The sequence below is a fragment of the Prevotella intermedia ATCC 25611 = DSM 20706 genome (genome assembly GCF_001953955.1).
Lineage (GTDB): Bacteria > Bacteroidota > Bacteroidia > Bacteroidales > Bacteroidaceae > Prevotella > Prevotella intermedia.
This window is the reverse complement of record NZ_CP019301.1, coordinates 317,843-375,513: the sequence shown is the minus strand read 5'-3', so window position 1 is coordinate 375,513 and position 57,671 is coordinate 317,843. Positions and strand designations below refer to the sequence as shown.

The following is a 57,671-nucleotide window of genomic DNA, read 5'->3' as shown; positions in this document are numbered from 1 at the left end:
ACGACAAACACCCCGACCGCGTGCAGCAGGTGTTCGACAATGCCGACCTTGTTTGCTGCATGGACTTCAACCAGTACACTCGCGTAGAGGATATGCGACCCACCCTCGAAGGCTGCAAGGCAAAGCGAATACTCATCGACCACCACTTGGAGCCAGAAACCAACAATGCCATAACGGTGTCGAACCCCAATATGTCGAGCACAAGCGAAATGGTGTTCTACATCATCAGCCAGTTAGAAGGTTACGATGGCATGACGAAAGAGTGTGCGCAGTGCATTTATTGCGGTATGATGACCGACACGGGCGGCTTCACCTACAATTCCACACGCCCCGAAATATATTTCGTTATCGGACAGTTGCTGTCGAAAGGCATCGACAAGGACAACATATACAACCGTGTCTACCACAACTATTCCGTAAACGCACTTCGCCTGCGTGGGCATATCATCGCCAATAAGATGAAGGTGGTGAACGAATTGCACGCTGCTTACTTCACGGTAACGAAAGAAGAGATGCGCCGTTTCCATTTTATAAAAGGCGATTTGGAAGGTGTGGTGAACATACCGCAGCAGATTAAGGGTTTGAAACTCAGCATTTCGCTGCGCGAAGACACCGAACGACCCAACCTTGTGTTGGTAAGTCTGCGCTCGGGCAACGGTTTTCACTGTCAGCCAATGGCGGTTCAGTTCTTCAATGGTGGCGGCCATGCCGATGCTTCAGGCGGCAAACTCCACTGTTCTATCGAAGAAGCCGAGCAAATAACGCTGAAAGCGATACTCGCTTACCAAGACGAATTGAAAAAGAAATAAAGTAATTGCTTTTCCATCTTAAAAAAAGTAGTCAATCGTTTGTTATATTCAAATAAAAGAATTATCTTTGCAGACGTTTTGAACACATAAGGTTTCGCTTCTGAAACCTTTACCTCCACAAAATCAAAATTTCGATATAACATACATAATACTTTATGTTCAGTAAAGAAGAATTATTAGAAAAGGATATTCCCGAATTGGAGAGTATCGCAAAAGACCTTGAAGCGGAATATAAAAAAACCGACGACAAAGAGTCTATCATATATGCTATACTAGACAGGCAAGCAATGAATGCTGGCGCATCGCACCCATTGGGCACGACAAAGCGCAAGCGCACAAGGATAGCAAAGAAAGACCCAGATAAAGTTTATACCGTACACGGAAAAGAAGGAGAGAACTTCGACCTCCAAAAAAACAAGCCACAAGGCGTTCCACAGCAAAGTTTGTTTAAGGATATGCCCGACGAACAGCCTGTAGTGAAGGAGGAAGTCGCACCCGTAACAGAGGAAGAAGCTCCTAAAAAACGTGGACGCAAGAAGAAAGAAGAAACAGAAGAAGCTGTTGCTACTGCTGTTGCAGAAGCTCCAGAGGCAGAAACACCAAAGCGCAAGCGCACCACTCAAAAAGCAACAGAAGAACCCGAACAGACTGAAACAGCTGCTGAAGTGCAAGCAGAAGCACCTGTTGAACCACAGATAGAGGCATCTGTTGAAGCTGAAACACCTGCGGAAGATAACGCAGAAGCAATTATTCCAGAAGCCGAATTTACACCCAATACAGAGAATACAGCCGAAGGCGAAACCACAAACAATCTCATCGAACAGCTCCAAGCAAAGGTAAATGCTCACAACGAGCAAAACGAAGAGGCGGCAAACTTTGCCACAGACGGTGTTTGGGCAGGCGACCCAGGCGACGGTACAGACTTCATCACTGTGGTAGACATTCCTATCGAAGACCAAGGAATAGTTCCCACATACGATATGTTCGACCGTCCGACCATTTCAAACGACGCCAACCAGCCATCGTTCTATCCGGAAATGGGTATGCAACAAGCTGCTGCACCAGCCTACGACTTCACTGATATTATCAAAGCGAACGGCGTTCTCGAAGTAATGCCCGATGGTTATGGCTTCCTACGCTCAAGCGATTACAACTATTTGTCGTCGCCCGACGATGTATATGTGCCTGCCAACCAAATCAAGCAAAACGGTTTGAAGACGGGAGATGTAGTGGAATGTCAGGTACGTCCGCCACGTGAAGGCGAGAAATACTTCCCTCTCACCACCATCAACAAGATAAACGGACGTGTTCCATCGGAAGTTCGCGACCGCGTTTCGTTCGAACACCTTACGCCACTCTTCCCTGACGAGAAGTTCACACTTTGCGGCGACCCACGCACAACGAATCTTTCAACACGCGTGGTAGATCTTTTCTCGCCAATCGGAAAGGGACAGCGTGCCCTCATCGTGGCGCAACCAAAGACAGGTAAGACCATCTTGATGAAGGATATAGCCAACGCCATAGCAGCAAACCACCCCGAGGCTTACCTTATGATGCTGCTCATAGACGAGCGTCCTGAAGAAGTTACCGACATGGCACGCACTGTAAATGCTGAAGTTATTGCATCAACGTTCGACGAACCAGCAGAACGCCACGTGAAGATTGCAGGCATTGTATTGGAAAAAGCAAAACGAATGGTAGAATGTGGGCACGATGTTGTCATCTTCCTCGACTCCATTACCCGCCTTGCACGTGCCTATAACACCGTTGCTCCCGCATCTGGAAAGGTGCTTACGGGTGGTGTGGACGCCAACGCATTGCAGAAACCAAAGCGTTTCTTCGGTGCTGCGCGTAATATAGAAGGTGGCGGTTCGCTCACCATCATTGCTACTGCGCTTATCGATACAGGCTCGAAGATGGACGAAGTAATCTTCGAAGAGTTCAAGGGAACGGGCAATATGGAGTTGCAACTCGACCGTTCGCTCAGCAACAAGCGTATCTTCCCATCTGTGAACCTTGTTGCATCGAGCACCCGACGCGACGATTTGCTGCAGGACAAGACCACTATCGACCGTATGTGGATACTGCGCAAGTACATCGCCGATATGAATCCGATAGAAGCAATGAACTCTATTCACGACCGTATGTTGCGCACACAAGACAACAACGAGTTTTTACTCTCAATGAACGGATAAACCTATCAATTATTTATAAATACTTTAGAGAAAGCCATTCCTGTGAAGGAGTGGCTTTTTTGCTTTTCGGAAAAAACATTGTAAAAGCTGCATAAAAAACATTTTTCACACTTTTTGGTAGCTTAAATCCATATTTAATCATTATATTTGCAGCCGTGAAAAAAGTCGCCTATGCGCATTGTGCGTCGCTATACGAATATTTAGCAAAAGCGAGAGCACAAGTTGAACTTCAACACACAATAGCATTTGAAAACCTGAAGAAGATATTATGAAATCGTTAAAGGAGATTTTTAGAATAGGAAAAGGCCCCTCAAGCAGCCATACAATGGGACCTGCGCACGCAGCAGAGATATTTGCACGCCGAAATCCAAACGCAAAGGCGTTCGAGGTAACGCTCTATGGCAGTCTGGCAGCAACAGGAAAAGGGCACCTTACCGATGTGGCAATTACCGAAGTGCTGTCGGAAATAGCCCCCGTGGAAATAGTCTGGCAGGCAAAAACGGTGCTGCCCTACCACACCAACGGTATGCGCTACAAGGCATTCGATGCCGAAAAGCAAGTCGTTGACGAATGGGTGGTGTACAGTGTAGGCGGCGGTGCCCTGTCGGAAGGCAAGGGAAAGGACGATATGTTCTACACAACACCCGTGTATCAGCTGTCTACTATGAAGGAGATACAAGACTGGTGCGAAAAGAACGGACGCGGTTTTTGGGAATATGTAGACCACTGCGAGGGTGCGGAAATTTGGGAATACCTACACGAAGTGTGGACGACAATGTGCCACGCAGTAGAAGAAGGCTTGGAAAACGACGGTGTTCTGCCTGGCCCACTGAACCTTTCGCGCAAGGCAGGCAAGTATTACATAAAGGCGCAGAGCTATAAAACCAGCCTGCAATCGCGTGGTTTGGTATATGCCTACGCACTTGCGGTAAGCGAGGAAAATGCTGCGGGCGGCACAATCGTTACGGCTCCGACTTGCGGGTCGTGCGGTGTAATGCCTGCCGTGCTCTATCATCTATACAAGGCACACCAGTTTTCTGAACGTAAAATACTCCGTGCTTTGGCAACGGCAGGACTTTTCGGAAACGTAGTAAAAGAAAATGCCTCTATCTCTGGTGCAGAAGTGGGCTGCCAAGGCGAGGTCGGCGTGGCTTGCGCAATGGCTTCGGCAGCAGCATGCCAGCTCTTTGGCGGAACACCATCGCAGATAGAATATGCTGCCGAAATGGGATTGGAGCACCATCTCGGCATGACGTGCGACCCTGTTTGCGGTTTGGTGCAGATACCGTGCATTGAACGCAATGCCTTTGCAGCCTGCCGAGCACTCGACGCACAGCTTTACGCCAACTTCAGTGATGGTCGCCACCACATTTCGTTCGATAAAGTGGTGCGTGTGATGAAACAAACAGGACACGACCTGCCTTCGCTCTACAAGGAAACCAGCGAAGGCGGTCTTGCACACGACTTTGAATGGTAAGACCGAACCAAATAAAAAGAAACTTCGATGCACCCGATAAACCAAGTTATCAATGCATCGAAGTTTCTTTTTATGTTTCTTTTTAAATCTGACTAAATCTTCAAAAACTTCTTCACCCTGTTATAATACCGCTGGGTTTTGCTCTTACTGAAGTTCACTCCACCGTGCCACATACGAATGGCTCTTTCGATATTGTTGCTTACATTGTGGCGCGATTGGAACAAAACGAACATCTCTCGCGACTTATTCGGACTAAAACGGTCGGCAAGCGTATAACGTTTCGTACTGCCCTTGCTCTTCAGTATGCTGTTGCATTCTGTAACAATACCCTTTGAAATCTGCAAAATGCCTGCGTGTGGTCCGTTCACAGCCTTTGCATTTCCTTTGCTTTCTACGTGCATAATAGCGTCCATCACGGGTCGCCAGTCAAAATTTCCAATCCCTATGGCTGTCTCTGCACTCGCAGAGCCTGCTGCCAAAATCATTAAAAATCCTACAATTAATACTTTTAAAATTCTCATTATACCTAATTTTCCGAAACCTACAAACTTGCCATAAGATTGGCAAATTATGCGGTAAGACGGGCGTGAGAATCGGCGCGCACAAACCTCGGTTTCATATTAACGGGTGCAAAGGTACAAAAATAATGCCTGATAATCAAGCTATTAAGTATTACTTAACAAATTTACATATACAAACGCTTGTATTATAAGCTTTGTTTAAAAACCTTAAATTGCTTGGTTTTCTCAATAATTATAAATCTTTACATTCGTTTTGTGCAGTATTTTGTAGAAGGTAAATTTTGCCAATTGCAAACTTTGCACTACCTTTGCATAAGATATAGCTGCACTCGGCAAATTGAAAGTAAACTTTCTTTGCACTCGCTGGCAATACCTTTACATAAGATATAGCTGCGCTCGACAAATTGAAAGTAAACTTTCTTTGCACTCGTTGGCTGCATCTTTGCAACTAACTTATTGGCTCCGTAGCTTAGCTGAATAGAGCGCAGGATTCCGGTTCCTGAGGTCATGGGTTTGAATCCCATCGGAGTCACATAAAAGGGGTACTTCGGTACCCCTTTATTTGTTGTTTGTAAGTTCCTCGCAAATGCAATTAATTTCTTATCGTTACGCTACGATGTAAGGGCGTGATTCATCACGTTCCTCCACCAAATCTATTGTATTTATGATACGAAAAAGTGGGTAGATTATGAGGAACGTGATGAATTACGCCCCTACATAGCACCCTTTATTTTGTAAAGAAACTTCCGAAGAAAAACCGTAATTTCGATTTGGCATTGCGAAAGCGGCTGTTTTGCATTGCAAAACAGCCGCTTTTACCGTGCAAAACCTACGCTTTTGGAACGCAAAACAATAGGTTTTACAATGCGTTGATAATTAGATAGTTATACAATAGACACGCTTGCGAAAAATATTTACACTTTTATTGCGTATTTTCCGTACTTATATTGCGCTGCTTTCTACTCGTGGTGATACGGTTCGCCCTTGATAATGCTGCACGCACGATAGAGTTGTTCCACGAAAATAAGGCGCACCATTTGGTGGGAGAAAGTCATTTTAGAGAGCGAAATCTTTTCGTTGGCACGGTCGTACACAGCTTTTGAGAAGCCGTAAGGACCGCCGATGACAAACACCAGTCGCTTGGCTGTGTTCTGTTTCTTCTGCAGCCACACGGCATACTCCACCGAACGGAACTCTTTGCCGTGCTCGTCGAGCAGTACAACCGTGTCTGACGTTTGTATTTCCTTCAATATCATTTCGCCCTCACGGTCTTTCTGTTGCGCTTCCGATAGTTTCTTGGTGTTCTTCAGTTCGGGTAACGTAACAATGTTGAACGGCAGGTAGTGGGCTATGCGCCCCGTATAATCGGCAATGGCACGCACGAAGACATCTTCGGTGGTTTTCCCCACCAAGATTAAAGTTGCTTTCATTCCTCGCGTTTATATGCGTCCTTGCGCTTGGGATTCATCGGAAACCACCCTTTCTCTACACGCTTCACTTGTTCGAACAGCTCGCCGATGCCCCAAAGCAGCGATGCGCCTGTAACGCCGAGCAGCGCCGACCAGAATATATCGGCTACAAACAATGCCCAGACACAGCAGACAATACCGCCAACGAGCCACAGCCACCAAGCTTTCGTCCCCAAATAATATTCCCATTTTATCACTGCAGGGTGCAGCAAGCCTATAATAAGAAAGGTGCAGACGGCAAGAACGACACCTTGAAAATATATTTCCATTATCTTTTAGTTTTAATTCTTTTTCTTAAATAGGATACAAAAATACAAAAATAATTGCGATTTTACGCCATTAATCTCAATCTTTTCTGTATATTTGCAAAACTATATGCGTGCGATACACCCTCGTTCGTTCAATGGCAACAGTGCGCAGGTAGCATCAACTATATTTTCAAATCGTTTGAGGGACGTAAAAAGAGCCCTCGATAAAATTTATCAGGAAACTATGCAGAACAAAGAACTTATTGCCCAGTGCGAGCAGAAAGCAACACAATGGCTCGCTCCTGCTTTTGACGAAGCAACCCGCAAGGCTGTTCAGGAAATGATGGACAGCGAGAACAAAGACCTTCTTATCGAGTCGTTTTACAAGGACCTTGAGTTTGGAACGGGCGGTTTGCGCGGCATTATGGGCGCAGGCTCTAACCGTATGAACGTCTACACCGTTGGCATGGCAACGCAGGGATTTGCCAATTACCTTAAAATAAACTTCAAGGACAGGGAGCAAATCTCGGTAGTGGTATGCCACGACTGCCGCAACAATTCTCGTCTGTTCGCCGAAACCGTTGCCAACATCTTCTCGGCAAACGGCATTAAGGTTTATCTTTTCGAGGATTTGCGTCCTACACCCGAATGTTCTTTCGCCATTCGACACTTTAAAGCGCAGGGCGGTGTGAACATTACAGCGAGCCACAACCCTCGCGAATACAACGGTTACAAGGCTTATTGGGACGACGGCGCACAGGTGCTGGCTCCACACGATAAGGGTATCATCGACCAAGTGAACTTGGTTAAGATTGAAGATGTGAAGTTCGAGGGCAACAAAGACCTTATCGAAATCATCGGAGAAGAGGTAGACAAGGTTTATCTTGAGAACGTCAAGACGGTTTGTATCGACCCAGAAGTAATCAAACGACAGCACGACCTCTGCATTGTTTACACTCCGCTGCACGGTGCGGGTCGGGTTATGATACCACGAGCACTGCGCGACTGGGGGTTCACAAACATTCATTGCGTCGAGGAACAGATGGTGAAAGACGGCAATTTCCCTACCGTAGACCGTCCGAATCCAGAAATAGCAGAAGCCCTGACACTCGGTTTGCGCGATGCAAAGAAGCTCGATGCCGACATTCTGATGGCTTCCGACCCTGACGCCGACCGCGTTGGTATGGCTTGCAAGGACAGCAACGGCGAGTGGATTCTCATCAACGGCAACCAAACTTGCTTGATTTTCCTTTGGTATATCATCACCAACCGCCAGGCATTGGGCAAGATGACACCGAAAGACTACATCGTTAAGACCATCGTAACCACAGAAGTGATTGCCGAAATCGCCAAGAAGCAGCACATAGAAATGCGCGACTGCTACACTGGCTTTAAGTGGATAGCACACGAAATCGCCATTTCTGAAGGCGAGAAGAACTATATCGGTGGTGGCGAGGAAAGCTACGGCTTCATGGCTTCCGACTTTAACCGCGACAAAGACGCTGTCAGTGCCTGCTCGCTGTTGGCTGAAATCTGCGCTTACGCAAAGGATAAAGGCAAGACTCTCTACGATTTGCTGATGGATATATACTTGGAATATGGTTTCAGCGAGGAGTTTACAATCAACGTAGAGCGTCCCGGAAAGAGCGGTGCAGACGAGATTCAGCAGATGATGCGCGACTTCCGTGCCAACCCACCGAAGGATTTGGGCGGCAGTACCGTATGTTTGTGGAAGGATTATCAAAGCCTCGAAGCTACCGATGCCGCAGGCAACAAGACCAAACTCGTTATGCCTGATACCAGCAACGTGCTGCAATGGTTCTGCACCGACGGCACAAAGGTGAGCGTTCGCCCATCAGGAACCGAACCAAAGATTAAGTTCTATCTCGAAATAAAGGACAAGATGCAAACCGCAGCCGACTTCAAGGCTTGCCGTGCACGTGCTTACGAGAAGATTGAGGCTATCAAGAAGAGCCTCGGTTTGCAATAAGCAACAAGCCAATAGTAATAGTAAAGCCCCGCAATTGCGGGGCTTTTTTTATTCTTTGAAGGTGGTAAAGTCTGCCATTCGTAAGTATTCTACTTACCATTCGTGGGTGTTCTGTTTATCTTTTGTAGATATTATACTCACCTTCTGTGGGTATTCCGTTTACCTTTTGTAGACGTTAGGAACGTGATAAATCACGCCTCAACAATTTTCTGTTGCCACTTCTGATGCGCAATGAATGGCAATTGCACCAACAAAAGCTGTGTGCAAACTTTTACTTAACTACCTTTGCCATTACGATGCGAATATCGTTGATGGGGCGGTCGTTGTCGTCTGTGGCTGCCTGCTGTATCTTTTCAACGATTTCGAGACCTTCGAGCACTTCGCCAAATACGGTGTACGAACCGTCGAGGTGGGGTGTACCGCCAAGCGTTTTATAGGTTTCGCAGAGTTCGGGCGTCAGCTTTGCCTTGCCGTCGGTGTACTTGTCGATACGGCTTTGTGCCCATTCCAACTGCTGGTCGCTGAACTTCTGTCCCCAGACAATATAGAATTGAGTAGACGATGATGCACGTTCGGGATTCACGTTGTCGCCCTCGCGTGCAGCTGCCAATGCGCCACGCTTGTGGTAGAGCTTAGGAAAACAAATCTCGGCAGGTATGCTGTAAGCCTCAGGAGTATCGCCGAGCATCTGTCCAGCCTGTGCCGTTTTCGATGCCAAATCGCCTGCCTGCACCATAAAATTCTTGATAACGCGGTGGAACAACACACCGTTGTAATCTCCATTCTGCACGTGCTTCAGGAAATTGTCGCGGTGCAGGGGTGTCTCGTTGTAGAGTGCAATGCGGATAGTGCCACTGTCGGTAACGAGTTCCACCTCGCGGCGAGTGTCGGTCTGCGCCTGTGCCAATACAGTTACAAGGCAGAAGAGAAGGAGGGTGATAGTTTTTTTCATATCAATTGCTTTATTGGTTTATTTCAAACATTTGTCTAATTCTGCCTTAATGGCTGCTTTGTCCATATTCTGACCGATGAACACCAGCTTCTGCATACGGTCGCCGTAAGGTTCTTCCCAGTCTTTCTTCAAGCGTGGGTTGCGCTCAAGGAACTCACGAAGTTCAAATTCGGGCATAGTGGCGTACCACTGACCTGCATTGCGCAGCGTTACCTGCTTGCCAGCCTGTTCGAAAACATAGCAAACATCTTTCTCGTTGTCGAAGTAGCAAAGCCCTTTGCAGCGGATAATGCTCTTCGGCCACTTGCGTGCAACGAAGTCGTCGAAGAAGTTCAGGTCGAATGGGCGGCGTGCATAGTACACGAACGTGTCGATGTTGTATTCCAATGCCTCGCCGTGCTCTTCGTTTTCAAGATGGTCGTGGTGGTGATGGTGATGATGGTGGTGGCTGTGTTTCTCGCCGTGATGCTCATCGTGGTGGTGTTCATCGTGTTCGTGGTGCTCGTCGTCGCCCTCGTTTTCTATGGCAGCAATCCACGAAGCAGACGTTGCAACCTTATCGAAATCGAAGTCCTTCGTGTCGAGAATGCGGTCGAAATCCACATCGCCGTAGTTGCATTCTATGATTTCCGCCTTCGGTTGCAGCGCGCGAACAATGTGGCGCACCTTCTGCAGTTCTTCAGGCGATACGTCGTCAGCCTTGTTCAGCAGCACGAAACTGCAAAATTCTATTTGCTGTATCAGTAGGTTTTCTATATCGTCTTCGTCCAATTCTTTCTTCATCAGGTCGTTTCCTGCCGAAAATTCGTCGCACATACGGCGTGCGTCTACCACCGTAACAATGCTGTCGAGCACCGCACGACCGTCTTTTGCAAGGTCGGGATAGATTTGCGGATAGGCGCAGATGGTTTGTGCGATAGGGGCAGGCTCGCAGATGCCGCTGGCTTCTATCACAATATAGTCGAAGCGGTGCATCTTCACGATGTCGCTAAGCTGCTGCACCAAGTCCATTTTCAACGTGCAGCAGATGCAACCGTTCTGCAATGCCACCAACGAATCGTCCTGTTGGTCTACCACGCCGCCTTTTTCTATCAGGTCGGCGTCAATGTTCACCTCGCCAATATCGTTTACGATAACAGCGAATTTTATACCTTTATTGTTGCTAAGAATTTTGTTTACGAGTGTTGTCTTTCCGCTTCCGAGGTATCCTGTGAGCAGCAAGACGGGTGTTTCCTTTTTATCCATATATTATATAATGTATGATTTATATTGATGTCTTCGATTGACAAAGGTACAATAATTGTGCCATAATCGTGCTTTGCAAGCCATTTTTTTTCGATGAAATATGCTTGCGGAACGGTAGAAATTCTGTGAAAGCAACTTATTTTATGGGCGGAAAGTTGGCAAGAATAGTGTAAACATTTTTCGCAAGCGTAGCTCTTGTGTAACTTGCTTGTTATCAACGCATTGCGAAACCTGTTGTTTTGCAATGTAAAAGCGTAGGTTTTGCACGGTAAAAGCGGCTCTTTTGGACGGCAAAACAGCCGCTTTCGCAGTGCCAAATCGAAATTAGCGTTTTTCCTACGAATTATCTTTACAAAGTTAGGGCTGTTTTATTGTTTTACGATAAGGGTTTCTAGAGATTCTGGTTTTTCTAGAATTTTTAGATGACACCGCTTTTTCTTTAATGTAAGGGGCGTTATAAATCACGCCCAAACCTGCATTACGGATTATAGGAATATACAAAAACACGATGCACCAACATTGTGGTACATCGTGTGGGAAGATATAGTTTTATCGCTATTTAGGATAAAACGATGAAATGAAAAAGAGTTTTAATATGCGTGGTCGTCTTCTTCTATTTCCTGACGGTCAATCTTCTTGCTGTCGATACTGCGCCAAGCATAGAAGATATAGGCGAGAACGAACGGTGCAATCAGACTTGCATAGAACATTGCGGTGAGGGTAAACTCGCTCGAACAGCTGTTCTTGATGGTCAGAGAGCTTTGCAAGTCGGCAGTAGAAGGGTAGTATGCCGTGTTGTTGTAGCCTGCAATGAGGAACAACACGATAACAACCAGCACTACGCCGATACCTGTTGGCCAAATGCCCTTGATGTAATCCTTCTGCATAAGGGTGCGAACGATGCCGAAAAGCACCAACAGCACACCTGCCAAGAGAACGAGTGCCAAGTACCACATATCGAGAAGATTGTTCAGATACTTCATTGGTTCCATCACGATGGTGCCTTCGGCGTTTACTGCATAACCTTCGCCGATGAGGGTTTTCACCAAGAAAGCGAGGAAGAAAACGAGGAACAACGCCGTGTTCACCAACAATTGCGGGCGAACGCGCGAGCGAATGGCATCGTCAGACACATTATTATTAATGTAGAGTATGCCCAGCACACGAGCGAGGAACACAACCGCAATACCGAAAATAACCACCCAAGGGTTCAGCAACACGTCAAGACCACGAGAAGCATTCGCCCAATGCGAGATGACAGGCTGCATTTCGTTCACGATATTCGCCTTTTCTACAATGAAGTTAGAGCCTGTAAAGAAGGTTGCCACTGCACCGCCAAGGAGCAACGGCCCCATAATACCATTGATAATCAAACAGGTCTGGAAGGTTTTTACGCCGAGTAGATTGCCTGCCTTGTTCTGAAATTCATAGCTTACAGCCTGAATGATAAACGAGAAAAGAATGATGACCCACACCCAATAAGCCGAGCCGAAGCTGGTGCTGTAAAAGAGTGGGAACGATGCGAAGAATGCACCGCCGAACGTAACGAGCGTGGTGAAGGTAAATTCCCACTTGCGACCCGTAGAGTTTACCACCATACGGCGTTCTACATCGGTCTTACCCAACTGGAATATCATAGAGTTGGCACCCTGCACAAACATTAGGAAGACGAGCAACGCGCCTAAAAGTGCAATGAGAAACCACCAGTAGTGTTGCAAAAAATCGTATGTCATAGTTCTGGTCCTTTCTTTATTTGTTTACACATAATGCTAATTTCTACCAACAACATAGCAGTGAAGAGGAACAGGAAGAGGAAGAACGTAAGAGCTACGCTTCCACTGTTGAGGTCGCTCACCGCTGCCCATGTTGGCAACATATCCTGAATTGTCCAAGGCTGACGGCCGAATTCGGCTACCAACCAGCCACATTCGCTCGCAATGTAAGCCAACGGAATGAGGGCAACACCTACCAATTGCAAGAGGCGAGGACGTGTAATGTCCTTGCGATAAACCACAAACAGGATAATGGCAAATACAAGAATGAACAGTGAACCCAAGCCCACCATTATGCGGAATGCCCAGAAGTTGATGCCGATAGGAGGCACGGTTTCGTCGGCATTCTTAATGTAGCCATAGCCGAAGTACTTCATATTGTCCTTCAAAGTCTTTATATTGGCTTCCGTTTTCTGTCCGCTGCGATAGTCCTTGAGGGCTGCAATGGCTTGCTTGCCGCGTGCCATCTTCTCTTTGAGCGATGGTTCAACAGTGCCGTCGTTCTTTGTATAGCCGTTTATAATGTTGCGTATACCCGGCACATAACCGTTGAAATCGCGTGTGGCAAGGAACGAAAGCACGTTAGGCACAGCTATCTTCATTGGTGGTTCGGTTTCGTTCATGTAGTCGGGCTGCGAGAACGGATTTACAAGGGCTACTGCTGTGAGTGCCTCGCCCTTACCTCCTTCGTACAAAGCCTCCATGGCTGCCAGCTTCATAGGCTGATGCTTTGCTACAAGATAGGCTGATTCGTCGCCAACCATCGCTGTAAGCAACGATGAAACAAGACCTACGGTTGCACCAATCTTCAAGCTCTTGCGTGCAAACTCTACATGACGCTTCTTCAGCAAGTACCAACAGCTGACGCCAACGCAGAAAGCAGCACCCAAAACCCAAGCCGAAGTAATGGTGTGGGTAAACTTGTTCACTGCCATTGGGCTTAAAGCCACTTCCCAGAACGATGTCATTTCGTTGCGCATCGTGTCGGGATTGAACTCGCAACCGACAGGATTCTGCATCCACGCATTGGCAACGAGAATCCACCAAGCTGATATTGTGGCACCAATACCAGTGAGCCAAGTAGACGCAAGGTGGAATCCGCGCGATACTTTCTTCCAACCGAAGAACATAACCGCTACGAAAGTAGACTCCATAAAGAAAGCCAACATACCCTCAATGGCAAGTGGCGCACCGAAAATGTCGCCCACGAACCAAGAGTAGTTGCTCCAGTTGGTTCCGAATTCGAACTCCAAGATGATGCCAGTGGCAACACCCATCGCAAAATTAATACCGAAAAGACGCTGCCAGAATTGGGCTGTCTTTTTCCAAAACTCTTCTCCCGTACGATAATAGTACGTCTCCATAATTGCCATAATGAGTGCCAAGCCAAGCGTGAGTGGCACGAACAGCCAGTGATAAATGGCTGTAAGCGCAAACTGGGCACGCGACCAGTTCACTACATCTGGGTCGATGGTTAATAATAGATTTCCCATTGTTGAATAATATAACTGTTAGAATTTATTTTGTTCGCTTTTTATTCACGGCTTTTTGCTGTCAGAGTGTTTCGTAAACTACTCGTTGTTCGCAGCTTTTTACCGTCAGTAATGTTTTGTAAACTATTGGTAGCTTGCAGATTTTCGCCGTCAAAAGACTTTGTAAGTCCCACAATAACGGGATTAATTCCGTTTCAGCATTTCCGTTTCTACGAATTTGGCTTCGTTTCCCTTCTTCGCATTCTCCTTTATGAAGTTAGGAAAAAAGAACAATTTAAGAATAAAAAACATAATAAAGAGCTTGACCAAAATCACTAACCACAGTGTCTTGCCCAGCGTCATGCTCCTGAAACCATCATAATAAAGGTCGAACACCTTATATAAAAAGCCCTTCTTGTTCATTTAATGAAATTGTTCTAAGTTTTGTATTAAGTACAATTGCGTATGCAAAAGTAAGAAAAAAAATTAAAACTTGTTCCTTTTTTCTCTAAAATTCTGCCCTTTAACGAAAATAAAGAAAATATAGAACAATTTTCTTTGATTTACATTTAAAATACTTTACTTTTGTATTCTGTTTATAACAAAGTTTATATGATGAGACTAACGTTGCTTTTCAGTATATTATTTACAGCTGTTCCATCGGCTTTTTCGCAAGAAACGCTATCGCTGCAACGCTGCCGCGAAATGGCTTTGGCGAACAACAAACAGCTTGCAATATCGCGTGTTACAGCCGATATAGCTGAAAACACACACAAAGCAGCCAAGACCAAATATCTGCCGCGCGTTACAGGTATGGCAGGATACGAACATCTGTCGCGCGAAGTGTCCTTGCTGAACGATAAACAGAAAAAAACTTTATCGTCGTTGGGGTTGGCTACAGTGGATAAACTAAACGGACAGATAGGTCAAAGCATCAGTCAGTTGGTGCAGCAGGGCATTATTTCAGCCGAAGCAGCACAACGTTTGGGCGATGTCTTGGGCAACATAACCGCTCCATTGTCGCAGGCAGGCAACAACATTGGCGAGACTATACGTCAGGGATTGCGCACAAATACAAAGAATATGTACGCTGCAGGCATTATGGTTACGCAACCTATATATATGGGAGGTGGCATAAAAGCTATGAACGACATAGCTGCCATTGGCGAAGAGTTTGCCCAAAACGACATTGAACTGAAACGACAGACGGTTCTTTTCGCAGTAGACAACGCCTATTGGCTCATTGTTTCGCTCCGAAAGAAGGAACAACTTGCCACGCAATATCGCAATTTGATAAGCAAACTGCACGATAACGTGAACAAAATGTACGATGCTGGCGTAGCGACAAAGGCAGACGGACTAAAGGTTTCGGTAGCTGTGAACACGGCAAACCTTACCATTACGGAAATAGAAAACGGTATTTCGCTTGCAAAAATGGCACTCTGCCAACTCTGCGGATTGCCTCTTGACGGTGAATTGAAGCTCGAAGACGAGAATACCGATGAACTTTCAGCCTTCACGCCCACCAATTATAACGATGCAGATACGGCTTTCAACGCTCGCCCCGAAGTGAGAATACTGCAGAATACGGTCGATATAACCAAGCAGAACACAAAGCTCATTCAGTCGTTCTATCGTCCGCATCTTGCCCTGACAGCAGGTTACACGATTACAAACCCCAATTCCTTCAATGGTTTCGAGCAGAAATTCAAAGACGTTTGGAGCATTGGACTCGTTTTGCACGTACCTATTTGGAACTGGGGAGAAGGCAAATACAAGGTGCGGGCGGCTCGTTCGGTTACCCAAATGGCACAAATGGAACTGAGCGATGTGCGCCACAAGATACGTTTGGAGGTAGAACAGAACCGCTTCCGCTTGAAGAATGCGAACTCGCGCCTTGCTACGGCAAACAAGAATATGGCATCGGCAGAAGAAAACCTGCGTGTAGCCAACCTTGGATTTACCGAAGGAGTAATGACTGTTACCGATGTCATGCAGGCACAAACAGCTTGGCTGTCGGCAAAAACAGCCATTATAGATGCCGAAATAGCCGTACGCACCGCACAGGTAGGACTTAAAAAGGCACTCGGTGAACTGTAAAAACGACTGAAGACAGCATAAAATGCAGCAGCCAAACTTCGCTTCGTGCACTTCAAAGTATCGAAATAAAATCACAATTGAAACAAAACAAACAATATAAAAGGCTTTCATTATGTCAGCAAAATCGCAACATAACAATATTCTTTTAGCCATTCTCGGCTTTGCTACCGTAGTTGTATCGGTGGCAGTAATAGGCTATTTCACATTAGGAAAAGAAGAAGAGATTATACAAGGAGAAGTGGAAGTCAGCGAATACCGTGTGGCTTGCAAGCTGCCAGGGCGTGTCAGCGAAATCAGAGTAAAGGAAGGCGACTTCGTTCATAAGGGCGACGTGCTGGCAGTACTCGAAATTCCAGAGGTCAGCGCACAAGAAAAGGTTGCCGCCGCAGCAGCAGGTGCAACCGAAGCATTAAGCGATTTATCCGAAGCACCTAACCGACAGGAAATTATAACGGCAACTTACAAGGTTTATCAACAAGCCATTACAGCCAACGACATAGCCGAAAAGACCTACGGACGCCTGCTCCGACTATACAACGAGGGCGTTATTTCTGCACAAAAGCGGGACGAAGCCGAAGCTGCATTTCAAACTACGAAGTCGGCGGTAGATGTTGCACGTGCCCAATACGAACTTGCGACGAGCGGAAAGCGCGAAGAAACGAAGCGAGCAGCGAAGAAACAAGCACAGGCGGCACGCTCTGCAGTAGACGTGGTGAAGTCTATTTTGAAGGAAACGGTGCAGCGGGCAACTGCCGACGGCGAGGTTTCTACTATCTATCCGAAGGTGGGCGAACTTGTAGGATTGGGCAGTCCCATTATGAGCATATCAATGGTGAACGACGTTTGGACCACTTTCAATATTCGTGAAGACCAGCTGAACGGTATGAAAGTGGGTACAAAGCTGAAAGGTTTCTTGCCTGCGTTCAACAAAGACATCGACTTGCAAGTAACATCTATCAAAGACCAAGGCACGTATGCCGTATGGAAAGCCACTAAAGCCAACGGTCAGTACGACCTGAAGACCTTCCAAGTAAAGGCAAAACCCATTGGCAAGTTTGATGGATTGCGCCCCGGTATGTCGGTGATACTGAAGAAATAAAGCCAAGAAGAATAGAAAAAGTAAACCCAAAACGACCCCAACCGTGTTCCGACGCATCATAAGAATAGCTGCACGAGAGGTAGGACAGATGATACATACGCCTATCTACTTGTTTTGTATGATAGTCTTTCCGATTATCATACTGCTCTTCTTCACGTCGCTTATGAACACCGGACAGCCCGAAGATATGCCTTGTGGAGTGGTGGACAACGACAATTCTACCGTTACCCGCACGCTTGTGCGCCGTTTAGATGCCTTTCAGAACACAAAGGTGGTGGCACATTACACGAATGTGAACGAAGCACGGCGCGCCATTCAGCAAGGAAAAATCTATGCGTTTCTGTACATTCCCGAAGGAACAACGGCAAAACTCATCAGCGGAAGACAGCCCAAAGTGTCGTTCTATTACAGTAATGTAACGCTCGTAGCAGGCTCCTTGCTCTTCAAAGACCTGAAAATCATCACCACACTTGGCTCTGCAGCCGTAGGTTCGGCTAAGCTTGAGATGTTCGGAAAGACCGAACGCGAAATAAAAGCAAAGCTCCAACCCATTGTTCTTGATGTGCATACGATAGGCAATCCGTGGCTGAGCTACAACATTTACCTGTCTACAATTATGGTGCCGGGTGTGCTGATGCTGTTTATGTTGCTCATTACGGCATACTCGATAGGCACGGAACTGAAGTTCGGACGCTCGAGAGAGTGGCTGCAAATGGCAGGAAAGAATATCTTCATCGCCATTTCTGGCAAGTTGTTGCCGCAGTTCCTTGTGTTCTTCACCATATTTTTGGGCTACGAATGGTACGTTTACGGCTACTTAGGTTTCCCACACCCCGGTGGAATCGCCAAGATGATGCTGCTTGCGCTGCTCACCGTGGCATCATCGCAAGGCTTCGGCGTGTTCGTTTTCGGACTAATGCCGTCGCTCCGTATGTCGATGAGTATTTGTTCGTTATGGGCTGTGGTGGGCTTTTCAGCTTGCGGTGCAACCTATCCGCTGTTTGCAATGGATTCGCCCATCGTGGCAATGGCACAGCTCGTACCGCTCCGACATTATTATATGGTGTACCAAATGAGCATCTTCAACGGCTATCCGCTCATAAATGCGTGGCCGCACGTGGTGGCACTCGTGGCATTTGCAGCCCTTCCATTGCTTACGGTGCGCAACATTCGCCGTGCTATGCTGGAGTATGTGTATATACCTTAAAGCAACTGTTGGGGCGTGGTTCGCTACGTTTCTCATACAAAATAAGAATAGAATAAGACATTATAAAGCTCTGCGCTGAGTTCATTTCCTTCCACAAGAAAGAAGATTCGAGAGTGATTTATGGGTAAGAAAACAGACGGCCGTCGTACAGACATAGGCAACAATTTGATAGTTTCTATCTGCTACATTTGGTGGATAGAGATGAAGAATACCATCAAGGACGAAGGTGTGCTTATCTTCTTCATTCTTGTGCCGTTGCTCTATCCGCTTCTCTACTCGTGGATTTACAACAACGAGGTGGTGCGCGATGTGCCCGTCGTGATAGTAGACCAGTCGCACACGGCTACCTCACGGCAGTTCATTCGTATGTTCGATGCCTCGCCCGACGTAAAGGCTGCCTACTATTGCAACAGTCTTTCAGAGGCGCAAGCCCTTGTAGCCCAACAAGAAGCCAACGGCATTATGCTCTTCCCAGAAGACTTTGAGCGCACGCTGAACCGTGGCGAGCAAGCCCACGTCAGCATTTATTGTGATATGAGTATTATGCTTGCCTACAAAGCCATTTATCTAACGGCAATCCATGTTTCGCTCGATATGGGCAAGGAACGGCAGAAAGAGGGAATAGGAACGGTTACCGTGCGCGACGAAGAGTTGAGAACGCAGCCTATGGAAATAGCCGAAGAACCCATCTTCAACGTTACGGGAGGATACGGAAACGCCATTCTGCCAGGTGTGCTGATACTTATCCTGCAACAAACACTGCTGCTCGGAATTGGTCTTTCGGCAGGTACGGCACGCGAAAACAACCGCTATCAAGACCTTGTACCCATCAGCAAGCACCATAACGGCATACTGAAAATAGTGTTAGGCAAATCGCTTTGCTACTTCATGATATACTGTGTGGTAACGGCTTACATTACTTTGGCAGTGCCACGCTTCTTCAACTTCACAATGCTGGCGCACCCCATAGACCTTATCCGCCTGCTTGTGCCTTATCTTTTATCGGTTATTTTCTTCGGTATGACGATTTCGTGTGTCGTCCGTTATCGCGAAAACGTAATGTTGCTTGTCGTGTTCACCTCCATTCCCTTCCTTTTCCTGACGGGAGTAAGTTGGCCGCAGAGCAACATTCCAGGTGCTTGGGAGGGGCTGTCGTGGCTCATTCCGTCTACCTTCGGCGTGCGTGGATTCCTCCGTCTGTCGTCTATGGGGGGCACCTTTGCCGACATACGCACTGAAGTGTTTGCCCTTTGGGTGCAAACCGCCATATATTTTTCCATTACCTGCCTTGTTTATCGCTATCAAATTATCAGTGCCCGCAAGCACGCTATTGCACATATAAAGAGCATAAAAGATAAAATTGAGCAGGCACGGGCAGCAAAGAAATCACAGATTTCTGAGGATAAGACAACACAAAATTAATCCGATTATTTTCTTCTTGCAATTCGGTGCAAGAACCCAAAACTCACCCTTACTTTGTCAAGATTATTCCGTTAAAAAGTGATAACTGCGTTTTGACATTGCGAAAGCGGCTGTTTTGCATCGCAAAACAGCCGCTTTTACCGTGCAAAACCTACGCTTTTGGAACGCAAAACAACAGGTTTTGCAATACGTTGATAATTAGATGATTACACGATAGATATGCTTGTGAAAAATATTTACACCTCTATTGTCTCGTTTCTGCATAATGCTGGCGATTTCTTGGTGGGTGGGAAAGAAAAGAGTAGGGGATATAAAACGAAAGAAAGTCGCTCGTATTGGGCGACTTTCTTTCATTTAGTTGCGGGTGCAGGACTCGAACATGCGACCTCCAGGTTATGAGCCTGGCGAGCTACCAACTGCTCCAACCCGCGATATTAACCAGTTGCAATTTATTAAATAAGTTATAATTGACTTGTTCCTGAATTGCGAGTGCAAAGGTACACATTTCTTTTTAAACGTGCAAAACTTTAGGGAAAGAATGATGAAAATAGGGTTTATTTTAACATTCGTAAACATTTTCAGCAATAAAAAAGTTGATAAGTGGTGGCATTTAATTTTGTAGAGTAAATAATTTCCATTACCTTTGTCTGTGGTTTCGTTTACTGTCGATAGGGCAGAAACGGCAGATGAAGAACAAACAATTAATATAAGGTGTAATGTAAGAACGACACCTCAACTTAGACAAGATAATACATGGAAAAGAAAATTGTAATGGTTACGGGCGCAACGAGCGGCATTGGCGAGGCTTGCGCTAAGAAGTTTGCACAAGGTGGATATAACGTCATCATCACGGGGCGTCGGAAAGAAAAGCTCGATGCACTGAAAAAGGAACTCGAAGGTATGGGTGCCGAGGTGCTGGCAATGCAGTTCGACGTGCGCGAACGCGAAGCTGCCAAGAAGGCAGTGGAGTTTTTAAAGGACAAGTGGGCAAAAATTGATGTGCTGATAAACAATGCAGGACTTGCATTGGGCTTGGACAAAGAGTATGAAGGCGACTTCGACGATTGGGACACGATGATAGACACCAACATCAAGGGACTGCTGAATATGACTCGTTTTGTAGTGCCTGCTATGGTGGAGCGCAACGAAGGACACATTATTAATATAGGTTCAGTGGCTGGCGATGCTGCCTATGCGAACGGAAATGTGTATTGTGCCACGAAGGCAGCGGTGAAAACCATTACCGACGGCTTGCGCATTGACGTGGCAGAGAGCAATGTGCGTGTTACGAATCTGAAGCCAGGACTGGTGCAAACCAACTTCTCGAATGTTCGTTTCCACGGCGACGATGCTCGTGCCGATAATGTTTACAAGGGTGTGAAGCCACTGACAGGCGACGATATTGCCGACGTTGCTTTCTATGCAGCGAGTGCGCCAGCCCACGTTCAGATAGCCGAAGTGCTTGTTTTGGCTACTCATCAGGCTAACGGCTCGGTTATTGTGAGAAAGTAAATACGAGTATCAAGAGAGGAAAAACAAGGATATTGTAAGACAGAAAAGAAGAAAATAGAAAGGCGAAGTATTGGATAGTCGTGGTTGCGACGGTTCGATACTTCGTTTTTTCGTATTTAAGTACGTGATTGTTTTAGCTTTGCTTTCAGCCGTTTGTAGCCTTCTACGCCCAAGATAGTGAGTCCGCTGTATTGGAAAGCCTTTGCCAATCCGAAGAAAACAGCCCACAATATGCCTTTCGTAGCGGCAGAAAGGGGGAGGGCAAATTGCGCAAACGAGATGATGTAGAACGGAATGCACATAGCCAAAACCGTTACGCCTGTGCGAAACGAGAGGCGTTTAAGCCACGCTATGATGCGTTTCAATGCAATAGGTTTTGTCATTTAATGGTTATTTTCGGAAGTTATCCCACACCTTTTCAGCAGGCAAGGGCGAAACTACGGAGATGTTTTCCTTGCTTACGGGGTGTATAAATTCTACCGTACGGCTCAGCAACGATATGCTGCCATCGGGGTTGGAGCGGCGTGCGCCGTATTTCAAGTCGCCTTTAATGGGGCAGCCGATGGCTGAAAGCTGACAGCGTATTTGGTGGTGGCGACCTGTGAGCAGGTTCACTTCGAGCAGTGTGTAGTGCTCGGTCTGCCCAACGGTCTTGTATTTCAGTATTGCTTTCTTTGCATTGGGTACTTCGTGGTCGTATGCGTAGCTCTTGTTTTGCTTTTCGTTGCGCACCAACCAGTTTGTCAGCGTGCCTTCGGGCTCTGCTGGTGGTGTCTGTACCATTGCCCAATAGGTCTTCTTCACCTCGCCTTTACGGAACATATCGTTCAGGCGGGAGAGTGCTTTCGAAGTCTTTGCGAAGACTACCAATCCCGATACGGGGCGGTCTAAACGATGCACCACACCAAGAAACACATTGCCTGGCTTGGCATATTTCTCCTTTATCCACGCTTTGATGGTTTCCGAAAGCGGTTTGTCGCCTGTTTTATCGCCTTGTACTATCTCGCCGCTTTCCTTGTAAACGACGATAATATGGTTGTCTTCGTAGAGAACTTGCATAGTTTTTAAAAGTCTATCACCCCTCACCGATGAAGGCAAGGGGGATAGAAGAGTCGAAAGGAGTTTTACATATTCATACCGCCATCAACCTGAATGACCTGTCCAGACACGTAGCTTGAAAGGTCAGAAGCAAGGTAGAGGGCTGTGTTTGCAACGTCTTCGGTAGTTCCACCACGGCGCAATGGAATCTTAGAAGCCCATTCTTTTCGAATGTCGTCAGAGAGTTGCTGTGTCATAGCGGTTTCAATGAAGCCCGGAGCAATAGCGTTGGCACGCAAACCCTTTGGTCCCATTTCCTGTGCAACACTCTTTGCAAGGGCAATCATACCCGCCTTAGATGCTGCATAGTTAGCTTGACCAGCATTGCCGTGCACACCTACCACGCTTGCCATGTTGATAATGCTGCCTCCACGTTGGCGCAACATAACTGGAATACAAGCGTGAATGAAGTTGAACGCACTCTTTAGGTTCACAGCGATAACTGCGTCCCACTGTGCTTCGGTCATACGGAGCATCAAACCGTCCTTTGTGATACCTGCGTTGTTTACAAGTACGTCGATACTGCCGAACTCTTCCTTCACTTGCTTCACCACTTCTTCAGACTGAGCAAAGTCGGCTGCGTTGCTTGCATAGCCTTTACACTTTACGCCGAGTGCTGAAATTTCAGCTTCGGTAGCCTTTCCGTTCTCGTCGATAACGAGGTCGGTGAATGCGATGTTTGCACCTTCGCTTGCGAACTTAATGGCGATTGCCTTACCTATTCCACGTGCAGCACCTGTGATGAGGGCTGTCTTACCTGTTAATAATCCCATTTTCTGTTTGTGTTTATGTTGTTAATATCTATTTCTTGATATGTTTATAGCTCGTTCCTGATAAGATACGTACACCTTATTTATAATTATTGTCGTCGGTTTTGCCCTTTCCTATCTTGTTGCCCAACGCTCCGTACACCACTTTTGCAACGAGTGGGCGGCTGCTTTCTTCGGTCAGACCGTGTCCAAGGCGACCATAGATAAAGGGAACTTCGAGTCCTTTGATACAATAGTGGGTGATGTCGGCAACCAAATCTACGTTGTCGATGTCAAAATCGCCATCGGTTTTCGCCTCTGTATATACCTTTCTAAAGAGTTCTATTTCGTCTTCATCAAAGTTTTTGCGTACACGCTCCACCATCCAGATATTGCGGAAGAACTCAGCTCTGAGGTTTCCGTTTCTCATTACGGTTTCTTTTATCATACTCAGGTGGGTGTAGATGAGTTCGATAATCTTGTCGTGGGGCGGTATTCGCTTCGATGCCACCTCGTCCAACTTGTCCGACAAGCGTTCCAACTCGGCTTCTATAACAGCGTAATAAACGTCGTCCTTGCTTTTAAAGTAGGTGTATAGCGTGCGGCGCCCCTTCCCTGAGGCTTCCGCAATATCGTTCATTGTTGTGTTGGCAATGCCTTTCTTGGCAAAAATCTGCCTTGCCACGTCTACGAACATCTGTCTTGTCTTGGAAATAGACATTTTTTCTTCCCTCCTAATTTTCTTTTTAGTGTGATAAAAGACTCACGCTTTCTGCTATTGCACAATGTTATTATTATGTGCAAATGTAGAGAAAAAAAACTAATCTCACAAGTAATTCAACAAAAATACTTACTTTTTAGGATTCTGATAGTTTATAAATATTCTAGAATTGCTAGGGGCTCTAGGGTTTCTAGGAACTCTAGAAAAACTAGAAACTATGGAAAATAAGGCGCACCGCAAGCCCTGCTTCCACGCAACCTATCCTTTCCAATACTTTTATTTATGCTTTCTTACACTTCTATTTCCAAACCGTCGTAGGCAAAGAATACATTGTGGGGAAGGTTTTGCTGCGCTACTTCGTGCAGTCCTATTTCGTGTGTGAGGTGGGTTAGATAGGTACGTTTGGCGTTGATGGTACGGCTGAAGGCGATAGCATCGGCAATAAGCTGATGCGAATGGTGCTCGCGCTGCCAGCGTAAGGCATTCACGACGAGGGTTTCAACACCTTCGAGATAAGGCAGTTCGGCAGCGTTGATGGTCTTCATATCGGTGATGTAGGCGAAGTTTCCTATGCGATAGCCCAAGATAGGCAGGTTTCCGTGCATCACTTCGATGGGTACAACAGTGCAATCGCCTATCGGAAATGCCTTGTGAGGGGCGATTGCGTGCAGATTTAGCTTGGGTACGCCAGGGTAGAGTTGCTCTTTGAAACAGTAAGGAAAGTTGTGGCGCAGTCCTTCGCAGGTGTCCTCGTTGGCAAAAATGTCTATGTCGGCAAGCCAACTGAAGGGTCGCAAGTCGTCGAGTCCGCCTACATGGTCGTAGTGGATATGCGTTGCCAAGATGCCGTCAATCTTTTTATAGGGTAGGGGAAGCATCTGTTGGCGGAAGTCGGGACCGCAGTCGATGAGTATGCGTGTAGTTTCGGTTTCGAGTAAAGCCGATGTGCGCAGTCGTTTGTCTTTTGTATTGCTGCTTTTACACACCTTGCAGCTGCAACCAATGACGGGTACTCCGTTGGAAGTTCCTGTGCCTAAAAAACGTAGTTTCATCGTTTCTGTTTAGCGTATGTTCACTTCTGGGTTGATTTCGATGCCGAACTTCTGCATCACGTCGTGCTGAATGGTTTCGCAAAGGCGCACCACCTCGCTGCCTGTTGCGCCGCCACGATTCACCAATACCAATGCTTGCTTGTCGTGTACGGCAGCTCTGCCCATTGCTTTTCCTTTCCAACCGCATTGCTCAATCAGCCAACCTGCAGGTATTTTCTCGTGCTCGCTGTCGATGGTATAGTGGGGCATACCTTCGTATTGCTGTGCCAATTCGTTGTATTTCTGCGTCGGAACCACTGGATTCATAAAGAAACTGCCTGCATTGCCTAATACTTTTGGGTCGGGTAACTTCGCATTTCGTATTTCGGTAATAACTTCTCGGAGTTCCGTTGCCGTGGGAAAGTCGATTGCTTTTGCAGCCAAGGCAGCACGAATGTTGCCGTAGTCCAACTTGGGCGCATAGGTAGTAGACAATTTATAGGTAACGGCGGTGATGAGAAAGCGGTCGCGCCATGCGTGCTTGAACTTGCTTTGGCGGTAGCTATATTCACATTCGTCGTTCGTGAAGTGGCGTATGCGCCCTGTTTCTAACTCTACAGCCTCCACAGACACTATCAAATCTTTTACTTCCACGCCGTAAGCACCAATATTTTGCACAGCACTGGCACCCACTTCGCCCGGTATAATCGACAAGTTCTCGGCTCCGTACAGTCCGTTTGCTACGCAATAAGCCACCACATCGTCCCAAACGTAGCCCGAGCCACAGCGAACGTGGCATTCGTCGATTTGTTCGAGAAAGCGAATGCCCGAATGCAACACCGTTCCGTCGTAGTCGGCAGTCAGCAATAGGTTGCTGCCTCCACCGAGAATAAGCAGCGGACGGTCGGATTCGGTAAGCATCTGTGCCACCTGTTGCGCCTCTTCCACCGTATTATATTCTATGAATCGCTTGCATTTCGCATCAATTCCGAACGTGTTGTGCCTAAGCAGGCTGTAGTCTTTCTCGTCTGTCATTCTCTTTCCCTCGTGCTTCATTCTTCCTTTTACTGCAAAGTTACACCCTTGCTTAGTAGGCTACAACTCTCTCTAAACGCCAATCGTTGCCCCTTTGTCTGAACTCAAGTTGGGTTTCAACACCGTTAGAGAGTCCTCGGAATACAAGAATCTTCTTCTTGCTCTTATCGTATTTCTGTCCGTAAAGAATGTTGTAGATAATATTTCCAGGCACTTCTGGAAGGAATGTGCTCCATTCCGATGCAGGAATAGTGGTGTTCACCTTGCTCGTTTCTTCACCATTAGGGTCTGGACCGTAGTAAGACAGTGGTTCTTTTATGCTTCCGCGGCCGTCGTTAGCGAGGAATTTCTGCAGGAATTTCAAGAAAGAAGCATTGTGGTTTTGCGAAAAACCGATGTTCTTAATCTTGTTCATCTCCCAGCGACCGTCCTGATGGTCGAAGCAATATTGCTCAACAAGACCCTGTTTCAAGTTGATTTTTTCCACTATCACCGTGTCGAGCTTGGTCGATTTGGCTAAATCGGCTTGCTTTTCATTGTCGAAAATCAGCGTGTAATATCCTTGCGGACGGAAGAAACGCTCCATTTTCCACTGGTCGTGGGCTATCTGTTTCGTAACTTCTCCGTTGGTTTCCACTGGCAATGGGAACTTAATGCGATTGCGTTGCAGCTTCTTGTTGGCAATGAAGTTGAAGAAGAAATCGTCGAAAAGTTGGTCGGCATCCTTTGGCATCGGCGTTTCTGCAATGATTTCTGTTGCCGAATCCTCCGCTTCGGTTGTATCCGCAACGGTTGTCGAGTCGGTTTTGGTAGAATCAGCTGGCTCTACTTTCTTGTTGTTACAGCTTGTTGTGAAGCATACCATTGCGGCACACACCACTACAACGAATAAGATTGCTTTTCTCATATTCTAATAAATATAGTTCTCAAATTTTGATGCAAAAGTACTACTTTTATTTTATAATAACACAAATTTTATTTTATAATAATGTTGTAAACGCAATAATTTTCTTTGTCTGTACTTCCCTGTTCAAATTATATATTGTACCTTTGCACTAAAATTAGGAATTATGATTCTCGAAAAGATAGAAGAACTTTTAAAGGAAGTGAGTGCCGTATCGGCTAAAAACGCCGAAGAGGTTGAGCAGCTTCGATTGAAATATCTCAGTAAAAAGGGCGAAATAAACGCCTTGATGAGCGAGTTCCGCAACGTAGCCGCCGACCAGAAGAAAGTGGTGGGTATGAAAATAAACGAGCTGAAGCAGCTTGCACAAGGCAAGATTAACGATTTGCGCGAACAGTTGGAAACAAGCGAAGCGCAAAGCGGCGATATTGACCTTACCCGAACAGCTTATCCTATCGAGCTTGGTACACGCCACCCGCTGACATTGGTGAAGAAAGAAATCATCGACATTTTTGCACGAATGGGCTTTACCTTGTATCAGGGACCAGAAATCGACGACGACCAGCACGTGTTTACGATGCTGAACTTCGCCGCCGACCACCCTGCACGCGATATGCAAGACACTTTCTTCATTGAACGCTCAAGCACAATGGACGTTACGAAGAACGTTCTGCTGCGCAGCCACACTTCTAACGACGAGGCACACTATATGTCTACCCACGAGCCACCTATCCGTGTGCTCTGTCCTGGACGCGTTTACCGCAACGAAGCCATCAGCGCACGTGCCCACTGCTTCTTCCATCAGGTGGAAGGACTGTATGTAGACAAGAACGTCAGCTTCACCGACCTGAAGCAAGTGCTGCTTACTTTCGCCCGCGAAATGTTTGGTGCAGACACCAAAATCCGTTTGCGTCCAAGCTATTTCCCCTTCACCGAGCCAAGTGCCGAGATGGATATAAGCTGTAACATCTGCGGTGGCGAAGGTTGCAGCTTCTGCAAGCACACGGGCTGGGTAGAGATTTTGGGTTGCGGAATGGTAGACCCACACGACCTTGAAGCCTGCGGCATCGACTCATCGGTTTACACTGGCTACGCTTTCGGTATGGGTGTGGAGCGCATTACCAACCTTAAATATCGTGTCAGCGACCTCCGTCTGTTCTCAGAAAACGATGTTCGCTTCTTGAAAGAATTTGAAAGCGCACAGTAAGCGCATTACACATATTATATAATAATGTAGGGGGCAAGTTCCAAGAACTTGCCCCCTACATTATTGTTTCTATCTTTTCTAGAATTCCTAGAAATTCTATTGTAAATCTATAAAAACACCTTGCTTTTGTAAAAATAATTCTCTTAAAAATTGATAACTGCGCTTTGGCATTGCGAAAGCGGCTCTTTTGCAATGCAAAACAGCCGCTTTTACCGTGTAAAACCTACGCTTTTGGAACGCAAAACAATAGGTTTTGCAATGCCTTGATAATAAGATAGTTACACAATAGATACCCTTCTGAAAAATATTTACAACTCTATTGCAGCCTTCCTGCCTCGAAAGTATGAAGAAAGAGCGGTGATACGGTTTGTGAAATACGTCTATACTGCTCTTTTGTTCCTATTTTTCTTCTTCCTCGTACCACTTCTTAATGTACAGATAATGGTCGGCAAACAAACGCGATTGCCCTGCCACGGCAGCTTTTATGCGCTTGGCAGGAACGCCGCCCCATACCTCGTTAGGCGGAATAATCGTACCTTGAAGCACCACTGCGCCTGCTGCTATCACCGAGTTTTCGCCCACTTCGGCATTGTCGAGCACCGTGGCATTCATGCCAATGAGGGCATTTTTGCGAATGGTTGCACCATGAACCACGGCTGCATGCCCAATGCTTGCACCGTCTTCTATCACCACAGGCTTTCCTTCCGTCTGGTGAATACACGCCAAATCCTGCACGTTCACCTCGTTGCCCATCACAATGGCGTCTACGTCGGCACGTATCACCGCACCGAACCATACCGAACAGTCGTTGCCCATCGTTATATTACCTGCCAAAGTGGCATTTTCGGCGAAGTAACAACGCTCTCCCCACTGTGGACTTTTTCCTCTTGCTGATTTTATCAGAGCCATTTTTCTTATTTTAAAATTATTGTTTTCTTTCGTTGAAACCGTTGTTTCTGTCTGTTAAAATCTATTCAGTTCCTCCCAAATGCGCTGCACGGGCAGTCCCATTACGTTGAAATAGCTGCCTTCGAGTGCCGTTACACCGATGTAGCCAATCCACTCTTGAATGCCGTATGCGCCTGCCTTGTCTAATGGACGATAGGTTTCTATGTAGTAATCTATCTCTTCTTCCTTCAGATTTTTGAAGGTTACGTCGGTAGAAACCGAGAAACAATGTTGCTTTTCCGTCGTGGTAAGGCACACGCCCGTAACCACTTGGTGTTTCCGACCGCTTATCTTGTGCAGCATTTCCTTTGCTTCTGCATCGTCGTGGGGCTTTCCCAGAATTTCGTTGCCCACTATTACCACCGTGTCTGCGGTAATAATAAGTTCGTTTTCTGCAATCGTGTCCTTGTAGGCATTCGCCTTTTCGCGACTGATGTATGTAGCCACGTCGGCAGGCGCAGTGTCGGCAGGGTAGTCTTCCGCAATATCGGGCTGCACACGCACGTCGAATGCAATGTCAAGACCACGCAACAGCTCTTTCCTTCTTGGCGAATTGCTCGCCAATATAATATGATAATCCTTGAAACTCATAGTTGTTTTATTTCTCCTTTCGTATCAGTTCTAACGTTGTTTCCAATGCTTTGTCGGCAGAAACCGCAACATCGGGTATCGTGCCGTGTATGTCTGTCTCGTCAGCGCCGTATTGCCAGAACCGCTTATACGACATATAGCAATACAATTGCGATATGGGCAGACGGTATTCGAGCACATCTCCGAAGCAAACATTCATGCCGCCGGTTTCCTCACCAACAACTTTGCCCATATTGAAGTATTTGAATGCCCACGAAAAAGAAGCAGCTGAAGAGAACGTGTAGTTGCTTGTTAACAGCCAAACCTTGCCGTTGTAGCAGCGAGTCTTGTCGTTTAGCGGCACATTCAGGCTGTCTTCGTTTTCCAAGTACAGTCCAGTAGGCGAGAGAAACTTATCACCGTAAGCGTTCTTTAATAAACGTTGCGTTGTTGGAGTTATACGCATAAAGGCTTTTCCAAACTGTTGGAAAGGCACTTTGCTTATGCGTTCGAATATCAAATCGCCTATACGAGAATCGCCACCGTCATTTTTGCGCACGTCTATTATAAGGTTCTGCACCTTCTTTGCGTTTATTTCGGTTATCATTGAGTCAAGAAAGACTGTCATTCCTGACGGGTCTGTACAGTCGTTGAACGACATTAGTGCCACCCGACCACCCTCTAAGAGTTGGTATTCAAAATGTTTCTGTTCCTGTTTCTTTGTTTGAAGTAGCTTCCCTGTAGCCTTTTCGACTTTCTTTCTCTCGGCTCTTATCTCATCGAAGGTTGCTCCTTTTAGTATTGTTTCCTTTATATTGTTCTTCCATACATATTTGATAGTATACTTATCGGCATAATAGCAAAGTTGTAATAGGGCGCTAAAGTAATCCTTTAGTTTCATTAAGCGAAAGAAACGGCGCTCTCCCGACACGTATTGAAGTAAGTTTGCAATGATGGCGGCACTTGAAACACCGTTTATTTCGGTTATTTCTGCCCCTTTCGGAATGCCGAATAGAGAATAGCGAGCTGTTATTTTGCCACTCTGGTTGTCCACATCTACCTGCAATGGAAAGCGTAGAACAGTCTTTGTAAGTATGTCGTTGTAAGGTGGAAACACGTGTGTGTGTCCATCACCGAGTAGCGCTAATAGTGGTGCAACATATTTATATAGGGTGGCGCGCGTAATAGTGTCGGGCATTTCCTGCTCTATTGCGTTCACACGGCTCATAAACTCGCCTTGGTTGCACACCGCATACATGTTCGGATGTACTTCACTGACGGTATAAACCAAGGCATTGAGATCGTAAATAGCTTGTTCTTTGGTCATTCTTCCGTCGGGAGCGAGGCGCAAACTGTCGGGAACGGGCGAATCGTAAGGTGTCATATTCACCATTTGCGCATAGGTCTGGCAAGTATACAAGCACATTACGATGAGCAAAAGCACCGATAGCGTTTTCTCAAAATTGTTTTTCAATGCTGTTTTCATATACATATTATAGTTTTAAAGATTTGCAATTCTTGCCTAAAAACTTTGGTGTACCTTTATAAGCAGTCCATCAAAGCACTCTTACCACCCAAAGGCTTTTGCACTTTTCAGCCATTTTCCCTGTGCGCGCAACACCTGTTCGATAATGTCGCGTGCCACTCCCATACCGCCGTTGCAGTCGCTGATGTAGGTTGAAATGGCTTTGATGTCGGCGCAAGCGTCTTTTGGACAGCACGGACAGCCCGCTCTTTGCATGATTTCGTAGTCGGGAATGTCGTCGCCAACATAGATAACCTCGTCCGTCTGCAAGTTGTTTTCTTTCAGATAAGTGTCCCACGTGTTCAGCTTTACCTTACAATTGAGGAACACATCTTGCACACCAAGATAAGCATAACGCTTCCGTATCTCCTCGTTGCGCCCTCCTGTCATCAGCGCAATCTTGAGTCCGAGCTTCACAGCAAGCTGAATGGCGTAGCCGTCTTTGATGTTCATAGTTCTTACGGGCACGCCCTCGCTGTCCATAGCAACCGTGTTTAACGACAGAACGCCGTCTACATCGAAGACGATAGCTTTTATTTTCTTTAACTCATAGTTTATCATTGTATTACAATAGATGGTTAAATGTTTTCTATATACTTATTTCTTGCTTTTCTCATAAATGCTTTGCGCCATCAGCTGGTATAGCTGTTGCGCTCTTGGATTGTCGTCCATAAGCTGCATTTGTGCCTCGATAATGTTTTCATCGTAGCGAATGGCAGGTCCTGTCTGTGCCTCATGGGGCGACAGTTCGTGTACTTTTCTTGCCGTTTCATCGGTCAATGGCAACATTATATCGAAGGGCAAGCCCACCTTTTGCAACACTTCGGCTGCCATATCGTAGCAGTGGTTGGCGTAATTGCACGCCCATACGGCTGCCAAATGCAAGTAACGGCGGTCGGCAGAAGACAGTTCGTGGACGTTGTTGCTGACCGATTGTGCCACTTCGGCAATGGTTTGCATTGTCGAGGAGCTATCTGCTTCGAGGAAAACGGGAATGTTTCTGAAGTCTACGATGCGTGTCTTGGAGAACGTCTGCATCGGATAGAACACGCCATAATGCGCTGCTCGTCCGCGAAACACATCGATTGGCACCGAGCCTGCTGTGTGTACGAACAGCTTATCGCTACGAACAGGGCATATTTTGTCGATAACTGCGTCGAGAATGCTGTCCTTCAGTGCGATAATATAGAGGTCGGCATCGTTCGTTATTTCGTCCAAACTGTCTGTCGGCACGGCGTTCAGCTTTTCAGCCAACAGGTTTGCCGCCGCCATTGTTCGGCTGTAAACCTGTACAATGTCGTGTTGGGCGTTGCAAAGTGCATGCCCCAGAATGGTGGCAAGATTGCCTGCACCTATCAATGCTATCTTCATAATAAGTACAAAATTAATAAAAATAAGGAGAAAAGCTACGCATTTCTCGCTTTTTTACAAAACATTTACTATTTTTGCAAGTGGCGTGTGCAGACTTATCTGTGCACGTTCGATTGCGATTTGCCTGCCCATGAAGATGAGAACCAAGATTATAACACGCAGCAAAGACCTGCCGACGCTCTGCAGAGGCGATTTCTTTCACAGTCGCGACTTGTTCTGTATGTTGGAACAAACGCCACGATTGCAGCCGTGTATGGTGGTTGCTATCGACGAAAACGACGAAACCATCGGGCAAATTCTTGTTCACATCCGCAGCAAACGCCGCTTTTGGGGCATCAGTTTTACACATCGGGCACGCATTTATGGCGAGGGTATCTACCGAAACGGCATTGATTATACGGAGAAAAGCAAACTTTTCGATACGATGATGGACGCTCTTGTGCGTCATTTGCTGCGCCATCGTTGCTTCCATATAGAGCTAAGCGATATCTCGAAAAAGATGTTTGGCTACCGAACACTTCGCCGACACGGCTTCGTACCTATTCCGTGGATTCAGCTGCACCACTCGTTGCACAGCAAAGCCCCCGAGGAACGTGCCTCTGAAAAGGTGCTCCACCGTGTGAAACGTGCTGTGGAAAGCGGCTTTGAAACACGCGAAGCCGAGAGCAAAGCTGAGATTCACCAACTCTATCGCCTTATAAAAAGATACTACCGACTGCGCAAGCAACGCTACATACCGAAGGAAGAGCTGTTCCAACAGGTAGGCAGCAGCGAGCACGGACACATCTACATTACCCTTTACAAGGGGCGAATGGTGGGCGGAAGCGTGGTTGTGGACTCTGGGCGTGAATCTATGCTGTGGTTCGATGCAGCCATGGAGAAGCGTTACATTTTCTATCACCCCCACACGCTTACGGTATGGTTTGCCATTAAGGAAGCGCACAGGCGCAAGCAAGACCATATTCATATTCTCAACCTTGGACTTCCGTTCTCGCACAGCAACTATCGCGACTTTATGCTGAGCTTTGGCGGCAAGCCCGTAAGTGCCTATCGGTGGTTTCGCTTTTCCAACTTTATAATGCGCCACCTTATGTTTTGGTACTACCGATTGTAAGAACAACCAGCGCAGAGATAGAATATACCGATAATCTTTGCACTGTAGTCCCCACGTTCCGACCATCTTCATAAATAACGGATATGGTCGGAATGGCATAACAAATAACCGAAAAAGTATAGTAAATAGCCAAAAAAATATGGAACAACAGAAAACAAATTATGGCAACTGGATTTCCCTGACACTGCTGCGTATACTCTATGGCACATCAGCAGTGCTATTGTTGCTTTTCGCACTTTCCTTCGTGTGGCCCCGACTGGTGGCTGTAACCATTTTTATGGGCATTGTGGCTGCTGCCATGCTGGCCATGTCCGTCTATATGCATGTCTGTCACCACGAATTTTCGTTCGAGGGCGGACGGCTGATGTCTAAATTCCACGACTTTCTGATGGAGCATCTCGACTGGGACGGGCACGGCACACTGCTCGACATCGGCTGTGGTTCGGCTGCGTTGAGCGTGAGGTGTGCCAAGGAATATCCCGAAGCGCAGATGATGGCCATTGACTATTGGGGCTTCGGATGGGATTATGCCAAGGCACAATGCGAGCGCAACGCTGCGATTGAAGGCGTGGACGGACGCATTCGTTTCGAGAAAGGCGATGCTTCGAAACTCGACTTTGCCGACGAGACGTTTGATGCGGCTGTGAGCAACTTCGTGTTCCACGAGGTGAGAACCCAACCCGACAAGCGCCAAGTTGTGCGCGAGGCCTTGCGTGTGGTGAAGAAAGGAGGCTGTTTTGCTTTCCAAGACCTCTTCCCGAAGAAGCAACTCTATGGCAACATGGAAGAATTTGTCGCACAACTGAGAGCCGAGGGCGTCACGGAGATACATTACATCGCCAACGTGGAGCAGATGGTACTTATCCCCACCTATATGCGGGCACCGTGGATGATGGCTGAAATCGGTATCATCTACGGCAGGAAATGACACATTGACAATAAAGTATGGACATGATATAGATGAAAATGAAAGTAATAGGAATTATCCCTGCCCGCTACGCATCGTCCCGTTTCCCTGGCAAACCGCTTGCCAAGTTGGGCGGAAAGTATGTTATCCAACGTGTGGCAGAGCAAGTTGGTGCCGTGCTTGACGATGTTTACGTAGCCACCGACGACGAACGCATCTACAATACCGTAACTTCGATGGGTGCAAAGGCTGTAATGACATGCTCCGACCACCAGAGTGGCACCGACCGAATTGCGGAAGCATTGGAGAAAATAGGCGGAAACTTCGATGTTGTGGTGAATATTCAGGGCGACGAACCGTTTATACAGAAAAGTCAGATAGAAACCGTTGTGGCGTGTTTCAACGATGCCGACACGCAGATAGCAACACTCGGAAAGAAGTTTGCCACCATTGAAGAAGCGAAGAATCCCAACTCTCCGAAGATAATCCTCGATAACCGAAGCTACGCAATGTACTTCACTCGCGCCCTTGCTCCCTACATTCGTGGCAAGGAAGAAAGCCAATGGATAGACGTTTATCCTTTCCTTAAACACATTGGGCTATATGCTTATCGTACAGAAGTTTTACGTGAAGTAACAAAGTTGCCACAATCGCCTCTCGAAATCGCCGAAGGCTTGGAACAATTGCGTTGGTTGCAGAACGGCTACAAGATAAAAGTGGGACTTACCGAAGTAGAAACCGTAGGCATAGACACCCCTGAAGACCTGCAACGAGCAGAGCTTTTCTTGGCACAACAAAGCAAGAACGATTAATAAACAAACCGTTTCGGTTTCCGTGCAACGGTGCTGTCGCTAAGTGGGCAGCACCGTTGCACTTTTCGTTTGTTGCCGTTTAGCAATACTTAAAAAACAAAAATATTTCTTATCGAACAAGTGGAAAGACGACGAAAATTGTGTAAATATTTTTCACAAGCATATCTATCGCATAACCACCTTATTATCAACGCATTATAAAACCTATTGTTTTGCATTCCAAAAGCGTAGGTTTTGCACGGTAAGATAATTGTTGAAATGTATCTATTTGAAAATAAATAAGTTACCTCGCCGAAGGAACTAAATAGGTAACGATTTGGAAACGAGCGAGCTACTTCAAGTCGCTGTATTCTACCTAACAAAGAACGCTTATTATTCTGTCTGCAAAGATAATACTTTGTTACCGAATAACAAGCGTTTTTGAAGAAATATACCTGCTTGTGCACTTCGATTTGGAAAGTATGGTTTAACTCCTTAATAATATCTGAAACTTCTGTACTTAACAGATAATATATATATGTATAGTCATAAAAAGAGAAAAAATTCTATATATCAAGAATGAAACTTTGACTATATTAACTTGATTTAATTTATAGCAAACAGTTCGAATAAATATAAATAAAGCGGAATCAGCAACAAGCCTTTGGGGGTCATTAGTGTGTGGGGATTATACCCCTCGTTCTCTCTTTGTTGCAAATGCATTCGTTGAGCAATAATTCAGCACACGCATGCGCTAAAATTAAGTCAGCAACTCTAATTGAACGTATATTCTTTGGTCGTATTCTTGATCATGGATGACTTCCTCAGAACTGTCTCTTCGGGCTTTTGCTGATTCCGTATGTTCATCTTATTCGTATGGAGAATGGTATTCTTTTTTAGATAACAAATCAGATAAGTCACATTTTTTATCCCAGTTAAAGAACCATCTCTTCGTTTTGTTATAAATATTCAATTTATTATACGCTGTGTTTTCTTTATATCCACACGCTTCCATTAATATATCCTTTCTTTCACTCTTCGTGAAAAAAGGGCAGACTAAAGCGTCAAAGAAAAGCATTGTAGTGTCTGCATGCCACATCGAATTTTCTTCTTTAACTCGATGTTTGATTTCTTCTAAAATATTAATTCTAATATCATTATAGTTTGTATCCCCACCAATAATATATAATAGAGTACATATCTGAAAATAGTTTTGATGCTTGTATTCCGTTATACAGCCCTCAGTAATATTGAAGAGTCTAACCAATTGTGTTCGTGGTATTGGTGTTTTCATTATATGACTGAGACACAGTATCAAATTAAGTACTTCGAGATTGGTTTCGTTACTTTTTCTATTAACCTCGTAAATATCCAAACAGCGTTTTACTTCACGATATATTCTATTTTCCAGTTCTGGCAATATAGTTTTGTCAATACATTTTTCTGCCCATACATGCAGTTCGTTCAAAATACGGCATAGTTTTATGGAAGCAGAAGTATTCATATCCAAAGAGAATACATAAAAAGTGATTTCAAGATACATCAAAGGTAGTTTAGAAGTTGCATTAATAGCACTTTCCTTCTTCGATTCTTCACATAGTTGTGAGATGAGTAATGCAAGAAAATATCTATTCAATATACCATACTTCTGATTATATCTAAACGTAATCGAACGAAATTTGTTTACGACGGATGAAAAGGTGCTCATCTCATTCTTTACAATATGCTTGTATTTATGATTTTCATCCTTCATTAACCAGTGTTCGGAAATATTGGATATTAGTTCGTTAATTTCTCGTTTTGCAACAGATACATTTGAAACGAAAGGTCGCTCCAAAAATTCAAGTTTACTCTCGTTAATATAAAGCTTATAGAACTGGAATTCTTCTTTATAGACATCAAGTATTAAGCGCAGTATTTCTTCGCTATTTGCGTAAATATAATGGTCATCAATATATCTTCTGATTTCATAATCACGACCGAGTTTTAAAGAATATGGCTCTTGCTTAAGGCGGTTGAGCACATTGACATCAATACGTTGCAAGATAATTTCTGCGAATATTCGAGAAATCTCTGGACCGACAATTATCCCATTCGTTTCATTGTAGTTTGTATGCTGCATAAGGGTATCAAAAGCATTTTCAAAGGTTGGTTTGCCTATTTGAGCCTTAGCTTGTTCCTTGCCCTTAACAGCCCATGTTATAGTATGAGTATATATGTGATAGAAGCAACTGGCAATATCCATCTTCATCAGATTGGTGTACTTTTGTTCCAAACGAAGATAATCGCCACTGGTAAAGAACTTATACATCATATCGTAACGCTTATAACTGAAATACGAACGGTATCGTTTCTCCACTTCATCATCTAAAATTTCTATGCGGTTCTGTTGTTCCGGAGCATCCATAGTTTCCGTTTCGTCAGTCTTGAATATACATTTGGCACACTCTGATATGTATCGAAGAGAAAAGGGACTATTACTACAAAGTGAAAGCATATAGCTATCATGAGATTTATAAAACTCAGCGCATTGCAATTGAGTAACAGGATGCATTAAACTAAGTTTACGGCTCTTGTCTCCACCATATTTACGGACAGAGTAATCGAAAGGAATTGTCCATTCATTTAGTTTTCCCCGGAAGGTCTCATTGAATATATTTTGCAAATCTTCATCTTGCATATTGAGATAGAAGCCTTCGTTGTCAAGCATCAAAGGAAGTTCATATGGCAAGACTTCAGTTAGAAGAACTCTGTATGTGTTATTTAGATTTATATCCTTACTCATCGCCAACAATTAGTTATATCTGCAATCATTGCAGAAGTAAAGTAATGTCTTACATGTCTTTCAAAACCAAAAACAAAAGAATATTTGGATAGTTCCTTTTGCTGGATAACAGTCATCTGTATTTTCAACCTTGTTCCTAAGCGTCCCGTTCTGCAATGCAACAATCTCTGGTAGTACTTATCAAGTTCATATAATGAAGTTTTGGAGGTTATCATATTATAATTAAAGTAGATTCCAATTCTGATTGGTAATAAAGTAGAGGGATTATAGATTGTGAAGTTGCCTGTAAGAAATTTTATTCTGTTCTTTAGTTTGTCGAAGTCCCCATCTTTGGCAAAGCGCACAAAACTCTTGGTTATGCGAGTCTTTATGATATTCACTTTCTTATCAGCTATGGTTATTTCTATAATATTCTTTTCTTTGGGAAAAAATGTATAACCAAGATAGGTAAGGTTTAAAATCTTCTGTTGGTTATCCCACTTATATGACTTAGATTCATTAAGTTGTAGCCCTATATTACTCAATAACTTAGGAATCTTTATCCAAATATTTTCTTGCGAAATTTTACTGCTGCAAAATATTATGATATCATCAACAAATCGTGCATAGTAGAATACACCTTCCATTCTGCGAATCTCCAAATCAAAATACTTCATATAAAGTTCTGACATCACAGAACTTATACTCAATCCACGAGGTAATCCTTTCTTTTCGGAAATACTTGGATTAGCAAAAAGATTTTTGAGAAGACTGATAGACTGATAATTCAAGCGTCCATCTTCTTGGAAACGCTCCATAAGTAGGCTGCGTTCAATGGATTCATAAAAATTTCGTATATCAAGACGAATAATCCACTTATGAGACCCATCTATCAATAACGAAACCATCTGTTTCACGATTAGGTTGCGATTAGACTGACCAATTCCATATATGCGCTTGATATTTTTATATAGCTTACGCAAAATCAAATTTTGACAAAGGGAATCCAAAGAACCTTTGGGATGGTTATTGAGGAATAAGTCCCGCCAGGCTTTTATTGCGAACTGGTATGTACCATCATTTATGCTATTGCCAAGGAGTAAATCCACCTTCTCAGCAAAATCGTCCTTATTTAATCCACTATTCCTACGTTCACTTTGCGTAGTACAGGAGTATAAGTTATATGGTGAGAATAATTGTGAATACATTTGTCCTTCATTTGATTAGCAACGAAATGTGATAATATTACTCATTTACACCCCAGACATCATGTTTCAGAACACTTGTCAGTTCTTTGTGGAGAAAGGAAGTTCTACGATACGTTGAGTATCGATAAAATATATGACATTTATAATGCTTCTTGACTTCCATCTTTCTGCAATATCTATTGAATCATCAATGATGATCTCTTTATTTTTGCAAAGCTAACATATTTACTTCACATAAAGTATATTTTACAGAAATATTTTTTAATTATTATACCTTTTTAGTGCAATGCTCTACGAAGCACCTAAGATAGAGGTAAACCTACTTTTGTTTTACAAAACATAATCAGAGAATCCACTCAAAACAACATTTGATAATTGGTATAAAGAATGTCACCTGAGTTACTGAACTTCTACTCTTATAGTTATAGCCCTCTTCCTCGTCTTTTCTTTCTGTTGGCTTGATTTCTGAGTCTGCGCTGCCACGCTGTTTCGACATAGTCATCGCCCTTTACAGTTGGTGTAATCAAATCGCCCAACCCTTCCATCACATCATCGGCTGCGCTAACGATGGCGTCTGCCACTGCACCAATGGGATTCTGTACTTGTGAGGTGTCATTTTCTCGTGAGATAGAGGAACGGCTTGGAGGTACGAGTTGATAACCAGTATCAGGGCGTTCTTTCCTTTCTGTCGGCTCTTGTACTGTTAGATGTGGTTTCCTTGATTCTTCCTTGTTGGTTGTTTCAAAGTTCTTCTGCAAGGAACGGTAGCCGAACTCCCTATCGATTTCGGAAGCTTTGAATGTCTGTCCACAGTAGGAGAACTTCAAACCATAGACTTTTCCCTGTTTGTTCTTCATGCGCTCTATGATAATGTTGTTCTTATTCAGTTCATAGAGGAACATGGAGTGTCCCGTGATACCTGTACCTTTGCATTTTTCAAGTAGGGCATAGCAAATCTTCTGCACCTGCTGCTTTGTCTGTTCTCTCGTTAGATTGGCTTTTGACTTTTGGTGTTTCCTTTCCGCCTTGACCTCCTTTGCGATAGTCAAGTTTTTCTCTCTGCTTATTTCCTCCGCCACTTTTGCTGCCCTATTGCTCACAAAGGTAGTATCATAGACCTCTCCATAAAGACTGATACGGTTGGCAATGATGTGAATGTGTCTATTATCGGTGTCCTTGTGCGTTACCGCCACCCATTGGTGGTTGTCAAGTCCCATTCGCTTGGCAAACAGATGGGCTATCCCCATAAGCTCGGATACAGGCAATCTTTTCTCGTCTTGTGGTGCGATACCGATTTCAATGCGGAGGAACTTATTCTTGCACCGTGTGTTGTAATCGCTGACCACTTTCATTTCTTCATAGATAGTCTTTGGTTCCCTGCTGCAAAGGTTGTGGAAGGCAAGCCGACTGCCGAGTTTACCCTCTCTGAAAATATAGTCTAAAGCCGTGCTGCCATGCGATATCGCCTTACACTTTCCTATCATTTCTTCTCATATTTAAGACCTTATATATCTCATCATCCACTCGAAAATGAGGGTCGTAGAATCTCTTAAATGCCTCTTTTGCACATAGGGAAAGGTTCTTTGTGATATGTACCCACCTCTCATCCTTAACCTTGATAAGGTTAGAAACCTGCCCATAGAACCGTCCTGTATGCTGAAGTATACAAATGGCTTCCCTCTCATTTTCTGTCATCTTAGGAACGGCTGCCACCTCTCCATTTAGGAGCATTTCACGGCAGTAATCCGAGAACTTCCGCCCAGCGCTTTCCGCCTTTGACTTAATACGTTGCTTTTCCTCTGAGGTACATCTTACCTTGATGAACTCTGTTTTATTCATCTTCTGCTCTTCCTTATTCTGTTGCTGCCATTTGGCAGTCTTTTTATTATATCTGTTCATATAAGCTTCTTTGAAAGTTAATCATTATAGATGATTCATTGTCTCTTAATTCTTGAATGCTACCCGATGAGAACGGAGTGATTACGGTCTTATCTCCCCGATAGTCTGACAAGGGGAGCAAGAGCAGTTTGTGGGTACAAACTGACGTCTTGCAATGTCAGTTAACGAAACGTTTACGCACAAGGCGTTTTGCAGTCGAAAAGTGAATGCTGTGCATTCCATGCCTGACTGCGTTCGTGATACTCCCACCGTTCTGTATGTTCAGTAAATATTCAATAGTGAATTCTATTAAAAAGAGGTGAGAATGGTTAGTGAAAAGGTTGTCCCTTTTCCTGCCCCCCTCGCCCCCTTCCACTCTGTTTACAGTCTTCTCCATTTCTCTATGTCCTCACCGTATTCCTCCAGATGTAGGCGCACGATGTTCTCCACGAAACTTGAAAGGTTGCTGCCCCTGTCGCCCAGCCTGCGCACGATGAAGTCGGCACGCTCCTGTGTCCCCCTGCTCAGATAGACCGCCTTTCGGTCACTCAACTTGGTCGGCACAAGGTAGGCTTGCTTGTAGGCTTCGAGCGTTTCCTTTCTCATCTTGGCACTGATGCGCCTTTGAACGGTTGCGTTCTCCGATTTCTGTGCAGGTTCAGAGTGCGCGGTATTCTCTATGTCCTGCTTGTTTGGGTCTTGAAAAGTTCTGGCTCTCCTTGCCCGAAGTTCGGCAATGAGATATTCAGACGAACCTTCAATTTGGTTGAGTCCTAAATATTGCTTGGTGGAATGGATTGTATTCTCCATTCCCTCGTTACTGACTTTTTTCTTTTCCATTTCTTTATCTCATTTTATGTTTGACTTGTTTTGATTTTCTGTTTTGATTTTGCTCCGTAACCGACATCCGTGTCCGTTCCTGCACTTTCTGCTGCTCCTGTTTACGCATACGACTGACATGAAACTCGTTGGGGTCTTTGAAGCCTTTGTAATGTACGGACATATCCTCCACCTTGAAACCTGCCCTTACAAATTCTTGCACGGTTCTCTGTCCTGCTTCATCATTGTCAAGGAAGGCACAGATATGGGTCAGATATCGGTCGTTCAGATAACGGACTGTTCTCGCCAAATTACTCACGGAGTTCATCACAAGGCAGTGGTTGGCTACCTCTTCTTTCATTGAAAGAAAGGACAGAAAGTCCATAAATCCCTCAAATACATAGACAGGATGTGTCTTGTTTGTTGTGTGTTCTGATTGTCTGTCTGTGAGTATAGGAGTAATGTCTTTCGGTGCGGTTGTTCCTTTGAACGAACCGTTATCCCGAAGTTCATACCCTCCTGATAGATTGGCAAAGGCAATGGCTTGATAGCACCTGCCCCTTACCTCATAGCTGATACATTTGAGGAATGGCTCTGCATTTTCCAAGTTGATACAGCGCACCTTTGTAAGGTACTCCTGCAAATGTGGCGGCAGGGTGTCTGATATACTTATCAGTTTCCTTGCCCCATTTGCAGCCATTGAAGGTTGGAAATTGTTTGGTGCGAAGTCGTTGCGAGAACTATATGCAGTATCATCGGGAGCGTTCCGTCCCAAATGACGGATGGCTGCCGATAGCGTGCAGCCCTCCAATCGCATACAGAGGTCGATAATACTTCCGCCCCTGCCTTCGGCATAGTCTATCCAGAGGTTCTTCTCTGTGTCCACCTTGAAGCTCGGATGTATTTCTGCACGAAGCGGTGAACGATACAAGGCATAGGAAGATGTCAGTCTAATAGGCTTGATGCCTTTCCTTTCAAGATACTCCACAATGGGGTATCGCTTGATGAGTAATAAATCTTCTTCTTTCATTGTGATATGTTTTTTTGAATGATATTTGAATGGTACTTGAAAGATTTTCTCTTTTCCGAAGTTTTCCCTCCAAACTTTTTCATCTTTTTTCTTACTACATACTATTTTATTGTAAGTTGTTGATAATCAACACAGAATTGTAGTACATGACAATACTATACACCCTACTACATCAGACTACTACAACTGTCAAGCAAAGGACAGGGTAGTATCTTCCTTATCTTATACACATAGACAAGACTGCCACCGTCATGCCTCTTGCTCACTTTCTCAAAGCCAGCCCTTTTAAGGGCTTCTCCCATACGTTTGGAAGTCAGGGGCTGCCGTGTATAGATACCCAGATAGGTAAGGATTTCCGTAGTGGTCATATAGGAGCAGCGGGGATTATCATCAGTCGGTTTCTCGAAGCAGCGCAACAGAAGTTCCGTTTCTGCGGTCTGCACTTGGAAGTCCTCGCTCTCCCTGTATAGTTCCGTGATTTCATCATCGTCAAACCAATAGCGGAAACCTGCGTTTAGCAGGGCTTTGGCTTCCGTATAGACACTGTCCATAGATATACTCTTTGCCCTCTCAATGTCAATGGACAGCACTTCAAAGTGCAGAAGCCGTCTGCTGCCTGTCGGGTCTGTAAGGAAGTCGTTGCCGTTCACTGATGCCACAAAACTTGCCAAGTGGGAATATTCCTCGACATACTTGTCGTAGGGCATGCGGTACTTGACCATCGGGCAGGTGATAAGGTTCTTCAGTTCGTTCTCGTCATGTTTGTTGAGTGCTTTGAGCTGGTCGTCGATATTTACGATAAGATTCTGCCCGATATAGGTGAGCGTGTCCTTCTCCTGCGGATAGATCTTTCCCGTGTAGCTGTAACCGTGCAGGGCAGGCGGATAGAGCAAGTCCAAGAATGTAGTCTTGAACTTTCCCTGCTCGGCTGTCAGCACGAGGCAGGTGTGGTTACGGCACTCACGGTCGTCCATTGCGTTTGCAACCACTGCCACGAGCCATTTGGTGAGGTACGGTAGCCACTTGTCGGCGTTGTGCACGATGACGCAACTTGCTAGTCCGGGAATGGCTTTCAGTGAAAAGGAAGAAACATCATTACTACTTTCATTATCACTGCGACAGTCTTTGTTTCTACTGTTGTTACAACCAATATCTATCAAGGGCAGTTGCTTGAAATACTCCTGTATGGGGTTGATGCGTGGAGAGAAACTGCTCTCGATGATGGAGTACAGGTTATCCGATGAGGTTATTATCCCGATGTCATTGTCTATCTCCCTGCGGAGCGTATTGATTTCATAGCGACCCACCTTTGAGAAGTGAGCATCATTCTTGCTACGATATTCGGTTCTTCCCAATACCGTATTGTATCTGAACTCGTAGTGAGTGGAAAGATAGGCTTCTATCTCCGAGTTCTTGGAAAACTTCCTTCTTGTATGAAGTTCGCTGTTTCCGCCCTCAGATTTGCCTTTATCTGCATTCTTTTTCATTATATGCTTAGTCTGGTTTCCGAGAGTGAAGTTATCAAAAGAATGTGAAAGTTCCATGCATTCGGAGAGTGCTTGCATAATGTTGCGCTCATTGACAATGAATTTCTCACGGATTTCTGACAGGAAACTGTCGGAAAGCATGGATTTAAGCCCCGAACAAGAGGACAAGTGCGTAAATGATGCTGGAAAGGTAGGTGCTTATTTGTTACAATCTGCATCGTATTGCATCAGCTAAAACGGATATGATAAAATGGAGTATGGAGGAAAAGAAAGAGAGCGACAATCCTTTTGTCCTTTCCTTGTTTTTCCCAGCATTTCCCTGCTGTTCCCTCGTGCTTTGAAGTATGGCAAACACTCCCTACTTTTGCAGGCAGAAACGTGCGGTGAAACGCAAGACGGACAAAGGTTTTATTAAACCAATAAGAAAGAATTACAAACAAAATAACAATAGAACTATGGGATATTTATCATTACAGAATCTACATGGGCAAAGCTGAGAAACGAGATACTCAGCCTTGCCGAAACCTGCCACAAGGCTTTCGGAGAACAGAGTGAGCATACCGATTGGCTGCACAATGGTGATGTGTGCAAGCTGCTCAACATCAGTAAGCGAACCTTGCAGCACTACCGTGATACGGGTGTCTTGCCCTTTGCCCAAATAGGGCATAAGTGCTATTACAAGCGTGAGGACGTGGAGCAGTTGCTTCAAACCAAATCGGAGAAATCAAAAACGGAAAAATAAAATAAACACGTAGATTATGGAACAGGTAAGAGATTTGAATATGGAAGCGGACGATATGCAGGTAGTGCTGTCTGCTATCAGTGGAGTAAGCAAGAGAATTAAGGAAGTGGCACAGACACACAAACCGCTGTTTGGCGGTGAGCACTTTCTCACGGGTAAGGAAGTATGCGAGCGGCTGTATATCAGCCCCCGCACCTTGCAGGACTATAGGGACAAGAAGATTATCCCCTACACGCAGTTTGCAGGGAAGATTCTCTATAAGGAGTCGGATTTAGAGAGAATACTAAAAAAATAGCTACAGGGAAAAAGATAAAATGAGGTTGTAATATTGACAATACTACATGGCACTTGATCTGATATATACCAGCCCAAGTGCCATATTTTGAATAGATACCTACATCTTTAATTCTCTGGTAAACCTATTTCTGGATTAAATTTTACAGAGACTTTTCTATTCTGAACAATATTTACTTGTCCATTATATGCAATATTAGATTCATCATATTTCATATTTGGTCTAGCATAGTACACCTTTAGTTTATAATGACCAGGAGGCAATTTGCTCATCTTAAAACGAACATCGTATTTGCAAATACAATCGGCTAGTGCATCAAGGATATTATGGTACACGACAAGGATAATTTGATTATCTTGATTAGCAATATTCACATAAATATTTTTTACGGCACAGTTAGCTTTCACATCTTCCAACATACATTGGGCAACACCGTCTTTATCCAACTCTATACCTAATATTGCTGGCATAGCATTATTTTCTGCATAGAAATCAGGGCGTGTTTCTGTTGGAGAGATACTTAACTTGCAAGTAGAATTTGCTACATCATAAACTTTTAATGAATCAAGGGCAACATTCTCTGTTGAACATGCAGACAGTCCAATGATGTACAGAAGACTATAAAATATTTTTTTCATAATTACATGGATTTAGTATGTTATTATTTATATAGACGTGATTTTCTATTATTTCTTGCTTGTGTATTTATGTATTTCTGTCATTAACGAATAAACATGATTAACACTTTCCAAGCCCAAAGCATAATTAGCCTCATGTTTGTTTTCAATCATGTCGGCAAAAGTCTTGATTTCAGAGAAGAAGCCTTGTGAAACGATTTGGTTATTTCCAATAGTTGGGACAAAGTTGTTTCTTCCGTAGAGACAAATTGTTGCTCCATTGTTTGGAAAGACTTTCTCCAACGGAATCCCTAACACCGCAGAGCGTCTCGGCATGAAATCAAGTCGTTCCATTTTTTCCAACACATAAAGTCCTTTATCTGTACTGATATTTAGCTGCTCCTGTGCTTCTTGCCAAGAGTAATCTGTTGATAGTTCCAACATTCCTACTATATCTTGGTGTTCTAATATAAGGAATAAGGTCTGTCCACCATCTCTACTGCGAATAACATCTAGACTTTTTATCTTTGCCTCTCCAAAAAGGAATGTTGCGTAGTCAAGAGGATGGATGAATAGGTTAAGCAAAGAATCGCCTTCAGGATATAATCCAGTCAGATAGCTATAATAGTAATGTCGTTTGCTATCACCTTTCAATCGCTTTTTCAGAATTTGAGTGGCAGGGGCAAAACGTCTTTGCAGTCCGACAACGATATGTTGTGAGCCATATAGTTTGACTGTATCGGTCAAAGCCTTTAGTTCTCTTTTATCCTCACAGGGTGGTTTCTCTATAAATAAGGATTTACCTGCTTTTATAACTTCGGTTGCAATCTGGAAATGTGAATGTGGATTAGCTGCCACGAAGACTCCCGAAATAGTATCATCAAGCAGGATGTCCTGTAAAGAAGTTGTACCTTTGACTCCTTTGTACTTTTGAGAAATCAGTTCAGCTTTCTTTTCAGAGGTACAGCAGATATATTTCAGTGGCAGCTGAAGATACTGTATAACGGGTAGCAGGTTGTTTGCACAATGATTGCCAAACCCCACAAGAGCATACTGCTGTGTGTAGGTATATTGCAGTTCTTTTATGCTGCGTATGCGCCTATATCTGTCTATAATGTTATCTAAATATCCCATTTTAGCTATGCTTTTATTTGCTTGAAATGTTTCTTATAGGTGGTTTGCCTGTTGCTGGTCCATTGATACTTCCCATAAAACAACTCTATCAGCCGTTTGGGGATTATTCTTTCTAAATTTCTCAACAGGATAATATCGTATTTACGATGATAGTTAATCCAGCATTGATTACACGCTTTAGAGTATTGACACTGGACTTCGCAGCTCTCCTTTGAGTTGAATATCTCGTCAAGTGTGTTCTCATGGATATTGCCTAATATCACATCCAGGTTTTGGCACAAGGGAACGTCTCCATTAGAATGGATGACCAATTCACTGAAAATACTATGACACCGCAGTCTCAGTCTATTATTCTTCCACTCGTCATACAAAGCTACAAAGTCAAAGTTCTCATATGTTTGATGTATGGAAGAGGGTATCTGGCTGATGAAATCAGCATCATTGGATTCCATTAAATCTTTGGTTGTGTCAAAGAATGACATTGTGCTGTAAATGCCAATACGTACATCAATGTTATATTGTTTGGCACAATCTATGACATGCCCCATATCCTCAAACGAGTTCCATGGAGAAAGACAGAACATCAGGGAGACAGGCACGATGTCTTTACATGTTTCTATAACCTTAATCACCTTGTCATACCCATCTCTCCCACGCATATAGCGATAGGTTTCTCTATCGCCGTCAAGTGATATGTATAGATGCTTGGGATGATGATTTTTTACGGCAGATATTACCTTGTTTGCAGCAAGGCAGTTGGACAGCAATGTATAGTTTGGGTGGTTAGTATCAAACCATCCTAATATCTTGTCTGCTTCGGGATGGAGGATAAACTCACCTCCTTCCAAACCGACCATCGTGCGTTTAGTTACACATTTGCTGTCCATTATTTTGATGATGTCATCTAAGCTGAGATTTTCTATAGGTTTCTTCCAAATGGAACAGTGCTTGCAACGAGACTGACAGCTTGTTGTGGAATATATCATCAAGGATGTGAGTTCCTTGTGCTGTCTGCGTACTACATTATTGACAAATACAATTCCATTGTGGATGTAGTCATAAATACTGTACATTCTTTCTTTTGAGTTTTGTCTTTTATTGTTAAGAGTAGAAAACTACTAAAAGACTGCACTGTATTCATGACTTTTTATTTACTCATTATCTCCATTTACCAAGTAAGCCGCAATCCGAATGGTACCGTTATGATGAACGGATGCTCTGTGCGGTAAGTCTCAAGGTTACTGCTATTTCTGAAGTAGTAGAACATGTTTGGTTCCAGATACAGACTGAAAGGCTTGAATAGCTTGTACTGCACACCGACACCTAAGTTTACAGACCACTGATAACGTGGCTTGATGTCCCTCTTCAACGTGTACGACGAGTCGGCTGTTATGATGTACTTCTTTTCAAGCGAACTGTGGACAGGCATTTCAAATGCCATACCACCTGTCATATATGCATTGAGCCGTCCTTTTGACCATACTTGATAGGTCAGTCTCAATGGTATGCCAACATAATCTATTTTCTGGGTTTTCACCAGTCTTGCCTTGTTATACTCGCTTTCAAATTCAGATTTTAGTCTGGTGTAAGTTATACCTGTACCGAAAGTCCATTTTGGACTTAATTGCTTATTAATGGAAAGACCAAAGGTCCTAGGGCGACAATGATGTGCGATCTCCCCCAATGAACCGTTGTCATCTGTTGGATGTTCACGCAGTATCAAGGACATTCTCGCTCTCTCGACAGAATCCATCAAAGCATTATTCCGGGCATAATAATCCTCTAAATCAGCCCAAGTGTAAAGTTTGGCTGTCGCACCACCGTTGGCGTAATCTACAAGTGACAGATAATCCAAATTCGACACGGCTCCATTTGCACCGGCATTGGATGAATAACCAAAATTGAATGTCCACGGATATTTCTTCTTATTGCAGGCGTTGAAGTTCATTCTTTCATTCAATGCTATCATCTTATCTTGTGGTGTCTGTGGAATGCAGTATAAAGAATCGTTAGTTCCGATACCTATAGCCAAATGTTTTTGCAGGGAATCCACATTAAAGGGTAATGCTCGTTGTTCCGTTATAGCACTGTCTGTTGATACTTGCAAAGCAATATTTCCTTCAGGGACAATCTCACTGGCAGAACCTCTTCCTGCATTACTGGCGGTACTTGGCGAGGTAGAATATCTTGACTCTTCTTTCTTCAGAGTTCCTAATCCTTTTTGAACATATTTTGATTGACTCTTATGAGTGTTTGTAGCAGTAGATCCGTTATCGGAAATCTCAACAGTTTTATCTCTCGTAGCAATATATATATAAACTGGTATAAGAATTGGAAGCAAGAAGAGCATCCAATAGTTAATCAACATTGCACGCAATGTTTTCTTTGCCCTGAACAACTGGGAAGAAGAACTGTGCGGATTGATGCCGAGCTGTTTTCCTATCTCCTTGTGGGAAAGACCTTCTAAGACTGAGAGCTTGAAAACTTCACGATTCCCTTCTGGTAAGGACTCTATCGCTGACAACAATAGTCCGAACTCTATCTTTTTCTGTTCCTCACATGCTGCTTCCTGAATTTCTATATTCAAGCAAGATAATGGTATGGCTTCTTTTTCTGTGTTTTGGAGATATTTTAAGGATAGATTTCTTACGATTGTTATCATCCAACCTTCCAATTTTGATTCATCTTTCAAATCTTGGATAGACATGAAGATTATAATAAATGCATCATGCAAAATATCGTGAGCCGAATTATCATCTTTTACATAATGCCGACATACGCCTAAAAGTCTATTAGCGTATGTCGTATAGAGTTCTCCCAGGGCTTCCTTATCCCCATTTTTACAAGCGTCAATCTGTATCATATTATTTTAAGCAAAGGAACATCTCCTTTTTATTAAAAGGAGTCTGTTTGCTCTAAAAGACTGCACTTATTTTTATTGGTCTTCTTTATTTTAACCTTTAATAACTTTAAAAGGAATATGCAGACATATTATGCTACTTCGAAAATCACCTTACAAAGATACGAATATAATAACAAATAGTATGCTTTTATTGAAAGATTATAAAAAGAAGTAATATGTAGTTTTTAAGTAGTAGAAAGAAAATCCTCTTACATACTACAGTATTTCTTTTCTTTCACTATTTTACTCCTTAGTGTAGTTATGTAGTAAGATGTAATCAGTGAAAGAAAAAAGAAATAGTAATCAGTTATCTGTATTGCCAAACAAAAATATCGGTATTATTACGAATGCAGTATTCTGCAATTCCTGACAGATATGCTTTCTGAACAAATGAGCTTCCGTGCTGTCTAACATAAAGGACAGAACGATGATGATAGGAAGTGGATATAGCGGTGCATAGCCTTTGAACTGTCCATTGATAACGATTTTCTCCTCTCCTGCACTCCTTTCACCGGGATGCAGGTTTGAGGATTTTATTATTGTTTGCAACCTATAGTTGAGTTTTCTCCACGTTACACTGAAGAATTTCACGAGTTCACTCTCTGTCATGGCAATCTTCCCGTTTCCCTTGCGGATAACCTGCATATTGCAGTCCCAATCAAAATAACTACGCAGACTATTTGGGCCTGTCTTTCCTTGGCAGTTATTGTTCGCATTCATACTGTTTCCTCCTTTCTACCATTTGATTTGACAACAAGCGGAATTGTCTTTGTGTCTGTTGCTGCTTCCATATTTACATTTGTGGTATTTTTGTCCTTTGCTTTGTACTTGTCTATGAGCCTGTCCATATCTTCAGAAATCTTGCTGTCTGTCACCTGCGCATATACTTGAGTACTTGATATGGAGGCATGTCCCATCATCTTGGCAATGCTCTCACTGGGAATACCTGCGCTAAGAGTCATCGTGCCGAAAGTGTGGCGAGCCATGTGGAACGACAATCTCTCCCTAATGCCACAAGCCTTGCCCACGATACTCAATTTGACATCTATCACGCTACGGCTGCAATGAGGTTGGAAGATAAGGCTATTGCCTTTTTCTTTCACCGTCTGCAGTTCTTCGTTTCTTTCCTGCTCGTTCCAGCAATGGCTGATGATGGCTTCAGCTACGGGATGCAGTGGTACGATGAACTCGACCTTTGTCTTTTGGCGTTCCTTGCGGATATACTTCCTCCCGTCTGCTGCCGTTTGAATATGCTTATATAGCAAGTACTCCATATCGGCGATTGCCAGTCCTGTAAAACAGGAAAAGACGAACATCAGCCTTGCCTGTTCCGCTTCCCTGTCATTCATTGTCATTACCATGAGCTTGGCGACGTCGCTCTTCTGCAGGAAGCGTATCTTCTTTTCCTCCTTCTCATACTTGGCATTCTCAAATGGGTTGCAGCGGATAATCCTTTGACTGACTGCACGGAACATCAGCCTGCTCAGCCAGCAGAGATAGTTGTTGATAGTCGTTCCTTTCAATCCACGCTTTTTGAGAAAGAAACGGTATTCCTCAAACAAGTCCTCCGTAATGGTGGAAATGGGTATGTCCTGCACCCCTTTATCTTTCACAAACTCACGGAGAATTCTGTCAGAATGGAATAGGTTTAGATAAGTTCCCTCCGCTCTTGACCTGCCCACACTCTCCTTGACGGCTTGCAGCTCCGCCCCGCTCATGGCAAGGAGCGTGGTCGGATTCTCTGTTATGCCTTGCAGGTGGTATTTGATGAGTTCCACGCTTACCACCCCGTCCCTTGTCAGTATATCCTGATAGGTCTTTTCCACAAGTTCCCTGAACTCATGGAGTCTTTGATTGGTCTTTCTGTCAGTTGTCAAGCTCTGCTTCGTATTCCACTCGGAGGGCTTACACTCTTCGCCTGTAGTAATAGCTGAGTTTTTCCCGTCTATGGTGATACGGCAGAGAATGACTGTCTTTCCGTCTGCCTTTGTCTTCTGTCTGTTGATATAGAACAGTATCTTGAATGTACTTCTCATAATGGTTGTCTTTTATATGGTTAAACGTAAATCTTCGGTGAAAGAGAGGAAACGGTCGAACTCCTCAAAAAGTTTCTGTGGTGTTACCTTTGCATAGCGTTCGGTCATGCTTATGTTGGAATGTCCCAGCATCTTGCTCACCGTCTCGATGGGCACGCCCTGTTCAAGTGTGATGAGCGTTGCAAAGGTGTGCCTTGCGGTATGCGTGGTAAATGGAAACGATATGCCTGCACGAAGCCGCAGGGCTTTCAAACAGGTCTGATAGTTCTTATACTTGATATAGGGAAGCAGCGTTTCCCTTTCATCGCTACGGTACTTCGCTATTAGCCTAACGGCTTCGGGCAGCAGCTTGATACGGCATAGCACACCTGTCTTCTGGCGGTTGAACTTCAGCCACAGACTGCCCTCGTCATCACGGACAAGATGGGATTTGTTCAGTTCCATCAAGTCGCAATAGGATGCACCTGTATAACAGGCAAAGAGAAAAATGTCCCTTGCCGTTTCCATTTCCTCCTCCAAATCATCAAATCGGATAGCCTTTAACTTGTCCAATGCTTCCCTGTCAAGTGCCTTGGGCTATTTCTTGTCGCCCTTGCTGATTTTGGCTTTGTCAAACAGTAGTGTGTCTGCCAATCCCTCACGGTATGCCTGTCTGCACACCGTCTTCAAATGCGTGGCTACATTATAGAACGTGCTTTCCTGAAAACCACACTCACCTAAGAAATAGTGCCGGAACTCATGGATAAAAGCCTCTGTAAGTTGCGAGAATGCCAAGTCCGAAACCTTGTACTTCTGTTGGATAAACTTCTGTAAGTGTATGCGGGTGGAGTGGTAGCCGTATATGGCTCCTTCCTTGATGTCTATACCTATATGGTTCTCTTTTTCCTTGATGAGCATGTCCAGTCTTTCGATGAGCATGCACCGTGTCTGCACGCTGCCCTGAAACTGCTCCTTTATATCGGTTGCGTCAAATGAGCAACCTTTGGATAGCAAGGACTGATAAGCCGACTGAACGGACAGCAACAGGTTTTCCAACCTGCCGTTCACTTCCACCGCCTCACGGCTCTTGCCGTCCATACGGCTCTCACGCGGATTCCACAAATCGGGATTGCAGGATAACTTGCAACTGAACTGGGCAATGGAACACCCAATGGTTATCCGCCCCATAACCGGAGCTTTCCCAGACTTGTCAAGACCGCTCTTTTTGAGGTAGAGCAACACCTTCATTTTTTCGTGTTTCATACACTTTGATGTTTTGTGGCAAAATTACCAAAATCAAAGCGTTCCTCACTTATGCAGAAAACTGCCGACAGAAGCAACAGCCACACGAGCGAAAATAATTCAGTTACCGAATATTGCTTCATCGTTACCTGTGGCAAAATCGGGTAATGCTTTGGTAACTGAACTTCTGCCTAAATCTGCATATTGCTGCTCTTTGTGAAAGAGGCAGTTTTATGCAAACCGTTCCGTTTCATGCTCATTATCAGTCAGTTTACACCAGCTTCGATTTTTCTTCATTTTCAAGGATTAGTTGCGCTGTAAAAGCGGCTCTTTTGCATCGCAAAACCTACGCTTTCGCAACGTCAAATCGAAATTATCGTTTTCTATCAGAATTATCTTTACAAAATCGTATCGAAAACCTGTCATCAGCGTGGTGGATTTATGGCAAAATTGCGGGCATAATTTAAGCTTTTTCACACGTTTTTCCATAAAGCCGTTATTAGCCTGCTTATTATTTGCTACTTTAGCCGTTTTTTCGTACTTTTGCCCCAAATTAGCTTATTATGGGATTTTTCGGACTTTTCAATAAGAAGAAAAAAGAAGTACTCGACAAAGGTCTTGAGACTACGAAGCAAAGCGTATTCTCAAAGATAACACGTGCCGTAGCAGGCAAGTCGAAAGTAGACGATGAGGTTTTGGACAATTTGGAAGAAATCCTTATAACGTCAGACGTTGGTGTAGATACCACCGTGAAAATCATTCAGCGCATAGAGGAACGTATTGCACGCGACAAATACGTTTCAACATCGGAATTAAACACCGTTCTGAGGGCAGAAATTGCCACACTCTTAACCGAGAATAATACCGAGAATGCAGAGGATTGGGACTTGCCAACCGACCATAAACCATACGTTATACTCGTGGTTGGCGTGAACGGAGTGGGCAAAACCACCACCATCGGCAAATTGGCATACCAGTTCAAGAACGCAGGAAAGAAGGTCTACCTTGGTGCTGCCGACACCTTCCGTGCAGCTGCCGTAGAACAAATTCAGATTTGGGGCGACCGCGTAGGTGTGCCTGTCATTAAGCAACAGATGGGTTCCGACCCTGCCAGTGTGGCTTTCGACACCCTTCAGAGTGCGAAAGCGAACGGTGCCGACGTTGTTATCATCGACACGGCAGGCCGCTTGCACAACAAGGTAGGACTGATGAACGAGTTGAAAAAGATTAAGGACGTAATGAAAAAGATACTGCCCGAAGCTCCCGACGATGTTATGTTGGTGCTCGACGGCAGCACGGGGCAGAACGCTTTCGAGCAGGCTAAGCAGTTTGCATCGGTTACACAAATCACCTCGCTCGCCATTACCAAACTCGACGGAACCGCTAAAGGCGGCGTAGTTATCGGTATTAGCGACCAGCTGAAAGTGCCTGTGCGATACATTGGCTTAGGCGAGGGAATGGAAGACTTGCAACTATTTAATAAAGAACAGTTTGTAGATAGCTTGTTCAAGCAAGACTAAACCTCATTTCGCAACGTATTCAGGCAGAAGAAACAAGAACCCTAAGCGTGGGGATACAATTGAATGAAGAAGAATCAGATAGATATTATAACGATGGGGTGCTCGAAAAATCTTGTCGATTCCGAGCTACTGATGAAACAGTTTGAAGCCAATGGCTACGATTGTGTGCACGATTCGGAAACCCCAGAAGGCGAAATCGCCGTTATAAATACATGCGGTTTCATTGAAACGGCAAAGGAAGAGAGCATCAATACGATACTCGAATTCGTGAACAGAAAGGAGAATGGGCAGCTCAGACAACTTTACGTAATGGGCTGTCTGTCGCAAAGATACAAGGAAGAGTTGGAGAAAGAAATTCCAGAAGTAGACAAGTTCTACGGCAAATTCAACTTCAAGCAACTCATTACCGACCTCGGAAAGGCTGAAATACCGTCGTGCGACGGACGCCGCCACCTTACCACGCCACCGCATTATGCCTACATCAAGATAGCCGAAGGGTGCGACCGCCATTGCGCTTACTGCGCCATTCCGCTGATTACGGGCAAGCATCGCTCGCGAAAGATGGACGACATCTTGCAGGAAGTAGCCGAATTGGCAGCCGAAGGCGTGAAGGAATTTCAGGTTATCGAGCAGGAACTGACCTACTACGGTGTGGATTTAGACGGCAAGCACCACATTACCGAACTCATTTCGCGTATGGCTGACATACCCGGAGTGGAGTGGATAAGGTTGCATTACGCCTATCCTAACCAGTTTCCGTGGGACTTGCTTGACGTGATACGAGAGAAACCGCAGGTTTGCAAGTATCTTGACGTAGCCCTTCAGCACATTTCCGACAATATGTTATTGCGTATGCACCGCCACGTAACGAAGCAGGAAACAATGGATTTCATTCGCACCTTGCGTGAGAAAGTGCCAAGACTGCACATACGCACCACGCTTTTGGTGGGCTTCCCAGGCGAAACCGAAGAGGATTTCAACGAGTTGATGGAGTTTGTAAGGTGGGCACGGTTCGAGCGTATGGGCGCATTCGCCTACTCGCACGAAGAAGGAACATACAGTGCGCTGCACTATGAGGACGATGTACCGCAAGAAGTGAAGCAGCAAAGACTCGATAAGCTGATGGCATTGCAGCAGGAAATATCCGCAGAAATTGAAGCGGAGAAGATAGGACAGACGCTAAAAGTGATTATCGACCGCAAGGAAGGCGAATATTACATTGGCAGAAGCGAGTTCTGTTCGCCTGATGTAGACCCCGAAGTGCTGATAAAGGCGGATTCACCGCTCACCATTGGCAACTTCTATGATGTGAAAATAACCGCTGCCGATGAGTTTGACCTCTACGGCGATGTAGTAAACGGATAGAAATATCGCATAGTCGAGACAATACACTTTACGTTTTTAAAAAGCAAATAACCCAAAGATGAACAACAAGGAATTTATAACCGCATTGGCAAACAGGGTGGGTCGTTCGCAAGACGAGACACAAAAACTTGTGAAAACGGCTTTGCAAGCTATGGGCGACAACTTTGAATCGGGAGAGCCTGTATTAGTTTCGGGCTTCGGTTCGTTTGAAGTGAAGAAGCGACTCGAACGCATTATGACCAACCCCGCTACGGGATTGCGAATGCTTGTGCCACCAAAGTTGGTGTTAAACTTCCGTGCAACGGCATCGGTAAAGGAGAAACTGAAGAAAGGAGGGGCTGAATAATGGCTAAAACAGCGTTACAGCTTATTGCCGATGCAGTGGCAAAGAAGCATAAAATAACCGTGAAGGAGGCGGAAAAGTTCGTTTCTGCCATCTTCGATGTGGTGAACGAAGGGTTGAAAACCGATAAACTTGTAAAGGTAAAAGGGCTTGGCACGTTTAAGGTACAAGCCGTGAAGCCACGCGAAAGTGTGAATGTAAACACGGGCGAACGTGTGCTGATAGAGGGGCACGAAAAGGTTTCGTTCACCCCAGATGCTACGATGAAAGAGCTTGTAAACAAGCCTTTCGCACAGTTTGAAACGGTTGTATTGAACGATGGTGTGGATTTTGCCGACATAGAAAGCAAGTCGGACGATGAAGAAAAGGCTGAAAATACCGATGAAATTGTAGTTTCTGCTGAAGAAATTGTTGCTTCTGATGAGGAAAAGGCAGAAACGAAAGAAGAAATAACCGCCGAAATCATCGACGAAAAGCCTGCTGAGGAAGTGCCGCAGCCAACGGTTGAAATCCCGATGGTAGCTGTCGAGGCGAAAGAAGAGATAGCAAAAGAAAGGGAAGAAGAGCAGAAAGCGGCTGTTGAAGAAAAGGAAACAGTAGTCGAAGTAAAGGCAGAAGCTGTTGAAGAACAGCCAGAGCAAGTTGCCGAAGTGCCGAAAGTAAATGCCTTTCCTATCGAAAAGCCCAAGAAAATAAATTGGTTGCTGTGGTCTTCTGTAGCCTTTGCCGTAATAGCAGTTATGTATTTCTTCGGTTATAAGTTTGGAAAAGATGCCGCACTTCGCGACAACAAGATGGCTATCCGTACCCAAGCAGAGGACAGTTTAGCCGAAAAGACGAAGACAACAG

At 44.7% G+C, this 57,671-nt stretch carries 52 protein-coding genes, 2 tRNA genes and 1 pseudogene (2 of these 55 running past the window's edge); 20 read left to right on the top strand and 35 right to left on the bottom strand.

All coding sequences use genetic code 11. The features are described from left to right. The 3 genes from BWX39_RS10250 to BWX39_RS10240 all read left to right on the top strand — a co-directional run. Positions 1-809: the 3' portion of a DHH family phosphoesterase gene (locus tag BWX39_RS10250; RefSeq protein ID WP_028905217.1), read on the top strand. The gene continues 235 nt to the left of window position 1, outside the view; 809 of the gene's 1,044 nt are visible here — the last part of the coding sequence; the start codon falls outside the window, past its left edge; the stop codon is at positions 807-809. Positions 810-964: 155 nt separating this feature from the next. Next, positions 965-3,004, top strand: a complete 2,040-nt coding sequence (gene rho, locus BWX39_RS10245; protein ID WP_028905218.1) for a transcription termination factor Rho — start codon at positions 965-967, stop codon at positions 3,002-3,004. 268 nt (positions 3,005-3,272) lie between these two features. Beyond that, positions 3,273-4,481 (top strand): L-serine ammonia-lyase, encoded by a 1,209-nt coding sequence (locus tag BWX39_RS10240; RefSeq protein WP_028905219.1) that lies wholly within the window; start codon positions 3,273-3,275, stop codon positions 4,479-4,481. Between the two features lie 92 nt (positions 4,482-4,573). Here BWX39_RS10240 and BWX39_RS10235 read toward each other — a convergent pair whose 3' ends face one another. Beyond that, the gene (locus BWX39_RS10235; protein WP_028905220.1) at positions 4,574-5,002 is read right to left on the bottom strand and encodes a hypothetical protein; all 429 of its coding nucleotides are present in this window, start codon (positions 5,000-5,002) and stop codon (positions 4,574-4,576) included. A gap of 458 nt (positions 5,003-5,460) precedes the next feature. On the opposite strand from BWX39_RS10235, the gene BWX39_RS10230 reads away from it, so the two are divergent. Next, positions 5,461-5,534: transfer RNA gene (locus tag BWX39_RS10230), tRNA-Arg, on the top strand. A 427-nt stretch (positions 5,535-5,961) separates the two neighbouring features. On the opposite strand, the gene rlmH is transcribed toward BWX39_RS10230, so the two are convergent. Both rlmH and BWX39_RS10220 read right to left on the bottom strand, forming a co-directional pair. Then, positions 5,962-6,432 carry a 23S rRNA (pseudouridine(1915)-N(3))-methyltransferase RlmH gene (gene rlmH / locus BWX39_RS10225; protein WP_028905221.1) on the bottom strand — a complete coding sequence of 157 codons (471 nt, stop codon included), beginning with the start codon at positions 6,430-6,432 and terminating at the stop codon, positions 5,962-5,964. Further along, complete coding sequence (locus BWX39_RS10220; RefSeq protein ID WP_028905222.1) at positions 6,429-6,740, bottom strand: DUF4491 family protein; 312 nt, start codon at positions 6,738-6,740, stop codon at positions 6,429-6,431. The genes rlmH and BWX39_RS10220 overlap by 4 nt, the downstream gene beginning before the upstream one ends. Before the next feature lie 223 nt (positions 6,741-6,963). Between BWX39_RS10220 and BWX39_RS10215 the strand changes: the two genes are divergently transcribed. Beyond that, complete coding sequence (locus tag BWX39_RS10215) at positions 6,964-8,709, top strand: phospho-sugar mutase (protein ID WP_028905223.1); 1,746 nt, start codon at positions 6,964-6,966, stop codon at positions 8,707-8,709. A 271-nt stretch (positions 8,710-8,980) separates the two neighbouring features. On the opposite strand, the gene BWX39_RS10210 is transcribed toward BWX39_RS10215, so the two are convergent. The 5 genes from BWX39_RS10210 to BWX39_RS10190 form a co-directional block, all read right to left on the bottom strand. Then, positions 8,981-9,661, bottom strand: a complete 681-nt coding sequence (locus BWX39_RS10210; protein WP_028905224.1) for a peptidylprolyl isomerase — start codon at positions 9,659-9,661, stop codon at positions 8,981-8,983. Positions 9,662-9,679: 18 nt separating this feature from the next. Next, a complete protein-coding gene (locus tag BWX39_RS10205) occupies positions 9,680-10,906 on the bottom strand; it encodes a CobW family GTP-binding protein (RefSeq protein ID WP_028905225.1) in 1,227 nt (408 codons plus the stop codon). Positions 10,907-11,496: 590 nt separating this feature from the next. Next, the gene (locus BWX39_RS10200) at positions 11,497-12,639 is read right to left on the bottom strand and encodes a cytochrome d ubiquinol oxidase subunit II (RefSeq protein ID WP_028905226.1); all 1,143 of its coding nucleotides are present in this window, start codon (positions 12,637-12,639) and stop codon (positions 11,497-11,499) included. Further along, positions 12,636-14,171, bottom strand: coding sequence for a cytochrome ubiquinol oxidase subunit I (locus BWX39_RS10195; RefSeq protein ID WP_028905227.1), 1,536 nt, complete (start codon positions 14,169-14,171; stop codon positions 12,636-12,638). Before BWX39_RS10195 ends, BWX39_RS10200 begins: the two co-directional genes overlap by 4 nt. A 183-nt stretch (positions 14,172-14,354) precedes the next feature. Then, positions 14,355-14,573, bottom strand: coding sequence for a DUF4492 domain-containing protein (locus tag BWX39_RS10190; protein ID WP_014708557.1), 219 nt, complete (start codon positions 14,571-14,573; stop codon positions 14,355-14,357). 192 nt (positions 14,574-14,765) lie between these two features. On the opposite strand from BWX39_RS10190, the gene BWX39_RS10185 reads away from it, so the two are divergent. The 4 genes from BWX39_RS10185 to BWX39_RS10170 all read left to right on the top strand — a co-directional run bounded on the left by BWX39_RS10185 (position 14,766) and on the right by BWX39_RS10170 (position 19,978). After that, positions 14,766-16,250, top strand: coding sequence for a TolC family protein (locus BWX39_RS10185; protein WP_370446771.1), 1,485 nt, complete (start codon positions 14,766-14,768; stop codon positions 16,248-16,250). Between the two features lie 112 nt (positions 16,251-16,362). After that, entirely contained in the window at positions 16,363-17,349 is a 987-nt protein-coding gene (locus BWX39_RS10180; RefSeq protein ID WP_028905229.1) for an HlyD family secretion protein, read from the top strand. A gap of 43 nt (positions 17,350-17,392) precedes the next feature. Beyond that, on the top strand, positions 17,393-18,556 hold the full coding sequence (locus BWX39_RS10175; protein ID WP_028905230.1) for an ABC transporter permease: 1,164 nt from the start codon (positions 17,393-17,395) through the stop codon (positions 18,554-18,556). A 120-nt stretch (positions 18,557-18,676) separates the two neighbouring features. Beyond that, the gene (locus tag BWX39_RS10170) at positions 18,677-19,978 is read left to right on the top strand and encodes an ABC transporter permease (RefSeq protein WP_028905231.1); all 1,302 of its coding nucleotides are present in this window, start codon (positions 18,677-18,679) and stop codon (positions 19,976-19,978) included. Positions 19,979-20,336: 358 nt separating this feature from the next. Here the strand turns inward: BWX39_RS10170 and BWX39_RS10165 are convergent. Continuing rightward, positions 20,337-20,409 (bottom strand) — tRNA-Met (locus BWX39_RS10165). A 322-nt stretch (positions 20,410-20,731) separates the two neighbouring features. Here BWX39_RS10165 and BWX39_RS10160 point away from each other — a divergent pair. Beyond that, a complete protein-coding gene (locus BWX39_RS10160; RefSeq protein WP_028905232.1) occupies positions 20,732-21,490 on the top strand; it encodes an SDR family NAD(P)-dependent oxidoreductase in 759 nt (252 codons plus the stop codon). 116 nt (positions 21,491-21,606) lie between these two features. Here BWX39_RS10160 and BWX39_RS10155 read toward each other — a convergent pair whose 3' ends face one another. From BWX39_RS10155 to BWX39_RS10125, 7 genes are all read right to left on the bottom strand, one after another. Further along, positions 21,607-21,873: a hypothetical protein gene (locus tag BWX39_RS10155; RefSeq protein ID WP_028905233.1), complete on the bottom strand. Its 267-nt coding sequence runs from the start codon at positions 21,871-21,873 to the stop codon at positions 21,607-21,609. 7 nt (positions 21,874-21,880) lie between these two features. Further along, positions 21,881-22,549 (bottom strand): RluA family pseudouridine synthase, encoded by a 669-nt coding sequence (locus tag BWX39_RS10150; protein ID WP_028905234.1) that lies wholly within the window; start codon positions 22,547-22,549, stop codon positions 21,881-21,883. Between the two features lie 65 nt (positions 22,550-22,614). After that, positions 22,615-23,361 carry a 3-oxoacyl-[acyl-carrier-protein] reductase gene (fabG, locus tag BWX39_RS10145; protein ID WP_014708549.1) on the bottom strand — a complete coding sequence of 249 codons (747 nt, stop codon included), beginning with the start codon at positions 23,359-23,361 and terminating at the stop codon, positions 22,615-22,617. 76 nt (positions 23,362-23,437) lie between these two features. After that, positions 23,438-24,058, bottom strand: coding sequence for a TetR/AcrR family transcriptional regulator (locus BWX39_RS10140; RefSeq protein ID WP_028905235.1), 621 nt, complete (start codon positions 24,056-24,058; stop codon positions 23,438-23,440). A 290-nt stretch (positions 24,059-24,348) separates the two neighbouring features. Then, positions 24,349-25,110 carry an MBL fold metallo-hydrolase gene (locus BWX39_RS10135; protein ID WP_028905236.1) on the bottom strand — a complete coding sequence of 254 codons (762 nt, stop codon included), beginning with the start codon at positions 25,108-25,110 and terminating at the stop codon, positions 24,349-24,351. A gap of 9 nt (positions 25,111-25,119) precedes the next feature. Beyond that, complete coding sequence (gene murB / locus BWX39_RS10130; RefSeq protein ID WP_028905237.1) at positions 25,120-26,124, bottom strand: UDP-N-acetylmuramate dehydrogenase; 1,005 nt, start codon at positions 26,122-26,124, stop codon at positions 25,120-25,122. A 52-nt stretch (positions 26,125-26,176) separates the two neighbouring features. Continuing rightward, on the bottom strand, positions 26,177-27,031 hold the full coding sequence (locus tag BWX39_RS10125; protein WP_076123416.1) for a DUF4348 domain-containing protein: 855 nt from the start codon (positions 27,029-27,031) through the stop codon (positions 26,177-26,179). A gap of 163 nt (positions 27,032-27,194) precedes the next feature. Between BWX39_RS10125 and pheS the strand changes: the two genes are divergently transcribed. Next, positions 27,195-28,235 carry a phenylalanine--tRNA ligase subunit alpha gene (gene pheS / locus BWX39_RS10120; RefSeq protein WP_028905238.1) on the top strand — a complete coding sequence of 347 codons (1,041 nt, stop codon included), beginning with the start codon at positions 27,195-27,197 and terminating at the stop codon, positions 28,233-28,235. 399 nt (positions 28,236-28,634) lie between these two features. Here pheS and BWX39_RS10115 read toward each other — a convergent pair whose 3' ends face one another. From BWX39_RS10115 to BWX39_RS10095, 5 genes are all read right to left on the bottom strand, one after another. Then, complete coding sequence (locus BWX39_RS10115; RefSeq protein ID WP_014708543.1) at positions 28,635-29,144, bottom strand: gamma carbonic anhydrase family protein; 510 nt, start codon at positions 29,142-29,144, stop codon at positions 28,635-28,637. A gap of 54 nt (positions 29,145-29,198) precedes the next feature. Continuing rightward, the gene (locus BWX39_RS10110; protein ID WP_028905239.1) at positions 29,199-29,774 is read right to left on the bottom strand and encodes a Maf-like protein; all 576 of its coding nucleotides are present in this window, start codon (positions 29,772-29,774) and stop codon (positions 29,199-29,201) included. 7 nt (positions 29,775-29,781) lie between these two features. Next, on the bottom strand, positions 29,782-31,245 hold the full coding sequence (locus tag BWX39_RS10105) for a S41 family peptidase (RefSeq protein ID WP_028905240.1): 1,464 nt from the start codon (positions 31,243-31,245) through the stop codon (positions 29,782-29,784). A gap of 75 nt (positions 31,246-31,320) precedes the next feature. Next, positions 31,321-31,839, bottom strand: a complete 519-nt coding sequence (locus tag BWX39_RS10100) for a KdsC family phosphatase (protein ID WP_028905241.1) — start codon at positions 31,837-31,839, stop codon at positions 31,321-31,323. 36 nt (positions 31,840-31,875) lie between these two features. Then, the gene (locus tag BWX39_RS10095; protein ID WP_028905242.1) at positions 31,876-32,649 is read right to left on the bottom strand and encodes a Rossmann-like and DUF2520 domain-containing protein; all 774 of its coding nucleotides are present in this window, start codon (positions 32,647-32,649) and stop codon (positions 31,876-31,878) included. 130 nt (positions 32,650-32,779) lie between these two features. On the opposite strand from BWX39_RS10095, the gene BWX39_RS10090 reads away from it, so the two are divergent. From BWX39_RS10090 to kdsB, 3 genes are all read left to right on the top strand, one after another. Further along, the gene (locus BWX39_RS10090) at positions 32,780-33,763 is read left to right on the top strand and encodes a GNAT family N-acetyltransferase (protein ID WP_028905243.1); all 984 of its coding nucleotides are present in this window, start codon (positions 32,780-32,782) and stop codon (positions 33,761-33,763) included. A 139-nt stretch (positions 33,764-33,902) separates the two neighbouring features. Then, positions 33,903-34,691: a class I SAM-dependent methyltransferase gene (locus BWX39_RS10085; RefSeq protein ID WP_028905244.1), complete on the top strand. Its 789-nt coding sequence runs from the start codon at positions 33,903-33,905 to the stop codon at positions 34,689-34,691. Positions 34,692-34,729: 38 nt separating this feature from the next. Further along, positions 34,730-35,482, top strand: a complete 753-nt coding sequence (gene kdsB / locus BWX39_RS10080) for a 3-deoxy-manno-octulosonate cytidylyltransferase (RefSeq protein WP_028905245.1) — start codon at positions 34,730-34,732, stop codon at positions 35,480-35,482. A gap of 847 nt (positions 35,483-36,329) precedes the next feature. Here the strand turns inward: kdsB and drt3b are convergent. The 7 genes from drt3b to BWX39_RS10040 form a co-directional block, all read right to left on the bottom strand. Further along, positions 36,330-38,246 carry an antiviral reverse transcriptase Drt3b gene (gene drt3b / locus BWX39_RS10070; RefSeq protein ID WP_028905246.1) on the bottom strand — a complete coding sequence of 639 codons (1,917 nt, stop codon included), beginning with the start codon at positions 38,244-38,246 and terminating at the stop codon, positions 36,330-36,332. Then, positions 38,243-39,433, bottom strand: coding sequence for an antiviral reverse transcriptase Drt3a (gene drt3a / locus BWX39_RS10065; protein ID WP_028905247.1), 1,191 nt, complete (start codon positions 39,431-39,433; stop codon positions 38,243-38,245). The genes drt3b and drt3a overlap by 4 nt, the downstream gene beginning before the upstream one ends. A 422-nt stretch (positions 39,434-39,855) precedes the next feature. Then, positions 39,856-40,917, bottom strand: a complete 1,062-nt coding sequence (locus BWX39_RS10060) for a relaxase/mobilization nuclease domain-containing protein (protein WP_028905248.1) — start codon at positions 40,915-40,917, stop codon at positions 39,856-39,858. Then, on the bottom strand, positions 40,901-41,332 hold the full coding sequence (locus BWX39_RS10055; RefSeq protein WP_028905249.1) for a plasmid mobilization protein: 432 nt from the start codon (positions 41,330-41,332) through the stop codon (positions 40,901-40,903). Before BWX39_RS10055 ends, BWX39_RS10060 begins: the two co-directional genes overlap by 17 nt. A 360-nt stretch (positions 41,333-41,692) precedes the next feature. Continuing rightward, complete coding sequence (locus tag BWX39_RS10050) at positions 41,693-42,151, bottom strand: DUF3408 domain-containing protein (protein WP_028905250.1); 459 nt, start codon at positions 42,149-42,151, stop codon at positions 41,693-41,695. 4 nt (positions 42,152-42,155) lie between these two features. Then, complete coding sequence (locus BWX39_RS10045) at positions 42,156-43,160, bottom strand: toprim domain-containing protein (protein WP_028905251.1); 1,005 nt, start codon at positions 43,158-43,160, stop codon at positions 42,156-42,158. A gap of 167 nt (positions 43,161-43,327) precedes the next feature. Next, the gene (locus BWX39_RS10040) at positions 43,328-44,725 is read right to left on the bottom strand and encodes a VapE domain-containing protein (RefSeq protein WP_028905252.1); all 1,398 of its coding nucleotides are present in this window, start codon (positions 44,723-44,725) and stop codon (positions 43,328-43,330) included. A 382-nt stretch (positions 44,726-45,107) separates the two neighbouring features. Here BWX39_RS10040 and BWX39_RS10035 point away from each other — a divergent pair, with 382 nt between their 5' ends. Both BWX39_RS10035 and BWX39_RS10030 read left to right on the top strand, forming a co-directional pair. After that, a complete protein-coding gene (locus BWX39_RS10035; RefSeq protein WP_076123414.1) occupies positions 45,108-45,389 on the top strand; it encodes a helix-turn-helix domain-containing protein in 282 nt (93 codons plus the stop codon). A 16-nt stretch (positions 45,390-45,405) separates the two neighbouring features. Next, the gene (locus BWX39_RS10030; RefSeq protein WP_028905253.1) at positions 45,406-45,684 is read left to right on the top strand and encodes a helix-turn-helix domain-containing protein; all 279 of its coding nucleotides are present in this window, start codon (positions 45,406-45,408) and stop codon (positions 45,682-45,684) included. 107 nt (positions 45,685-45,791) lie between these two features. On the opposite strand, the gene BWX39_RS10025 is transcribed toward BWX39_RS10030, so the two are convergent. The 7 genes and pseudogenes from BWX39_RS10025 to BWX39_RS09995 form a co-directional block, all read right to left on the bottom strand. Further along, positions 45,792-46,322, bottom strand: coding sequence for a hypothetical protein (locus tag BWX39_RS10025; protein WP_028905254.1), 531 nt, complete (start codon positions 46,320-46,322; stop codon positions 45,792-45,794). Positions 46,323-46,370: 48 nt separating this feature from the next. After that, positions 46,371-47,435: a Gfo/Idh/MocA family protein gene (locus tag BWX39_RS10020; protein ID WP_028905255.1), complete on the bottom strand. Its 1,065-nt coding sequence runs from the start codon at positions 47,433-47,435 to the stop codon at positions 46,371-46,373. 5 nt (positions 47,436-47,440) lie between these two features. Then, a complete protein-coding gene (locus tag BWX39_RS10015) occupies positions 47,441-48,508 on the bottom strand; it encodes a radical SAM protein (protein WP_028905256.1) in 1,068 nt (355 codons plus the stop codon). 95 nt (positions 48,509-48,603) lie between these two features. Continuing rightward, the gene (locus BWX39_RS10010) at positions 48,604-50,298 is read right to left on the bottom strand and encodes a sigma-70 family RNA polymerase sigma factor (RefSeq protein ID WP_028905257.1); all 1,695 of its coding nucleotides are present in this window, start codon (positions 50,296-50,298) and stop codon (positions 48,604-48,606) included. Positions 50,299-50,640: 342 nt separating this feature from the next. Beyond that, positions 50,641-51,057: a hypothetical protein gene (locus tag BWX39_RS10005; RefSeq protein WP_028905258.1), complete on the bottom strand. Its 417-nt coding sequence runs from the start codon at positions 51,055-51,057 to the stop codon at positions 50,641-50,643. Then, positions 51,054-52,373 (bottom strand): site-specific integrase, encoded by a 1,320-nt coding sequence (locus BWX39_RS10000; protein WP_028905259.1) that lies wholly within the window; start codon positions 52,371-52,373, stop codon positions 51,054-51,056. The genes BWX39_RS10005 and BWX39_RS10000 overlap by 4 nt, the downstream gene beginning before the upstream one ends. Positions 52,374-52,385: 12 nt before the next feature. Continuing rightward, positions 52,386-53,615 (bottom strand): annotated as a pseudogene (locus BWX39_RS09995) (site-specific integrase). 542 nt (positions 53,616-54,157) lie between these two features. Here BWX39_RS09995 and ftsY point away from each other — a divergent pair. The 4 genes from ftsY to BWX39_RS09970 form a co-directional block, all read left to right on the top strand. Continuing rightward, positions 54,158-55,114, top strand: a complete 957-nt coding sequence (ftsY, locus tag BWX39_RS09985) for a signal recognition particle-docking protein FtsY (protein ID WP_028905260.1) — start codon at positions 54,158-54,160, stop codon at positions 55,112-55,114. Positions 55,115-55,177: 63 nt separating this feature from the next. Beyond that, a complete protein-coding gene (gene rimO, locus BWX39_RS09980; protein ID WP_028905261.1) occupies positions 55,178-56,479 on the top strand; it encodes a 30S ribosomal protein S12 methylthiotransferase RimO in 1,302 nt (433 codons plus the stop codon). 58 nt (positions 56,480-56,537) lie between these two features. After that, positions 56,538-56,825, top strand: coding sequence for an HU family DNA-binding protein (locus BWX39_RS09975; protein WP_014708531.1), 288 nt, complete (start codon positions 56,538-56,540; stop codon positions 56,823-56,825). Continuing rightward, positions 56,825-57,671, top strand: partial view of an HU family DNA-binding protein gene (locus BWX39_RS09970; RefSeq protein WP_028905262.1) — the 5' portion only. It continues 308 nt past the right edge of the window; 847 of the gene's 1,155 nt are visible here — the first part of the coding sequence; the start codon lies at positions 56,825-56,827; its stop codon lies beyond the right edge, outside the window. Before BWX39_RS09975 ends, BWX39_RS09970 begins: the two co-directional genes overlap by 1 nt.

Coding starts and splice junctions, on each gene's coding strand:
- rho (WP_028905218.1), top strand. CDS start 965: ATGTTCAGTAAAGAAGAATTATTAGAAAAGGATATTCCCGAATTGGAG.
- BWX39_RS10240 (WP_028905219.1), top strand. CDS start 3,273: ATGAAATCGTTAAAGGAGATTTTTAGAATAGGAAAAGGCCCCTCAAGC.
- BWX39_RS10235 (WP_028905220.1), bottom strand. CDS start 5,002: ATGAGAATTTTAAAAGTATTAATTGTAGGATTTTTAATGATTTTGGCA.
- rlmH (WP_028905221.1), bottom strand. CDS start 6,432: ATGAAAGCAACTTTAATCTTGGTGGGGAAAACCACCGAAGATGTCTTC.
- BWX39_RS10220 (WP_028905222.1), bottom strand. CDS start 6,740: ATGGAAATATATTTTCAAGGTGTCGTTCTTGCCGTCTGCACCTTTCTT.
- BWX39_RS10215 (WP_028905223.1), top strand. CDS start 6,964: ATGCAGAACAAAGAACTTATTGCCCAGTGCGAGCAGAAAGCAACACAA.
- BWX39_RS10210 (WP_028905224.1), bottom strand. CDS start 9,661: ATGAAAAAAACTATCACCCTCCTTCTCTTCTGCCTTGTAACTGTATTG.
- BWX39_RS10205 (WP_028905225.1), bottom strand. CDS start 10,906: ATGGATAAAAAGGAAACACCCGTCTTGCTGCTCACAGGATACCTCGGA.
- BWX39_RS10200 (WP_028905226.1), bottom strand. CDS start 12,639: ATGACATACGATTTTTTGCAACACTACTGGTGGTTTCTCATTGCACTT.
- BWX39_RS10195 (WP_028905227.1), bottom strand. CDS start 14,171: ATGGGAAATCTATTATTAACCATCGACCCAGATGTAGTGAACTGGTCG.
- BWX39_RS10190 (WP_014708557.1), bottom strand. CDS start 14,573: ATGAACAAGAAGGGCTTTTTATATAAGGTGTTCGACCTTTATTATGAT.
- BWX39_RS10185 (WP_370446771.1), top strand. CDS start 14,766: ATGAGACTAACGTTGCTTTTCAGTATATTATTTACAGCTGTTCCATCG.
- BWX39_RS10180 (WP_028905229.1), top strand. CDS start 16,363: ATGTCAGCAAAATCGCAACATAACAATATTCTTTTAGCCATTCTCGGC.
- BWX39_RS10170 (WP_028905231.1), top strand. CDS start 18,677: ATGGGTAAGAAAACAGACGGCCGTCGTACAGACATAGGCAACAATTTG.
- BWX39_RS10160 (WP_028905232.1), top strand. CDS start 20,732: ATGGAAAAGAAAATTGTAATGGTTACGGGCGCAACGAGCGGCATTGGC.
- BWX39_RS10155 (WP_028905233.1), bottom strand. CDS start 21,873: ATGACAAAACCTATTGCATTGAAACGCATCATAGCGTGGCTTAAACGC.
- BWX39_RS10150 (WP_028905234.1), bottom strand. CDS start 22,549: ATGCAAGTTCTCTACGAAGACAACCATATTATCGTCGTTTACAAGGAA.
- fabG (WP_014708549.1), bottom strand. CDS start 23,361: ATGGGATTATTAACAGGTAAGACAGCCCTCATCACAGGTGCTGCACGT.
- BWX39_RS10140 (WP_028905235.1), bottom strand. CDS start 24,058: ATGTCTATTTCCAAGACAAGACAGATGTTCGTAGACGTGGCAAGGCAG.
- BWX39_RS10135 (WP_028905236.1), bottom strand. CDS start 25,110: ATGAAACTACGTTTTTTAGGCACAGGAACTTCCAACGGAGTACCCGTC.
- murB (WP_028905237.1), bottom strand. CDS start 26,124: ATGACAGACGAGAAAGACTACAGCCTGCTTAGGCACAACACGTTCGGA.
- BWX39_RS10125 (WP_076123416.1), bottom strand. CDS start 27,031: ATGAGAAAAGCAATCTTATTCGTTGTAGTGGTGTGTGCCGCAATGGTA.
- pheS (WP_028905238.1), top strand. CDS start 27,195: ATGATTCTCGAAAAGATAGAAGAACTTTTAAAGGAAGTGAGTGCCGTA.
- BWX39_RS10115 (WP_014708543.1), bottom strand. CDS start 29,144: ATGGCTCTGATAAAATCAGCAAGAGGAAAAAGTCCACAGTGGGGAGAG.
- BWX39_RS10110 (WP_028905239.1), bottom strand. CDS start 29,774: ATGAGTTTCAAGGATTATCATATTATATTGGCGAGCAATTCGCCAAGA.
- BWX39_RS10105 (WP_028905240.1), bottom strand. CDS start 31,245: ATGTATATGAAAACAGCATTGAAAAACAATTTTGAGAAAACGCTATCG.
- BWX39_RS10100 (WP_028905241.1), bottom strand. CDS start 31,839: ATGATAAACTATGAGTTAAAGAAAATAAAAGCTATCGTCTTCGATGTA.
- BWX39_RS10095 (WP_028905242.1), bottom strand. CDS start 32,649: ATGAAGATAGCATTGATAGGTGCAGGCAATCTTGCCACCATTCTGGGG.
- BWX39_RS10090 (WP_028905243.1), top strand. CDS start 32,780: ATGAAGATGAGAACCAAGATTATAACACGCAGCAAAGACCTGCCGACG.
- BWX39_RS10085 (WP_028905244.1), top strand. CDS start 33,903: ATGGAACAACAGAAAACAAATTATGGCAACTGGATTTCCCTGACACTG.
- kdsB (WP_028905245.1), top strand. CDS start 34,730: ATGAAAGTAATAGGAATTATCCCTGCCCGCTACGCATCGTCCCGTTTC.
- drt3b (WP_028905246.1), bottom strand. CDS start 38,246: ATGAGTAAGGATATAAATCTAAATAACACATACAGAGTTCTTCTAACT.
- drt3a (WP_028905247.1), bottom strand. CDS start 39,433: ATGTATTCACAATTATTCTCACCATATAACTTATACTCCTGTACTACG.
- BWX39_RS10060 (WP_028905248.1), bottom strand. CDS start 40,917: ATGATAGGAAAGTGTAAGGCGATATCGCATGGCAGCACGGCTTTAGAC.
- BWX39_RS10055 (WP_028905249.1), bottom strand. CDS start 41,332: ATGAACAGATATAATAAAAAGACTGCCAAATGGCAGCAACAGAATAAG.
- BWX39_RS10050 (WP_028905250.1), bottom strand. CDS start 42,151: ATGGAAAAGAAAAAAGTCAGTAACGAGGGAATGGAGAATACAATCCAT.
- BWX39_RS10045 (WP_028905251.1), bottom strand. CDS start 43,160: ATGAAAGAAGAAGATTTATTACTCATCAAGCGATACCCCATTGTGGAG.
- BWX39_RS10040 (WP_028905252.1), bottom strand. CDS start 44,725: ATGCAAGCACTCTCCGAATGCATGGAACTTTCACATTCTTTTGATAAC.
- BWX39_RS10030 (WP_028905253.1), top strand. CDS start 45,406: ATGGAACAGGTAAGAGATTTGAATATGGAAGCGGACGATATGCAGGTA.
- BWX39_RS10025 (WP_028905254.1), bottom strand. CDS start 46,322: ATGAAAAAAATATTTTATAGTCTTCTGTACATCATTGGACTGTCTGCA.
- BWX39_RS10020 (WP_028905255.1), bottom strand. CDS start 47,435: ATGGGATATTTAGATAACATTATAGACAGATATAGGCGCATACGCAGC.
- BWX39_RS10015 (WP_028905256.1), bottom strand. CDS start 48,508: ATGTACAGTATTTATGACTACATCCACAATGGAATTGTATTTGTCAAT.
- BWX39_RS10010 (WP_028905257.1), bottom strand. CDS start 50,298: ATGATACAGATTGACGCTTGTAAAAATGGGGATAAGGAAGCCCTGGGA.
- BWX39_RS10005 (WP_028905258.1), bottom strand. CDS start 51,057: ATGAATGCGAACAATAACTGCCAAGGAAAGACAGGCCCAAATAGTCTG.
- BWX39_RS10000 (WP_028905259.1), bottom strand. CDS start 52,373: ATGAGAAGTACATTCAAGATACTGTTCTATATCAACAGACAGAAGACA.
- ftsY (WP_028905260.1), top strand. CDS start 54,158: ATGGGATTTTTCGGACTTTTCAATAAGAAGAAAAAAGAAGTACTCGAC.
- rimO (WP_028905261.1), top strand. CDS start 55,178: ATGAAGAAGAATCAGATAGATATTATAACGATGGGGTGCTCGAAAAAT.
- BWX39_RS09975 (WP_014708531.1), top strand. CDS start 56,538: ATGAACAACAAGGAATTTATAACCGCATTGGCAAACAGGGTGGGTCGT.